Here is a 57,671-nt window from a genome sequence, read left to right on the forward strand (position 1 = left end):
ACCACCGAGAGGTCAACGACTGAGACGCCAACTGAGAGACCTACCACAGCTGCTACAACCGAGAGACCTACAACTGAGAAACCAAAGTCGGAGCCAACGACCACTGAGCATGTCCATACCTGGAAAGATGTGTATGAGACTCAGGAGAAGAAAGTTTGCGTATCTGAGGCTTGGGATGAGGATGTATACGAGGATCGAGATTTTTGCTCATACTGTGGAAAAGACATCACATACGATGAAAACCATATCTTTAGATGTGGTAGAAAATACTACGATGAGGATATCGGCGAAGAGATCTACGAAGGTTCAAGCGCAATAATCAGACCTACCAAGGTAGACACCATCCACCACCCTGCCGAGTACGAGATCCAGAAGGAAAAGGTACTCGTAGGCAGAAAATGTAGCACCTGCGGCGCATGGCAGTAGCTGATACAGGAATCCTGATGTGAAAACATCGGGATTCTTTTTTTTATGCAAATGTGTCGCCTAAGTCCGGACTAGAACTTGAGGGTGATTTGCCCTAATTAATCCTCTTCTTGAATCAATATATACAAACGTTCAGACATATCAAACGAGAGGAAAATCTCGTTTGACCTTCTGGGATTTTTACAGCAAGTTTTTACACTATAATTTATTTGTTTATGCGAAAATGTATGGTAAGATAAATTGTAGAATTGATAAAAAAAGGGGAGAAAAGCGTGGTGAAGAGATAGGACCAGTGTGTAACAGCATTGGTCTTATTTTTTTTGATGGGGATGAGGGTGATCCTTCCCTAATTAGCCATTCTCTGAATCAATATATATAAACATTCAGATATATCAAACAGGGGAGTATCAGTCTGGGACCGGGCTTCAGGAGAGCGACTAAAAAATGCAAAAGCCAGGGAACAAAAGAGGGGCAATTATACGTCTGTATAAAGTGTAATGGTATTTTATTACCAAATAATTTTGCATGTCACATAAGGTAGTGGCGGATGAGTGGTATGATCCGGCGGCGCAGAAATTCGATTTTTCAGGGCTGATCTCAAAGATTCGGGATGCCCTGGAAAAAATCTATGACAGGTATGGGATCACTGGATTAGAGCCGGGCAAAGGCTTGGGTACTTAGAGGTCATCCATGGGACCTTCGCCCATCCATTATTCTTATTTGACGCCTGGGATACAAACCTTGCTACCGTCATAGTAGTGCGCATTTGTACACTCAACTGCCTTGAAAGTTCTTCATTCAGAGGGCAGTTTATCTTACGTATAATTAATAATCTGTTCAAAGAAAAAGTGGCAGGCGTCATATATACAGACATCTGCCACTTTTAATTACATCTCATATTTATCTTCTATCTCAGTTCTTTCTTCACATTGAAGATAGTTCCAACAACCTTTGGTCCTGCATTGGATGCAACTGCTGCCCCGATCTGGAAATAGTCTGATGGGCCATATCCAACCTTCTCCGTCATACGGGCTGTCAGCTCGTCTCTTACGGTCTCATCGTTTCCATATACTATCTGGTACTCTGAACCCGGCTCCATCTCTTCCACTGTGACATCCACCATCTTTGCCATGAGCTTCTTCTCGCCGCGGCACTTGATAGCTGTCACGATCTCATTTGCCCAGATCTTCATGATAGGCTTCACGCCGAGTGCGTCACCAACCAGAGCTGCCGCACTTGGGATTCTTCCTGACTTGGCTGCATACTTGAGGCCATATATTCCGAAGTATATCCTTCTCTTTGGAAGCTCTTCCTTCAGATACCACACTATATCCCTGGCATCCCTGCCCTCCTGAACCATTCTAGCTGCCACAACCACCGGATAGCCATACTGTCCACTGTAGCCTATTCCGTCAAATACATATATATTGCACTTTCCGGCACACTCAGGATATTCCTCCTCGAACTGATCTGCGGCCATCTGCGCATTTGCATATGAGGCAGAACCATCCTTGTTGATGCTTACATATATAATATCCGTGTAACCCTGCTCCACCAGCTCCTTATACACCTCGCCGAACTGGTACGCTGTGATCTGTGATGTCTTTGGAAGATCATCATTCTCTGCCATGAGCTTGTAGAAGCCCTCATTGTCAAAATCGACTCTGCTCAGATAAGACTTGCCACCTATTACGACCGGGAAAGGAAGAATCTTGATTCCAAGCTCCTTCTCCTCATTCTCTGAAATGTCACTGGCAGAATCTGTCATTATAATAATTTTTCCCATAATTCACAAAACTCCATTTTTTGCTAATGAGCAGACGCATGAAATGCGCTGCGCGCGGCGTCTGCGTGCTTCATAAGATGTCACTAAGCCCAGCTTAGTGACGGCGCACCCAGTGCGCCACCTCCTTACGAAAATTTACTTATCATTCTCCATACGCCACTTGATACATCTGTTGAGATAATGAACATAATCAGGGTTCTTGCACATACCCTTGCCCTTATCATCAGATATCTTGGCAACATCCATGCCGTTACATGCTGTAGTCTTCATAACTATGTTGAGCGGTTCATCGCACGTATCGTTGGATATATATGTTCCTATTCCAAATGCAACCTTGATCTTGTCCTTAAAATAGCTGTTGAGTTTGTCCGCTTTCTCGAAATCAAGGCTGTCGCTGAACAGAAGTGTCTTGGTCTTTGGATCAAGTCCAAGCTTCTCATAATGATGAACCATCTTGTCGCCCCACTCATAAGGATCGCCACTGTCGTGTCTCACCCCACTGAAAAGTGTCGCATATGTGAGCTGGAAATCCTTCAGGAAGCAATCTGTTGTGATGGCATCAGTGAGAGCTGTTCCGTTCAGCACTCCATACTCCTTAACCCATGCATCCAATGCATACCAGTTGGAATATGCAGGATTGTGCTTATGATTACCCTGTCCAACACACATGATCCACTCATGCGCCATAGTTCCAACCGGAACCAGATTATACTTCCTTGCCAGATATACATTACTTGTTCCGACAAATGTTGAACCCGGATACTTGCGCTTGCTGAGTTCCTTGACTGCAAGCTCCTGAGCTTCAGCCGAAAGTCTTCTTCTGAGTCCAAACTCACTGAAAGCTCCAAGGTTATACTCTCCGGTCTCGACTTTTCGGACCTTCTCATCAAGCTTCTCCCTGAATGATGCAAGCAGCTTATCATAGTCATCGTTCATTCTGAAGTAGACCTCATTCACTATAGCCAGAGTAGGTATCTCATACATGGAAGTATTGAGCCAAGTGCCTCTCGCCTCTATCTTCAGTCCACACTCAGCGTCATCTGATATCTCAAAGTCCTCATATCTTGCCTTCCAGAGTCTCAGAAAATCAACATAAGAACCCTTTATCCACTTGATATTGTGCAGATACTCAAGCTCCTCCTCTGTAAATCTCAGATCACAGTAGAGCTGTATCTGTCTCTTGATTTCATCAACCATCTCCTTTGTGAAGAACACGTCAGTATTCCTGCACTTGAATGACCATGTTGTCTTATAGTCACTGAACTGATGGTAAATCGCCTGTCCCATACTAAACTTGTACATATCCGTTTCAAGCAGGCTTGTGATTATTCTTTCCATTTTTATACTCTTCTTTCTCTTTTTATCCACTCCACACATACGACTTAACCGCCATATATCACGGAAATACGGAAGTATACGCAAGTTCAAATACTTCCACTTATAATAAGTTAGCACACAGCCCGCTGTCAAGCACTATTACCTTGCAACTATTACATATAGTATTGTATAATGTTACCGTTCAGAGCCATGCAGCACAATATAAGAAGTGGCTTGTCATGCTTGCATGAACAAGACATTTCTTATATTGTGCTATACGGCGGATACGCCGCACCGAACAGGCTCGAAGAGACTGTGAGGTGGCATGGCTCTGAATGCCGCAGGGCACACCAGCCGAACAGGCTCGAAGAGACTGTGAGGTGGCATGGCTCTGAACACAGCGGAGTCGTACACTTCGAACAGGCTCGAAGAGACTGTGAGGTGGCATGGCTCTGTGTATACATTATGAAAAGAGGATAGATTATGTTAGAGCAGAACAACGGAAAAAAGCCTAAGAAGTACGCTGGTATTCTGGCTCACCCGACATCATTCCCAAGTCCTTATGGAATCGGAGATCTGGGTCCGGGCGCTTATCAGTTTATCGACTTTCTTGCAGCTTCAGGATTAAATCTGTGGCAGGTGCTTCCACTCGGTCACACGGGCTTTGGCGATTCACCTTATCAGCCATTTTCAGCATTTGCAGGACAACCACTTATCATCGATATCGACTACCTCAGAAAGAAGAAGTTACTTCTGGACGAGGACTTCTCAGCTATGCCTGACTGGGATCCTGAGAAGATCGACTATGGAACACTTATAGAATTCAAGACTGGCCTTCTGAAGAAAGCGTACGAGAGATTTATCGACGCTGACTATGCAGATGATATGTCAGGAGACGAGGATCTCATGGCAAAGTTCGATGCATTTGTCAAGAATACATCATGGCTTGCTGACTACTCTCTGTTCATGGCAGGCAAGGATGCGCACGAGGGAATGCCTTGGTACATGTGGGATGATTCACTGAAGAAGCCGACCGCAAGGCAGAAGACCGCATGGAAGAAGAAGCTTGCAGACGGCATCGGCTACTACAACTTCCTCCAGTTCCTTTTTACAGAGCAGTGGCAGGCCCTCAAGACATATGCAAATGATCTCGGAATCAGTATAGTAGGTGACACACCTATATTCCTCGCATGGGACAGCGCAGACGTATGGTCCAATCAGGAACTGTTTCTGCTGGATTCAAAGGGATACCCTATCGAGGTTGCAGGTGTTCCACCAGATTATTTCTCAGCTACCGGTCAGCTCTGGGGCACCCCTCTGTACAACTGGAAAAAGCATACCGAGACAGGCTATGCATGGTGGATAGAGAGAATCAAATATCAGCTCACAGTAACAGATTTCCTCAGGATAGATCACTTCAGGGGATTTGACCGTTACTGGGCAGTTCCTTACGGTGAGGAGACCGCCATCAACGGCGAGTGGAAGCCAGCTCCAGGGCTGAACTTCTTCACACAGCTCGAAGCTAATCTCGGCTACCATCTTCCTATCATCGCCGAGGATCTCGGCGAGATAGATGATTCAGTCATAGAACTCAGAGACAAATTCGGACTTCCTGGAATGAAGATCCTTCAGTTTGCATTTGAAAATCCAAACGAGAACGACTTCCTTCCACATAACTATACACCTAATTGTGTATGCTATACAGGAACACACGACAACGACACCACCCTTGGATGGTATACGCAGGCTTATGAAGCTTCAAAGGATAAGCTCAGAAGATACTACAGCACTGATGCAAGTGATATCTGCTGGGTTATGATAAGAGCATGCTTCTCTTCTGTTGCCAACATGGCCATCGTTCCTATGCAGGACGTGCTAAAGCTCGACTCATGGGCACGTATGAACACGCCAGGCGTTGGAGAGGGCAACTGGGCATGGAGATTCAAAGCCTCAGACCTGGGCAAGCAGTTGTCAGACAGGCTTCTTGAGACATCAAAGCTCTATGGAAGATATACTCCAATACCGGAGAAGAAGGATTCTGAGGAGAAGTAATCATACGACGAGTCAAATCAATGCTGGAACATTTAAAATAGCATAAGGAGAATTATAATATTGAGAACAATATTTGCATATTTATTTGCCTTTCTGGGCATCATCCTGTGTACTCCGTATCACCTGTATCTGTACCTTCTGGCTAAGAAGGATCAGGAAAAGGCGTACCGCCATGCCCAGAAACTGGTCAAAGGCTTCTTTGGAATAGTCATGTTCATATGCGGTGCCAAGTGCACTGTCATAGGTCTGGAACGGGTGCCCAAAGATCAGCCTATTCTGTTTGTCGGCAACCACAGAAGCTTCTTTGATATACTGTGCTGTCACAACGCACTGGACAGACCTCTGGGATTTATGTCCAAGGACGGAATCCTGAAGGTTCCTATCCTTCCATGGTATATGAAGGACATAGGATGTACATTCCTTGACAGATCCGACCTGAAGAAGGGACTGGAGACTATCATGCAGTCGGCTGATATCGTAAAATCCGGACATTCCATGATGGTATTTCCTGAAGGACACAGAAATAACGGCGAAGAACTTCTTCCTTTCAAGGACGGAGCATACAAGATCGCACAGAAGGCCGGATGTCCTATCGTACCTGTATCCATATGCGGAACAGACAATATCATGGAGGCCAACAAGCACAACTTTATCAGAAGTCACAAGGTGGTCATCGAATTTCTTGACCCTATAGACATAAACGGAATGAAACCAAAGGAGCGCAAGGAGGTTCTTGAAACCATTCCAGGGCTCATTCAGGAAGCAAGGGTTAAGAATCTTCCCCTTGCAACAAAAAAGTGATCAGACTATAATAATCTGATCACGGCAAGACAAAACACCAATAACTAAATATAATCAGGAGGAACTAAACATGGCATGGTGGGTATGGTTGATAATAGTTGCAGTTATACTTATCGGAGGTCTTATTGCATTATACATAGTGGGCAATAAGCTTCAGAAAAAGCAGTCTGCACAGAAGGAAATGATGAAGGAACAGGCACAGCCTGTGACGATGCTTGTCATCGACAAGAAGATGCTCCCTATGAAGGATGCCGGATTGCCTAAGATGGTAATGGAACAGACACCAAAGCGTTACCAGAAGGCCAAGATGCCTATAGTAAAGGCCAAGATCGGACCTCAGATCATGAATCTTATCTGTGATGACGGTATATATGATCAGATGCCTGTCCGCGGAGAGGTAAAGGCTATGGTCAGCGGTATCTATATCATGAGCGTCAAGAATGTTCGTGGTAAGATCGAGGAGAAGAAGGGCAAGAAGACCTTTGGTGAGAAGCTTCGTGCAAAGCAGAGAAAGTATCAGGATATGTACGATAAGGATGTAGCCGAGTCAAAGCTCAGCAAGGAGCAGAAGGCCGCAGCCAAGGCTAAGGCCAAGGAAGAAAAAGAGAGAGCTAAAAAGATCCTGAAGATGTAACAGCTTGAAAGGAGATTCCCAATATGAAGAAATGTCATATTAACCTCCGCGAACTTGGAATAGCTTTACTCGCACCGATATGCATAACTTTTGTCCATGGGCTTATTCCATCATCTCTGGTATCATGTGTTATAATAATTATTCTCTGCGGATGTATACACCATATATATCCTTGGATATTCACCACAGGAGATAACCGTAACAATAAAAACAGAACAGGAACGAGATCACTCTCATTCCTGTTCTGTTTTTGTATTTTTATACTTATTGTCATAACAGGCCTCAGTCTGCAGTTCTTTTCGACCGGAATACTGAACGCCATTGAGCTCCATCGTCCAGAGCTTCTCGGCAGTTACAGAGACATGGTTCGTTCATCATTCTCTCTAAACAACGGTATCTTCAGAGTTACAACAGTCATGCTGCTTGCACCGGTCTGTGAGGAGCTTGTGTTCAGAGGGATCTCTCTGAGTTCTTCCAGACGTGCATTTACATGCAGACATTCAGATGCCATCGCCATCCTACTGTCAGCGCTGCTGTTCGCCCTTTATCACGGCAATTTAGTCCAGTTCTGCTACGCCCTTCCCATGGGAATCCTTCTCGCGCTGCTCGCCACATGGACGTCTTCCCTGCTGCCATCGATCCTTCTTCACATAACGATCAACGTATCTTCTTATTTCACCGGGATGCTGCCATTTGCACTGCCACATACAGGCTGTATACTTGCAACTGGTATCACGTCAGCCGCAGGCTTCATCGCCCTATATCTGCTGTTGCGCCGAAGGGGCAAATCACACAAAGTATCTTGACATGTGATACACATACACTTTTTCATCGGGATCCTCTTCGTATCCTGACAACTTGATGATATTCTTCAATACAAAATACCTGCTGTCCCTCATGACTCTCTGATATTCAAATGTCGGGTAGTACAGCATTAGATATATATTTCTCGGTGCCCTGCGCACGGAATCTATTATATTGTCTATGACCTTCTTGAACACCTCCGGGGAAAATGGATTGAAGAAATAGAAATAATTATCTTCATCTGCAACCTCATACTCTTGCGCCGGAATGTTATAGAAGTTCATCCTGTCTTCCTGATCATAAAATCTGCTCTGATAACCCGCGGCATTTTCCAGAAGCTTCTCGTATATGTCAGCATCTGCCTCTATACCCGTGGCGCGGCAGTAATGCCTTGAGTTGCCATAGAACAACACACGCCCCAGTCCGCAGCCAAAATCAACAAGTGTATCCTCCGGCTCCATGGACACGGCATTGAACAGGGTCACAAGATCCCTGTAGTAAGTCGCCTGATATATATTATTCTCCTCGGTGGGCTGCTCCGCACCTATACACAGCGTCGTATCTATAGACAAAAAATCATCAAACGCCTTCTCGTCATCCATATAGCTATCCTCACTCCACGGTTATCCTGAGTACGTTAAACGATACACATTCATTGCCATAATCCATCACATACACCACGACCAAACCAAACCCCTTTTCCGTCTCCACGAGCTGATAGCCTTCAGTGAGTATGCTTATATTCATCATACCAACCGGAGTAGAATAAAATGCCTCTCTGGTCTCTCCCGGTCTGAATGACATGGCAGCACTGACTTCGCCCTTCTTTGTCAGGTCAAGTCCTAATTTGTCAAACTTCAGCAGATTTCTCGCCGGTTTCTCAAGATCCTCATAATACTCATCGTATTTCAGGTAAAATACCCCATCCTTCTCATGAAGGCTTCCCCTGGTAACAAGCTCTATGGGTTCAACATTGTTCTCTTCCCTGCTCGTCCTCTGCTCTCCAACTACTGTCACAGTAACATTCTTTACCATATAAACTTCCAATCTATGTAATTTTATAAATTTATCTCTCTTTTGCCATCTCAATAAGCGTTGTGACGAGAGTCTTTATATCGTATCCCTGAGCATTCCACAGCATTGGATACATGCTTATTCCTGTAAATCCAGGAAGTGTGTTGATCTCATTGAATACAACTCTGTTTGTTCCATTCTCAAGGAAGAAATCCACTCTGGAGAGTCCGAAGCCGTCAAGTGCTTTGAATATCTTCACAGCGTCTTCCCTTATCTCGTTCTCTGCTTCCTTAGGGATGTCGGCGCCGATAACCGTTCTCGACTCAGCATTGTTGTACTTTGCATCGAAATCGTAGAACTCAGCAGCGGCAAGTATCTCGCCAACTCCCGAAGCCTTGGTATTGTCCTTGTAACCGAGGACTCCGCACTCAAGCTCACGTCCAACTATCGTCTCCTCAACGAGGATCTTGTTGTCGTGCTTTACGGCCTCATTCAGCGCATACAGAAGGCTTGCTCTGTCAGTCGCCTTATTTACACCCTTTGATGATCCGGCCTTTGAAGGCTTTACAAATACAGGGTAATCAAGCTCAGCCTCAACTCTGTCCATAGCACTGTCTATGTCGCTGAAATCCTCTGCAAGCACAGGTACAAATCTCGCCTGTGAAACACCGATGTGATCAACGATTATCTTCGTATAGAATTTATCCATGGATGCTGCCGATGCCAGAACGCCACATCCAACATATGGAATATCTGCCATCTCGAACAATCCCTGTATAGTTCCATCCTCGCCATACATACCGTGAAGTACAGGGAATATGACGTCCACCTTCTGGCGCTCCACACCTGCATCGGAGAAAACTATAAGCTCTCTTCTGGTGTCCGGTGAGATCACTGCTGTGACCTTGCTGTCATACCAGCTTCCATCCGCTATACTCTCTATATTATCTGCCTTTAACCATCTTCCATCCTTGGTAATGCCAACCAATGTCATATTATACTTTTCAAGATCAACCCCCTTGGCAACTGTCTGTACCGATATACATGAAACCTCATGCTCTGATGATCTTCCTCCAAATATTACAACCAAATTTTCCTTAGCCATGACATGTGCTCCTTATACTTTAATCCGCGGTGCACCCGGGGCACACCACAGGTCAAAGTATAACACCTGGGAATCAACTTTTCAACGTCACTTATCCCCCAGATCTATACATAATGTCTCATACATTCCGGGCGGACAGTCCTCCCCGGAATCGCCAAAATACTCATAAGAAAATCCGGAGTTTGCATCGGCATCCACGCCCCACGCATTTGCCGCGCTCTGGGCAATGTCATTTATATCCTCCATCGCCATGACAAGATTGTGGCGCATCTGTATATAACTCAGATTCTCATTGTAGTCGTCCCCAAGCCACATGCCGATCTGCTTCATGACTGTGTTGCCCACATAGCTCTCAAGCTCATCTCTCTCATCCTCAGACTTCATATCGCCATCATAATCGACCTTAAGCCTTATGACCCTTCCACTGTCATCCAGTGAATTGTTGTACATGACCGCATCCGCCATTATCTCCCTCGACACCTTATCCTTATATTTCTTCACATAAGAAACCTGTCCAAATATCACACCGCCGACAATTCCTATGAGGACACCCAGTATGGCCGCCCTGAACATTCTCCACATAAACAATACCTCCTGATCATCTAAGTCTCTATTCACCTATCCCATCTCTCGCGTATGTCGCCAGACACTGGCCTTCATAGTGTGTCTTAAGATATTCATTTGTATTGTTATCCCCGGATTTCTCCAGTATATTCTGTTCTATCACCACAGTCACATAGCTTGTAGCAAATTCCTTCTCAAGTTCGGCTGCAGCCTCGTTCATTACCTGGGTATCCTCCGCTACTATATACTCCACATGACTCGTATCGAGGGACTTCGCATGACTCTCATTATAACTTCTGCAAGCATCGGCAAATGAACCGGCGTCCACCTGGTACACCCCCTCCTCGGTCAGGGAATCCTCATCGTCGTCCAGTCCTGTTACGACCAGACTGTATCTCAGCCCGCCGCCGGCAGGCTCCTCCGTGCTGCGCTCTATGATGACCGCATTCACATAGTCCACATCCTCCACCGGCTTGTATTCACACCCACTCAATATACACGCCGTCAATAACACCGCCGCCAGTCCGGCAGATTTTTTTACAGGCCATTTCCCGGCAAGTGATGCCGCCGGCAATATTATCGACAGGGGTACATCCACCAGAATAAGATATCCGGAGATGATCTTTATACGGTCCTGCTGTCCGGGCAGCATCCCGGCCCACAGGCATACGGCAAATGCAAGGACTGCCCACAATGTCTTCCACAGCCATCTGTGCCGAACACCCAGTCTGTCCACAGCGCCCCATCCACCTATGACGTTTGGAACCAGTGCCATCACACCGAACACGATGACAAGGTAACACACCAGCATGAGCGGCCTGAGCTTCACTCCGCCAGGCAGTTCCATGGCTCCCACTATATATAGTATATTTTTCTCCTTAGCCATGAGCGCACCCGTACCCAGTGTACATATCACAATTATCGAACAGATAATGCCTATTATGGTACTTGTGCCTACGGCTGCACACAACATTCCTCTTCGCCTCCGAATGACGTGTATATACACCAGCACCACCGTCTCCATAGCCGAGAATCCAAGAAAAAGCAGTCCTCCCCTAGCCATGACACGGCTTATGGTGAAATTCGCCCCGCCCTCGTCTCCTATCTCAGTCACAGTCTTAAGCACTGACAGATCAAGGTTACTCACAGAAGACAGAATGACCACAGCCCCCGCCGCGACAGCGAACCAGAACACGGACTCCGCAAACCTGACCATCCCCCTTGTGCCACGGCTACCCATATACAGACATGCAAGCAGCAAGGGGATTGAGATAGCAATTACCGTGTATCTTTTCAACATCAACTGCCTGGAACACTCGGCAAGGACAAACAGCAGCAAGCCCATCCTAACGGCAGTTCTCGCCCCATAAATCAATTCAATAGTCCTATTTTTGACTTTACCGCTTTCTCTGTTCCCTCTCTCATCAATCTTCATGTATACAATATATAGTGCTATCACGTAAGCAAAAGCCATGCATAGCGTCAAAAAAAGTGACAAAATCAGGCAATTTCTTCCAAAATATGAGGGTATTAATGTAGCTACAAAAGTTATCATCCCTGGCAAAACAAGCAAAGTCATCTTAAAAAAGGCAGGAAACGTCACATTATATTTATCATTCATATCTATTTTCTCTTTCTGACCAACCTGCGCCGCTCATCAGGATTGCTCCATTTAGGTCTGTTGATCATTTTCTTTATAGGCGCGCGGACAACAAAGTCCTTATATCCCTCGCCAGTGTATCCACAGGTCACGACAGGTGACATATACGGCACGCCAAAGCTGTCCAGGGATGCAAGATGAAACACGAGAACCAGCATCGCAAGGATAAATCCAAGTATCCCATAAAGTGCGCTGGTGATTATAATTACGAACTTAAGCAATCTGAAAACAGACGCAAACGCCTCATTCGGAATGGCAAATGAAGCTATAGCCGTGAGTGCCACAACTATCACAACCATGGTGCTGACTATCCCCGCCTCCACGGCTGACTGACCAACTATCAGACCGCCAACCACTCCTATCGTATTTCCAAGCTGGCTCGGCAGTCGTATCCCGGCCTCCCGGAGCAATTCAAACAAAAGCTCCATTATCAGCACTTCAACTACAACGGGGAACGATAGCTGGCTTCTCGCATCGGCTATCGCATACAGAAGCTTGTCGGGTATCAGCTCCCTGTGATAACAGGTGATCGCAATATAAAGTCCCGGCAGTCCCACCGCAATGAACGCTGCCACATACCTTATCATTCTGGCAAATGTCGCCACCGGCCATCTGTTATAATAATCGTCCGCCGTCTGAAACAGAGTGTTGATGGTGGCTGGAGCAATTATGACCTCAGGGGAATTGTCAAACACAACGACAACCCTGCCCTCCACCAGAGCCGCGGCCGCCTTGTCAGGTCTTGTGGTCGCCTGGTATATCGGAAATATCTCCTGCCATTTCTTCTCCATCAGATGTTCAGCCATACCGCTGTCAAACACCGCATCTATCTCATACTTATCGATGGTGTCCCTTATCTGCTGTACCAGCTCAGGCTCCGCTATATCTTCCATATAGAATATCCCGTACTCTGTTCTGGATCTGACGCCCATTGTCCCCTGTTCCAGCTTCAGATGTACGTCCTTGATCCTTCTCCTTATCAGAGCTGTGGATGTCCTAAAGTTCTCATTGAAGCTGTCCCTCGGCCCTCTCATTCCTCCCTCGGTGGAGCTTTCCTCTATACCTCTCACAGGGAAATGTTTCGATGACACTACTATTGCCTGATTGCTCCCGGATACAAATATAGCCGTATCCCCCCTGAGAACCGCCCTGACAACGTTGTCCATGTCACTTTCCTGGGTATAATCCGCCGTCTGACCCTCGCAGGAGATTATATGCTCCCACAGATCTGCCGTGTCTTTATTCCGCCATTCCCAGGTTATTGGTTTTATTAATGTGTTCTCAATCAACTCATGATCGCACAGTCCATCTATATACACCACGTATATTGCCGGATCATCTCCCCAGGCACAGCGATCCAGATCAAACCTTCGCTCCACGATATCGCTCCAGTTACCGAACATTGTCTCAATTTGTGTGATGTTTTCGTCTATTTTTTTACTGATTGAAGCCATCGTCCGCCGTAAACACCTCCAACATACCGTTTATCTTCTGTAATCTATCTTGTCCAACGGATGAGTTTTTATTCAGACATACACGTAAAAAGGCGGAACACGTTTTCACGCATTCCGCCTCTTATACAGGTATTTATTATTATGCATATTGTTATTTCTGTGCTTTGACAACATTTGTGATCACGATCTGTTCCTGATCGTATATATGTATACGGGTTATCTCCTTGGCTTTCTCTTCATCCCTGGCTATTATCGCATTCATGAGAGCCTCATGCTCCGCTATAAGCTTGTCGTGATAGCTGAAATCCTTTACATACTCCACGCGGTATCTGTACACCTGCTCACGAAGACTCTGGGACATGCTGATCAGTCTCGGATTGTTCGTCATGTCCATTATAGTATTGTGAAATGCAACATCCGCATCTACTATCTCCGGGATTATCTTGGAGCTTACTGCTTTCTTGAAGTCGGCATAGGACTGCTTCAACCGCTCTTTTCCCTCGTCGTCTATCCTTTTGCAGGCAAGCCCTGCCGCAAGATCCTCAAGCGCCATCCTGATCTCAAGCGCATCGCTCAGATCCTTTGTCGTTATCCTGGCAACCTCTGCTCCCCTTCTCGGGATCATGACCACAAGCCCTTCAAGCTCAAGCATTCTCATGGCCTCCCTGACAGGGGTACGGCTTACGCCAAGCCTCTTCGCAAGAGTGACCTCCATAAGTCTCTCCCCCGGCTCAAACTCACCGTGAACTATAGCATTCCTCAAAGTCTTAAACACTACCTCTCGAAGAGGCAGGTACTCATCCATATTCAATCTAAGATCCATCACATACCTCTTCTTATGTTATACGGGGTGACGGCATACGCAGCCTGTATCTCGTCCTTTTCACGCAGCATATCTACTACCCTTTGTGCCAGTTCTTTATCCCTGTTGTCATATATTCCGAACACTGTCGGCCCACTGCCACTCATGAGCACTCCCATGGAGTCGTTCTCCGCTATGAGATTCTTGACTGAATCTATCACAGGATTTGCAGGTATCGTAACCGTCTCGAGCACATTTGCCATTCTGTCTGTTATTCCCTTCAGATCTCCGGTCTTGAGTGCATCCACCATGCCATCGATATCTGGATGCTCCTCCAGCAGATCCACCTTCAGGTTCTGGTATACCCATTTTGTGGACACTCCGATCGCCGGCTTCGCTATGACGATCAGGCAGTCCGGCATAGGTGGAAGTGGTGTAAGGATCTCTCCTATTCCCTCCGAGAGTGCCGTACCCTGCATGATACAGTAAGGCACATCTGCGCCGAGCTTCACTCCATGTTCCATGAGCTGTTCATCGGAAAGGTTCAGTCCAAACAGCATATTCATCGCCTTGAGGGCTGCCGCTGCATCAGCGCTTCCCCCTGCCATTCCGGCTGCAACCGGTATGTGTTTATCCACGGTTACATGAACACCCTTGTCTATTCCATATATATCCTTCATCATCCGGCACGCCTTGTATATGATGTTATCCTTCACATCCGGCAGCTCCGCCGAATCCGATGTTATAACGATCTCGTCTGTGGTGACATCGCAAAATGTCAGTTCATCCCACAGATCGACCGTCTGCATGATCATTTTCACCTCATGATATCCATCCTCGCGTCTCCTGACCACGTCGAGACCGAGGTTTATCTTTCCATATGCCTTTAATGATATTTCCATTTTCTCTCCTATCCGTGACATTTCCCCTGCAGCTTTTCAGCCTGCGACCACTTTTTTCTAACAGAATATCCAAATTTGCCGAGTTTGTCGCCAAGTGCAAAATACTCTCCATGTGAATATGCGACAAGTCCCGTGCTGTTGAGGTTGAATTTGCCGGTCTTATCCATGTATTCATCACTTATCTGGACTCCGACCACCTCAGCGATAAACATGTGGTGGGATCCAAGCTCAACTACCTGCTTTACCTTGCACTCTACGTTCACCGGACTCTCCTCTATAGCCGGGCATGACACATTCACGCCGTCACATGCATGGAGGTTCATCTCCTTGAATTTATCCACGTCTCTTCCTGATTTCACACCACAATAATCAGTTGCAAATGCCAGTTTCTCGGTGACGAGATTTATGGTAAATTCTCCTGTCTCCTTGATTATGTCGTAGGAATATCTCTCCGGACGCACCGATATGGACACCATTGCAGGATCGCTGCATATGGTACCGGCCCACGCTATCGTCACTATGTTTGGCTTCTCTCCCGGTCTCTGGCAGCTCACCATAACTGCCGGAACCGGATACAACATATTTCCTGGTTTCCAATTCTGTTTTGCCATGTCTATACCTCTTTCTCTATTGACCTTCAACTCATTTTCAGCCACTTTCAGTCACTGTGGCGCAACGCACCACAGTGCTGATATCTCAAGCTGTCAATTGTTCGTATTTTGTATATTGTATACATTATACATAATAATACATGCCAGTGCATAAAATTACAACCGCATACAGCGCTCTTTATTTATCTTATTTTATTGACAGCGGATTTATTACTATAATATGAATGATCTGTCCCGGTGTTACACAAGGAAATGCAGACAAAAAAAATGATCACCCGGAAGATCATTCCAGATAATCACTTATTATTCCCTGTGCCGTTTCGCTGTCATCGGACACCATGTATACCACAAATGTATCATGCACATACAGAACCGCATCATCAAGTCTGGCGGCCTCCGACGATTTGTAATCAAGGTACATCCGCAACTGTGAGTCGCGTCTTTTCTTCATGTCCGCCAGTATGCCCTGGGCATCGACCGTTGACGACGCCTGAAATACTGCGAGCTCCTCGGCGGTGGCTCCCGTTGACATGTACACTGCACTGTCCTGCACCTGAACGCTGTCTATACCATAATATCTGAGCGCCGTCTCAGAGGAGACCTCCTCCACGGAATCCTCAAACTTCACGTTCTGCATGAGCATATCAGCCAGAGAGTGCACATCCGGCATATCTGCCTCGTCGTCTCCATTTCCTGCGCATCCCGCAAGCGAACAGATCACCAGACAGCATGCAAACAAATATATTATTCTTTTTATCATATGCCTCCGTCTCCACTATCTTCTGACATACACGTTCTTTCTGATGTAGTCCATCATCTTGAGACAATATTTCTTATTACAATGTTTTCCATCTATTCCCGCATCCTCCGGCAGAACACCATCCACAGACACGCTGTGAGCCACATCGAGATAGATCACCTGATCGTAGCTGCCACACATCTCCTGCATGAGAGAATTGAGCTTGTCCACACCCGGGTTGTTATACACCTGGTCTTTTGATGAAAGCTCCGCCGATACAGGAAGTACTGACATCACATATACATTTGCCGCAGGCTGTAACTGGGAGATCTGATCCAGTAAAGTCTTGTAGGCCAACATGTACCGCTCGTTATACCACGAAAGCTCCTCAAGCCCAAATGAAATGTATATATTCTCATAGCTCTTCATGCCAAGCATCTCGACAACCGTACACTGTTCTCCTGAATCGCAGGTGAACATCTTGGTATTAGCGACCTTCTCTATGTCCAGATTCTTCGCCACACACATATCCCAGTTGTCTACACCGCTGTACAGTCCCAGCGCCTCGGCTCTGGAATCACCTATGAGCAGAGATGTCGAGAAATACTGGTCATCCGTGGCATTCGCCGGCATGTATATATTGCTGTCATATTTGTCCGCTCCCTTGCCGCTCACATCAGGGTTGGTGTAATTGACAAATTGTACATACTGACCATTTCGCTGATCCGGAATGGCCGCATCCTCCGCAGTTGCCAGATACTGCTGTGCAGCCCCCTCCGTGTCACTGTATGACATATCCTGACTGCTGCTCTCACTTATATCTGCCGATGTTCCGCTCTCAGGCTGGAACTCCTCCTGGCCGTTCACATTCTTTTTCAGGTTGCCCTGTCCAAGCGCAAATATCATTATGACTGCGACGACCACTCCTATTCCGCTCTCGACGAGTTTCATTCTGCGGTGATGCCGCTGTCTGTATATCTTTTTTCTATAATCAGTGTTATTATTCTTAGTCACCTTCGACCTCCGAATTAACTAACTTTCATGTCTTTCGCAAAATATCCTATGATAGTATAGCAATTAATGATAAAATAATCAAGAACGCCGCGTTTTGTGAACCTCATTGTTGCCATACAATTTTTTCCGTGTTACTATTTCACATAGGAAAGTTCAATGTTTTTGCGGATTTCAGCATACAACTCAAACACAACATATTTATAGAAGAGGAGAACACGATGAACACTACAGCACGTACAATAGACTACAAGGGCGAGACTTGTATTGAACTTATATCAGGCGATTACCGTGCACTGATCGCACCATTTAACGGGAGCAACATTATGAAGATGGAGAACACAGCTCTGGATATTGATATATTCAGGAACGATCCTTCCCTGACTCCTGCACAGCTCAAAGCAGCAGCAGAGATCTACGGAATGCCTACCCTGTATCTCCCTAACAGACTGTCACACGGCAACTTAAGAACCTCCGATGCCATGTATCATTTCCCATGCAATGATCCTCTCGGCAACCATCTCCACGGTTTCCTTCATCTCAGAAACCACAGCATAGAGAGCGTGTCAGTGGATGGAGACAAGGCCATCGGCAAGACTTCATATGTATATGATGAGAAGGATGAGTTTTTCACTACATACCCTGTGAGCTTTAGAGCAGACTTCACATTCACTCTTGCTCCGGACGGTATGCACTACGAGTTCACACTCACCAACCTCTCCGACAAGCAGATGCCATACGGCGTATGTAACCACGTTGCATTCAAGGGGCCTTTCACAAGCACAGGAAAGGGCGAGGATGTACGTCTCTGTGTACCTGTTGGAGACAAATGGGAGCTTGATGAGCACGCTATCCCTACAGAGAAGAACCTTCCTATAACAGATTACGATCTCCAGTACAAGAACGGAACCATGGTACCTGTTCTGAAGGACATCGACAACGATCTCTACACAGCGGAGATGAACGAGCTGGACGGCAAGCCTTTCTACGGAGTATACGCAACTGATGTTGCCACAGGCAAGAAGGTCTGCTATGAGGTTGACGACACAATGAAGTTCTGGATCATGTGGAACGATCACGGCGACAAGGGTTACTTCTGTCCTGAGCCAATGAGCTGGAATATTGACGCTCCAAATCTCTCAGGAGCACCGGAGATCACAGGCTACACAGAGCTTGCTCCAGGCGAGTCCAAGACAGTAAAAGAAAGAATATTCACAATGGCATAAAACATGACATTTTCTATGGAACGGTCTCTCGGCGGAGGCCGTTCTTTCATATTATTAATTTTTCCCCTGTCTCGTTGTTTTTCTCCCCCCAGTATAATAAAATTATTATAATACCATATGCAAGGAGGGATTCTATGAAAAAAATACTTAGATTTTTACTGGTTTTCGCGGCAATGTTCTGTATGACATGCTTCACAGCATTTGCAGAAGATACCGACGATCCAGACACATACTATCTGGAGTTGGATGCAGCAGGAGGACAGTTATCAGGGGAGACTTCCACTGTGATAAGCAGCCCATCAGCAGAATTTACGACTGTTGACCTGTCAAAGTACAAGCCGGAGAAAGACGGCTTTACATTCACAGGATGGTACAATGACAAGACAAAGGTCACCAGCATTGACACATCATACTTCCAGTCTACAAACCGTATAAAGCTGACAGCGATGTACACCAAGGACAGCTTCTCCGGTTCAGGGCTCACCTTCACACTGAATGCAAATGGAGGCAAGCTCGGAGATGCGGACAGCGGAACATATGACTTTGATGTAGCAGGATCAGGATATGGCGTGGCACTGAACGACTACCCACCGACCCGTGAGGGCTATGAGTTCAAGGGCTGGAACACGAAGTCCGACGGATCAGGCAAGACCGTGAACATCATATACACCTCTTCCTTTGAGAAGGCGGCAGATAACGGATATGAGTATTCCGATACTGATGACTCATCGGCTAAAAGAAACCTGGTATTTTATGCGATGTGGAAATCAGACTCTGCTCCTACAGGCACCATCAGCATGGGCGATAAGAACTGGAACGGTCTCCAGGATGTATCATCATTTGAGCAGTATTACAACAAGACCCAGAAGGTTACCATCACCTGTGACAACAACTCCGACCCTTCCATCACAGTCGGCTACCTGATAAGCGACTCAGCTCTGTCATCGGACGATCTGGGTGCAGCAACATTTACCGAGTATAAGAAAGCATTTTCCATAAAGGACGAGGGCAAATATGTTGTATACGCAAAGCTTTCATCAGAGGACGGCAAAACAACATACTTATCCACAGATGGCTTCATCATCGACACACACGCGCCAAAGGTCACAGGAATCGCCGACGGAGAGACTTACTGCCTGTCAGCCGTGATGACCGTGAAGGAATCCCATCTGGCAAAGGTCACAGTGAACGGCGAGGAGAAATCCCTTGACGACGATCACTCACTTGCTCTGGAAGCCACAGATGGTGAGCAGACCATCATCGTATCCGACAAGGCGGGAAATGAAACCAAATTGACTGTAACAGTAAACAAGAAACACACCGCAGAAACCGACGACGGTGACTGCACGACACCTCAGAAATGCCGCTACTGCGGTGAGATCGTCGTAGAGGGCAAGAGCAGCCACGACCTCGGCAACTGGACAAGTGATGGCAACGGCAAAACCCATTCCCGCAAGTGCAAGAACAAGGGCTGTGGATATAAGGTCATCCAGGACTGCTCCGGCGGAACCGCAACCTGCCAGAAGAAGGCAGTGTGCTCTGTGTGCGGCAAGAGCTACGGCAAACTCAGCACAACGAACCACACAGACCTTAAGAAGACTGATTATGTAGCAGCAACCACCTCCAGCAAGGGCAATATAGAATACTGGTATTGCTCAGCCTGCAAGAAATATTTCAGCAACAAGGGCTGTACAAAGGAGATAAGCAAGGCTGACACAGTCATCGACAAGGCAGCACCCGAGATTATCGGCGGCAAGGGAAGCAAATGGAGCAAGGCCAGCAAGAACACTATCAAGTTCAGATCGAACGCTGAGTACGCTGACTTTGTCTGTGTCCTCATAGATGACAAGGAACTTGACCCTTCATATTACAACAAGAAAGAGGGAAGCATCATAATCGAGCTCAAGACGAGCTATCTTGAATCCCTCTCGGTCGGAAGCCACACCATAACCATCAGATCCAAGACCGGAGATGCTGTGACAACATTTACAGTGTCCAAGAAGGAGACTTCCACAACCACACAGACAACTACCAGAGCCACAACCGAGGCGACAACGGCAAGTACGACCGAGGTCACCACAGAGTATAGAAATACATTTACCCCTGTGACGACCGAGGCGACCACAACTGAGATATCCACGATAGAGCGTACCACAACCGAGACGACCACTGAGGTCACAACAGAAAAGAGCACACTCACCGTGGGCAGCTACGCTTCCACTGATAAGAGTAAGAGTAAGGTACATAACCTTCAGCTCATAATCCTTATAACAGTGCTTGCGACCATTCTAGTCTCGTTTGTGATAATCATAATTTCAGGTATGAAGAAGAAATAATACCGAAAAGTTCAATAAGGCAGCACGTCAGGACAACCTGACGTGCTGTTTTTCTATGTTTTTCCATGTGACAACGTTTTCACTTAAAATAACGTTTTTATCTGTTTTTACCCACATCCCACACTCAATCCAGCCATATATAGTTTCATTTTTATGCATAGATTGTGCATGTGACAACGTTTTCACTCTTTTCTTTTGATTTCCAGCATTTACAAGCATATATTGCATACATACCCGATATGAAAACGGGAAATTAAAGAAAGAGAGGAAGAAGATTATGAAGAAACAATTGGCAACATTACTCGCAGTCACAGCACTTGGAATTGGAGTTCTGTCAGGATGCGGTGTGAGCGCAGCATCTAACTCAACCGGCAGCTCATCTGACTCAGCGGGCGCTATTGAGATAACGAACGTATCCTACGACCCAACCAGAGAGCTATACGCAGCGTACAACGATTTATTTGCAAAGCACTGGAAAGAGGAAAAGGGACAGGACGTATCAGTTGTTCAGTCACACGGTGGTTCAGGAAAGCAGGCGCTTGAGGTGGCAAATGGACTTCAGGCCGATGTGCTTCTCGCATGGGAGAACGAGGCGTTCCTCTCACTGGATGAGCATCCTGGTGAGTACGAGATCGTGGTTCCTTCCGTATCTATACTGTGCCAGCCTACAGTCTCAGTAGTCGACGAGGTGGTTGACAAGAGAGGCATAAGGGATGTCGCAACCGAATATCTGAACTACCTGTATTCCGACGAGGCACAGAAGCTGGAGGCAGAGTGGTACTACAGACCATCAGATCAGGATATCCTGAAGCAGTTCGAATATCAGGGACAGAGCAACACCATATCGGAGCTGCCACAGGACGGCAAATGGATCATAACAAATGTTGACCTCACAGACATATCACACTTCGGAGGATGGACAGAGGCCAGCAAAAAGCATTTCGCGGACGGAGGGCTCTTTGACTCCATATACGAGGAAAAGAATTAATTTGAAATGGCAGTCTGGCGGGAAATCCAGATAATACATACAGGAAAGGAATGACTGAGACATGACACATCAGCACACACACGCAAAAAAGAAAAGCAAAAGCATCATACCAGGATTCGGCCTGTCCTTCGGAATAGTAATGGCAATCCTCGGAATCATAGTGGTGATTCCCCTGTGCTCTCTGGTGGTATTCTCAGCCAGACTGTCACTATCCGAATTCTGGCAGACCATCACCAGACCGAGAGTTCTGTCAAGCTACGCCGTGAGCCTGTCCACTGCATTTATCGCATCACTGATAAATGCGGTGATGGGGCTCATCCTTGCGTGGGTTCTTGTCAGATACAAATTCCCGGGAAAGAGAATCATGGACGGCATCATCGAGCTGCCATTTGCCCTTCCCACAGCGGTTGCAGGCATAGCTCTCACCCATCTCACGGTACAGAACGGCTGGGTAGGAAGGATATTTGCCAGATTCGGTATAGATATCGCGTATACACGGATAGGTATAACCATAGCTTTGGTGTTCATTGGAATACCATTCGTCGTGAGAAGTGTCCAGCCAGTTCTCGAAAAGGTTGACAGGGAATACGAGGAAGCAGCCGCCATGTTCGGAGCCTCCCGTATCCAGATATTCTTCCGTGTCATCCTGCCCGAGATACTTCCGGCACTGATCGCAGGTTTCACCATGGCATTTGCCAGAAGCCTGGGGGAATACGGAAGCGTCGTGTTCATAGCGGGCAACACTCCATATGAGACTGAGATAACCCCTCTGCTCATCATGTCAGAGCTGCAGGAATACGACTACGCAAGTGCAACCTCGATAGCACTTGTGATGCTTGCGATAGCATTTGTCATACTGCTTGTCAACGCATTTATCCAGAGCCGCACATCAAGAATAGTCAGCGGCATAGACTGAAGGGAGGTAACAACATGAACATAAGAAACGACCGTGGCATAATCAAATGGCTCCTCATCGGTCTGTGCGCCATATTCCTCATCGTGGCACTTGTGCTCCCACTGGTGTATGTCATAGTGACGGCACTCCGGGACGGATGGAATGAGTATGTCACCGCCATATCCGACACCTACGCAGTGAAGTCAATACTTCTCACCTTGAAGGTCGTGGTCATCACGGTGGTGGTCAACACAATTTTCGGACTTTATGCCGCGTGGCTCATAACCAAATTCACCTTCCGGGGCAAAAAGATCATATCAACGCTCATCGATCTGCCGCTTACCATATCCCCGATCATCGCGGGCCTTATATTCGTACTTACATTTGGCAGGCAGAGCTTCCTGTATCCATACCTTGAAAAGCTCGGGATACAGATCATATTCGCGGTTCCGGGGATCGTCCTGGCTACTATATTTGTAACATTTCCTTTCATATCAAGGGAGATCATACCGGTTCTCACAGCGGCGGGCAACGATGAGGAGGAAGCTGCAGTCCTCATGGGAGCAAATGGATTCCAGATATTCTCACAGATCACACTCCCCCACATACGCTGGGCTCTGCTGTACGGAATTGTACTGTGCTCCGCAAGGGCCATGGGTGAATTTGGAGCTGTGTCAGTTCTCTCGGGACATCTCAGAGGACTCACCAACACCATGCCACTCTATATCGAACTGCTGTACCAGGCATTTGACTTCACAGGAGCCTTTGCCATGTCGTCCATACTGGTCATCATGGCAGTCATCATACTGATACTTAGAAACATACTTGAACACAGAGGAAATAAAGAGGGAGGTATATGATATGAATACACCTACAGATACACATTCATACGTAGAGCTCAGAAACATCAATAAAACATTTGGAGATTACAGGGCATCCGATGATGTCAGCTTCTCCATTGAGAAAGGAAAGCTCATCGGACTTCTGGGTCCAAGTGGAAGCGGCAAGACCACTATCCTCCGCATACTTGCAGGACTCGAGGCCGCGGACTCAGGGGACATATACATAGATGGCAAAAAAGTAAATGACATTCCCGCCAGCAAGAGGGAGATTGGCTTCGTATTCCAGAATTACGCGCTGTTCAGATACAAGACAGTGTATGACAATATCGCATTTGGAATGAAGATACAGAAATACCCAAAGTCAGAGATCCGCGACAGAGTAACGGAGCTGATAGAACTGGTTGGACTGAAGGGCCTTGAGAAACGATACCCAAGGCAGTTGTCGGGAGGCCAGCGTCAGAGGGTCGCATTTGCCAGAGCTCTTGCCACCCAGCCACAGCTCCTGCTTCTCGATGAGCCATTTGCCGCTATAGATGCAAAGGTCAGAAAGGAGCTCCGCGCATGGCTCAGGGATAAGATCTGGAACGCAGCTATGAAGCTCAACTACACGCCAAACCAGTCTGCCCGCCAGCTCAAGAATGGAAAAGGCGCGACTGTGGAGAAGACCTACTATATAAATGTGCTCATGACCAGAATGGACTCTGCCACGTCGGACCCATTCTTTACAGAACTGCTGCATGTCATAGAGAGTGAGATCCACAAGAACGGATGCATCCTGTCCAAGGTATGGTATCGGTCCATCTTCTCCGACGACAGGAGATGCAGGTATGAGAACGTGGATTCTGTAATCCGCAGGATGTGCGAGGAAGCGGATGGCCACAACGACGGACTTATTGTCATCGGAAAATGCAACCGCGCAGCCCTGAAGAAGCTCAGCCAGTGCTATCGCAGCACAGTGTATGTCAACAGGGATTCTGCAAACGGCGAGGTGGATGAGGTCATCTGCAACGGTAGCCAGATTGCCAGAACAGCGGTTGAATACCTCATATCTCTTGGACATGAGAATATCGGATATGTGGGAAACTGCAATAACGAGGCCCGCTACAAAGGATATCTTGAAACTCTTCACGATCATGGACTTGATATCGACACGGACTACGTCATCAACACAAAGCTCAGCGAGGTTGAAGGATTTGAGGCCATGGAACACTTCATGAAGTCCGACAAGAGCCCAACCGGAATATACTGTGCCAATGACATAACGGCCATAGGGATGCTGAAGTACCTTGCCAAATGCAAGAACAGGTATTACACTCCTTCCATCATATCCAGCGACGGTATCGAGGAAGCCCAGTACACAACTCCGATGCTGACCACAGTGGAGATCTCCAAGACGGACATGGGGCATTTCGCCCTGCAGCTTCTAATGGACAGACTCAAGGGCGGTCACAAGGGAGTCACAAGAATTGAGCTCCAGTGCAAGCTCATCAAGAGAGATAGCTGCACACTGGCAGAAGACAGCAAATGGTGCGAATATTACATTTAATATCCGCACCATTTGTCGTCTGTTCATGTATCCATGTCCATATATTCAGTTTCTGTATTCAATATCTGTATCCAGCAATTATCCTTCTCGTGACTACTCTGTCGTATCATCTGTAGTCGTATCTCCCGTAGTCATAACTGTTCCGCCGAGATACCACTCTCCATCCTTCTCATAACAAATGATATCCATGTCCAGATCATACGGTGAAGTCTGACCCTGGAATGTCATCATTATCTTTCCGGTAACCGGAATGACATAACCCTTTGATATACCTGCTTCCTTCTGGGTCTTTCCATATACAGTGCTGCTGACTGCCGCCAGATCGCTGGACTCTGCCACATGCCCATCACCCATGGTATAGCTGACTGTATATTCTATATTATTTTCCTTATAAGTCTGGAACACAGTGACCAGATCCTTTGACGAATCGCTGTCTATGGTATCAGGATCCATAACACTCTCCACCTTGTCAAGATCCGCTTCCTCAAGGCCCTCCATGTAGGTCTTTATCAGATCCTCGCTCTCTGATTTTCCGGTCATATTTTTTCTGACAACTATGTATATCACCACTACTATCACTGCTAACACGATCGCACCAAGTGCTATAAACAGCTTCTTTTTGCCTTCTTTTCTGCTCTCCTCCATAAGCTGTATATCACGCTCGTCCAGCTCCATATCATCCATTCCGCTTCCGCCTACATAATTCTTAGTTTCATTTTTTCCCATAGTAAATAACTCCTATACTGTTTTGATATTACACAGTATAACACAGCATAAGCATCAATTAATTACTCAAATACAGGAATTAATACATTTAGTAATTGTGCAATTTTCACTATAACTTTGTTGTGTTTTAAAGTCTTTTATTATATAATCAGAGTGTATGGCTGACTTTAAGGGAGAATTTAGCACAAGTCGATACAAAAGCGGCTTCAGGGGGGCTGGCATAGCCATCTGGAAGCCTTCACAAAACATTGGAAGGAAGGTATATGCTACATGAAATTTGGTTATTTTGATGATGCCAACAAGGAGTATGTCATCACATCTCCTAGAACTCCTTATCCTTGGATCAACTACCTTGGAACACAGGATTTCTTTTCACTGATCTCCAACACTGCAGGAGGTTACAGCTTCTACAAGGACGCTCGTCTTCGTAGAATCACAAGATATCGTTATAACAACGTGCCTATAGATATGGGCGGACGTTATTTCTATATCAACGACAATGGTACAATATGGAATCCGGGATGGTCACCGGTAAAGACAGAGCTTGACGAGTATCAGTGCCGTCATGGTATGGGATATACAATCATCACAGGTAAGAAGAATGACCTTAAGGCTGAGGTTACTTTCTTTGTTCCTCAGAACTACGCTGGAGAGGTTCAGCAGGTCGTTCTTACAAATGAAGGCTCAGAGGAGAAGACATTCTCATTCTTCTCATTTGAGGAGTGGTGTCTCTGGGATGCACAGGATGACTGCACCAACTTCCAGAGAAACTTCAGTACAGGTCGTGTAGAGGTTGTCGGATCAACTATCTACCACAAGACAGAGTACAGAGACAGACGTGACCACTTCGCATTCTACACAGTGAATGACGAGATCGATGGTTACGATACAGACAGAGATTCATTCATCGGACTTTACAACGGCTTCCACAACCCACAGGCTGTTGAGGCTGGCAAGTCAAATGATTCATTTGCTGATGGATGGTCGCCTATCGCTTCACACTACAAGAAGATCACTCTTGCTCCAGGCGAAACAAAGACTCTTGTATTTATACTTGGATATGTTGAGATGCCTGTTGACCAGAAGTTCGAGGCAGACGGCAAGACTATCAATAAGGTAAAGGCTCTCGAGATGATCGAGAAGTACAACACTCCTGAGAAGGTTGCTGCAGGTCTTGAGGAGCTCAAGGAGCACTGGAACAGACTGTTGAGCATTCTCAACGTTAACACACCTGATGACAAAGTTAACCGTATGGTCAACATCTGGAATCAGTATCAGTGTATGGTTACATTCAACCTTTCACGTTCAGCTTCATACTTCGAGTCAGGTATCGGCCGTGGTATGGGATTCCGTGATTCCAACCAGGATGTGCTTGGATTTGTTCATCAGATCCCTGATCGTGCAAGAGAGAGAATCATCGATATAGCTTCAACACAGTTCCCAGACGGTGGATGCTACCATCAGTACCAGCCACTTACCAAGAAGGGTAACGCAGATATCGGTGGAGACTTCTCAGATGATCCATTATGGCTGATCCTTTCAGTTTCAGCTTATATCAAGGAGACTGGCGACTGGGGCATCCTTGACGAGATGGTTCCATATGACAACGATATGTCAATTGCAAAGCCTATGCTTGACCACCTCAAGGTTTCATTCTACAAGATCGTGAACAACCTTGGACCACACGGACTTCCACTTGCAATGAGAGCTGACTGGAACGATTGTATCAACCTTTCATGCTTCTCAGATACACCAGGTGAGAGCTTCCAGACATACACCAACCCTAAGTTCGCTGCTGAGGGTGGATACTCAAAGGTTGCTGAGTCAGTTATGGTTGCTACACTCTTCACATATGCAGGTCCTAACTACGTTGCTATCCTTAAGCACCTTGGAATGGACGCTGAGGCTGATGCTGCTCAGGCTGAGATCGACAAGATGAAGGCCAACATCATGGAGTCAGCATGGGACGGCGACTGGTTCCTCAGAGCTTACGATGCAAACGGTGAGAAGATGGGATCCAAGGAGTGCGAGGAAGGTCAGATCTTCATCGAGCCACAGGGATTCGCTATCATGTCAGACATCGGTAAGGATCAGGGCTGCGACAAGAAGACTCTTGCTGCAATCGATGAGAGACTTAATACACAGCACGGACTTGTACTCAACAACCCAGCATTTACAAAGTATTACATCCAGTATGGTGAGATTTCTACATACCCAGGTGGATACAAGGAGAATGCCGGAATCTTCACACATAACAATGCATGGATCATCTGTGCTGCTGCTTACGCAGGTGCCGGTGATCAGGCATTTAAGTACTACTCAGAGATAGCTCCAGCTTTCACTGAGGAGACATCAGATATACACAAGACTGAGCCATATGTATACGGCCAGATGATCGGTGGTAAGGATGCCGGATCTGATATTGGCAAGCCGGGCAACCACTTCGGTCAGGGTAAGAACTCATGGCTGACTGGTACTGCTGCTTGGAACATGGTAGCTATATCACAGTACATCCTTGGTATCTCAGCAGACTTCGATGGTCTGAAGATCGATCCATCAATTCCTGCTGCATGGGATGGAATGACAGCTACACGTCAGTTCCGTGGTGCTACATACGACATCAAGGTTTCTAACCCAGATCACATCAACAAGGGCGTTAAGAGCGTACTCGTTGATGGCAACGCTATCGAGGGCAACGTTATCCCAGCATTTGGCGATGGCAAGACTCACTCAGTAGAGGTTGTAATGGGCTAATATAGACCGTGGATTATAAAGCACATTTAAGAAAATATACGTAAGTATATAGTGCAAAAACCCCACAATATCTATTTTAGATATTGTGGGGCTCTTTTGTTTATATGGCCTATCTTCTTCATCCCGCCACGGGATTGTCGCCAAACGCTGTGTTGTCCTCGTAAAAGATACAAATTAGCAACCTGTCCAACCCTACCTCTACTGTATAAGCAGCATCGGATCCACAGGATTGCCGTCCTTCTCGACTGCAAAATAGAGATTGCTTCCTTCCTCGCTGTAGAATCTGCTTGGCTCGCCAACGGTTCCCACTACCTGGCCGGCATCCAGATGCTCGCCAAGTGCAACCTTCACATCCTGAAGCTGTCCAAGTGTCACGGTGTAGCCGTCTCCAAGCTCAAGCTTGACGTAATTGCCCAGCTCTGGGTTGCTTGAGACCTCCGCTACCTTACTCTCATATACAGCCTTGACCTCATCGCCCGTCTGCGCCTCAATTACCATTGCAGGGCTGCACTTGTATTCCTTGAGTGTCTCAAAATACACTGTCGTATCCATGCTGTAAGGAATTATCACATTGCCATTTATAGGCCATGATATGCTATCCTTTGGATCGTAATGCAGGCTGTCATTTGAAACTCCTGAAGCTCCAGTCTCAGCACTCTCACTCTCCGCTGTGGATGCAGTGGAATTCTCTATGGTATTATCCGTCTCAATATCTTTCTGCTCTGATGTACCTTCATCCGACACTCCGCTGTTCTTATCATTTTTCTTATCGTTCAAAGCTTCCTTCGCATCGGCTTCCGTCGTACTGTCATTCGGCGTATTCTGTCCTATTGTTATGGTCTTCTCCTTTGAATTGGTCTGTGCGTTATAAAGTCCGAGCACTGTCACAAGCACTGCCATGCCTGTGATGAGCGAGATATAAAATATATTCTTCTTTATGCCGCCCAAAAATTTCTTCATATTCATCACCTCATCTGTATCATGTCCACTTATTGGCACTTATATACAGATGATTTGAATGTGTAAATATTTTTTATCAACCTTTATTTTGCAATCTCTATTCCAGTATAATAATACCTGAGGATCTGATCATACTTCTCTCCATTTTCCGCCAATACAGACGCCCCATACAGTGACATTCCCAGAGAATCTCCAACGCCCACCGTTATGATCCTGTATCCATCCTTAACCTTATCTATGTGTATATTCGTCGAGGCAAGTCCCAGTTGTTCTTTGAAAACATCAGCCTCCAGCTCGCTCCCAAATACATTTATGGTCTGTGCAAATCCAGATTCTGTGGCTGTCATAACCTTGACCTCATCCGTCATATTGTCAGCGTCTATCCATTTTCTGAATATCTTCTGAAGCCTGTCCCCGCTGTATATCTCAGTGGTCGAAAAGTCCTCCGCCATCTGATCCACATCACTTGCCACCTGCCTGAGATACGGTATGTCATGCCCATATATTTCCTGTGCACTCACAGTATGCCCTGTACTTATCATATGATACGCCGGAAGTATTACCTCTCCACCGTATTTCATAACCTGTCCACCGGTCGCATACACCGCCTTCTCCGCCCTTCTCATTATCCCGGAACACTCGCCTCCCCATTTCTTCTTGAGCTGCGATTCCGTATATCTTATCTCCCGGAGCTGGGACTCATTTATAAGATTCTTTGTCTGCCCCTGTGTGGCGGAATTTCTGTCATTTTCATCCATCTGGTAATAGATTCCGGTCCTAACCACAACTGCGACCGCCTTGAGCATTTCATCGCTCCATTTGTCACTCATCATTCCCGCCAGCGTCGATGCTGTATACTCTTCCACATCCACGAGGGAATACTCCCCATTATCATAAATACACACATTGCGTCCGCTTTTTGCCAATCCGTCAGTGTTATCTCCCCCAACCGCCTTGTCGTATATTCCTGATATTATGTAAGCAAGTGCCATAGCACACGCAATCCCTATAATGATCGTCTTTGCATTCCTCATTTCACCCTCCCGCATTTTTATACCTCTTATATATATATCGTTTTTACACTGCTCATATACCCTTTTTACTGAGAAATCTTAACGCAAATTTTAGTCGTATCGTTTATTGACAAATGCAACATGACATAATATGATAATAGCGTATTCAAGATTAACGGTTCGATTGCTATATAAGGTAAGCTTTTCTTTGGAGTATTCTCTATAAGGTATATTGTAGTGTTTTCATTGAGTACAAATTTTCATTTTTAGGAGGTACTCGTGATGAAGAACGGTACAGTTAAGTGGTTCAACGGAGAAAAGGGTTATGGATTCATCTCAGATGATGAGACAGGAAAGGACGTATTTGTTCATTTTTCAGCAATCAACTCTGATGGATATAAGACTCTTAACGAGGGACAGAAGGTTACATTTGACGTAGAGGCTGATCCTAAGGACGCTTCTAAGGAGAGAGCAACTAACGTAACAGTTGTAGCTTAATTCACATATAACCATTAACACAAGAACAGGCGCTATACAGATCTTTGATCTATATAGCGCCTGTTTTTTATTGCTTGTTAATATCACGGTTTCCTCACGGCTTCCCGTTACGCCCTGCTTCCGAGAGCCTTCTTGCGGGCTCTGTATTTCGCTCTGATATAACGGCCTGCCTCAGACAGTTCACTCGTCTTCCACCGGCTCGTCTTGCTCGTCCACGATGCCAGGAGGGATGCCGATTCATTCTTGTTGCTGAGACTCCAGCAGAAATAGCTGACATTCGCCTTGTTGAGTCTGGTCAGCCATTTGCCGGTGTAGGCTTTGCTTATGCCTCCATCGCCGCTTGCCGCGGACATTCCGAACTCTGTGACTATGACCGCTATCCCCTTCTTCCTTGCGTATGCAAGCTTCGCAGGAAGATACCGGTTGTGGCTCCACTCATTTGCATAAAAATGGAGTGAGTACATTATATTCTTGTAGCCCTTGATAGGGTTATCCGCAACCTCATTGTGTGTGCCATCCGAACCGAGCTGGGACCATGTCGGCGTTCCCACTACGATGATCGCCTTCTTGTCATACTTTCTTATGACCTTTATGACCTGGGACGCATATCGCTTGACGGTCTTCCAGTCGCAGCCATTTGGCTCATTGCATATCTCATAAATGATATTTTTCTGTTTCTTATACTTCTTCGCCATAGTTGCAAAGAATCTTCTTGCCTCTGCAACCTGTGTCATAGGATTCCCGTCGTTGAGTATGTGCCAGTCGATGATCACATACATGCCGAGGTCGGTCGCATATTTCACGCCCTTGTATATCTGATTTCGAAGTGCCGCTTTGCTGCCGCCTGCGCAATAGCCGTTGTATTCAGATGTATACATGGCAAGTCTTACCGCATTAACTCCCCAGTCGTCTCTCAGAGTCTTGAACGCCGCCTTGTTCACATAAGGATATCCCACATCCCAGTTGATACCGTGTGTGCTGATTCCCCTGAGCTGGAATTTCTTGCCTTTGGCATCCACCAGATCTGCCCCCTTCACAGACAGTCTTCCATGTGTCGCCACCGGCGTCTTTACCTTCGTAGCTGCAAATGCATCACAGTTCGGCTGTACTGCAACCGCTGTAAATATCATTGCAAATGCGAGCAGCAGAGCCGTGAGTCTGTGTCTCAATTTTCTACCTTTCATATGTTTATAACCCCCTTTTCATCACAACGTAACATATATATCTATCATAACATAGGCGCGGATGTATTAACAGATGCAAAATAAAAACGGACACCATACGATCCTTACCATATGATGTCCGTCCTTTATTATGTTATTTCATTCTATCTGATAATTACTTATCAAGGGAAACCTTAACCTTCTTAAGCTTCCAGATCTCCTTTGCATACTCCTCGATAGTTCTGTCTGATGAGAACTTTCCAGCACATGCTGTGTTGAGCATAGCCATCTTTGCCCAGCCCTTCTCATCCTGGTATGCCTTGTCAACCTTCTGCTGAGCCTCTGCATATGAATCGAAGTCCTTAAGGATGAAGTATACATCTTCCTTTGTAAGAGAATCATAGAGATCTCTGAATCTGTCCGGATCATCCGGTGCATAAGTACCATCGATAAGCTGTGTGAGAACTCTTCTTACAGCCTGGTTGTTATTGTAGATATCCATTGGGTTGTAGCCGCCCTCGCGCTCATACTTCATAACCTCTTCTGCTGAAAGTCCGAAGATAAATGCGTTCTCGATGCCAACTTCCTCAACGATCTCTACATTTGCTCCATCCATGGTTCCAAGTGTAGGTGCACCGTTCAGCATGAACTTCATGTTACCTGTACCTGAAGCCTCTCTTGAAGCTGTTGAGATCTGCTCTGATACATCTGCTGCTGCGAAGATGATCTCGGCATTGGATACTCTGTAGTTCTCTATAAATACAACCTTGATCTTGCCTTCGATTGAAGCATCGTTGTTGACAACATCTGCAACTGAGTTGATGAGCTTGATGATAAGCTTAGCTCTCTTATATCCTGCTGATGCCTTTGCTCCAAAGATGAATGTTCTTGGGTACATATCGAATTCTGGCTCTGTCTTCAGTCTGTTATACAGATGCATAACATGAAGGATGTTCAGAAGCTGTCTCTTGTACTCATGAAGCCTCTTAACCTGTACATCGAAGATTGAACGAGGATCTACATCCACATTGTTGTGCTCCTTGATGTACTTTGCAAGACGGATCTTGTTCTGGTACTTGATGTTCATAAACTCATGCTGGCACTTCTCATCGTTCACATATACCTTAAGCTTCTTAAGGTGTGAAAGATTGGTTATCCACTCGTCACCGATCTTGTCTGTGATCCAGTTTGCAAGAAGTGGGTTAGCATGAAGCAGGAAACGTCTCTGAGTGATACCATTTGTCTTGTTGTTGAACTGCTCTGGTCTCATCTCATAGAAGTCCTTAAGCTCTCTCTCCTCAAGGATCTTGGTATGAAGAGCTGCAACACCGTTTACTGAGTAAGAACCTGCAATTGCAAGATGAGCCATCTTAACCTGGCCATCGTACAGAACTGCCATATTCTTAACCTTATCCTGGTTGCCTGGATACATCTCCTGGATCTTGAGAACGAATCTTCTGTTGATCTCCTCAACGATCTGGTAGATACGTGGAAGCAGTCTTGAGAACAGCTCGATAGGCCACTTCTCAAGTGCCTCTGCCATGATCGTATGGTTGGTGTATGCACATGTTCTTGTTGTAATATCCCATGCGTCATCCCACTCAAGGCCTTCCTCATCCATGAGGATTCTCATGAGCTCGGCAACTGCTACTGTTGGATGTGTATCATTCATCTGGAATGTTACCTTCTCTGGCAGCTTGTGGATGTCCTTGTTGAGCTCCTTGAACTTGAGGATTGCTCTCTGAACTGAAGCTGAGATGAAGAAATACTGCTGTCTCAGTCTGAGCTCCTTACCTGCGTAGTGATTGTCATTTGGATAGAGAACCTCAACGATAGTCTTTGCAAGGTTCTGCTGCTCTACTGCCTTCTCATACTCACCCTTGTCAAATGAGTCAAGGCAGAACTCCTGGATTGCCTCAGCATCCCAGATTCTAAGTGTATTTACAACGTTGTTGCCATAACCGATGACTGGAAGGTCATAAGGTACGGCACGAACTGACTGATATCCATCCTGTATAAAGTAGTTTCTGCCATTCTTGTTCTCAACTCTGACATATCCACCGAACTTAACTTCAACAGCGTACTCTGAACGCTTAACCTCGAATGGGTTGCCATCCTTGAGCCAGTCATCCGGCATCTCAACCTGATATCCATCCTTGATACCCTGCTTGAACATACCATACTTGTATCTGATACCACAACCGTATGCAGGATAACCAAGTGTTGCCAATGAATCAAGGAAACAAGCTGCAAGACGTCCGAGACCGCCATTACCCAGAGCGGCATCAGGCTCCTGATCCTCTATAAAGTTCAGGTCAAATCCTAACTCGTCAAGTGCTTCCTTAACTGCATCGTAGTAAGTCAAGTTGATAAGATTGTTACCGAGTGCTCTACCCATAAGGAACTCCATAGACAGATAATAAACTGTCTTGACGTTCTTCTTCTCATACTCCTTGTGTGTAGCAATCCATCTGTCAATGATGTCGTCCTTTACTGCGTAGCTGACTGCCTGGAATACCTGCTGTGGAGTAGCCTCCTCGATAGGCTTGCGGAAAAGGGTCTTTACGTTAGTAATGACTTCCTTCTTGAAGCCTTCCTTATCGAAATCTGCTAACATCTTCATCTGATTCATTCCCTCCTTGGATAAATAGATATATTTTATTTCCATTTTCACTGTTTCATTCTATCATCAACCCTTTTTTTTAACAATACATGAGGAAAAATTTATTAAATGACGACATAAAATTAGACTATAGTCAAATAGAATTTACAGTTTTTTTACATTAAACGGCGAGAAATGTCTGATAATATCAAAATTTATTGGGAGCTCATGCGTTTTCGATGATTACTAGAATATTGTAAACGTATCTCGTATATGCTATAGTATCACCACTTTATCGCCACTTATCGTCATTTATCGTCAAGTGATGCCAAATCACCGAAAAATCGGGGCTTTTGGCGGTAGAAAAGTTAAAAACCGCGCTATTACGGGAAATCGTAAAAATCGCAAATCAGAAGATTTTTGGTAGAAACTCGGTAGAAACCCAACAGCACAAAAGTTGGTAGAAACTTGGTAGATACCGAAAACAACCCTAAAACGGTAGAAAGCCTGTTGACAAAGCAAACTGAATAATGGACAATAGCGGACGGTGTTTCATAACAGAAGCGCTGTCCGCTATTTTTATGCCCAAAATTGAATACCGTACATCGCTTCTCAGAAATGAGGAGCGATTTTTTTATTTCAGATGAATTATGTCAAGGAGGTCTTTCTATGCCTAATCCTACGAAAATCAGCTTGCCGAGAATAGACTATCATTTCGAGGAAAGTGCCTGTGAACAGGTTCTTACCGTCATGCTCAACAAGGTCGATAAGGACTATTCCACGGTCGATGAACTGGCTGAACACGATGAACTGTCAATGTTTACCCGTGATGAGATCAAGAAGGCTGTATCCGAGCTGAACGGCAGAAAGTTTCTCCTGAAAGTGGATAAGCCGTATGGCTGCGTTTATGCGGTAAATAAGCTGTATATCCCCAACATGGAATTTGTTTACGGCAGATGAGCTGAGGAGGAACGGAAATGGACAAGCGCAACAGGAAAAAGAAAACCGTGGACGATACCGTCTGCGAGATACATAAATTCAGCGGATATGCCGTTCTGAGCAACTGCTTCGTGCGGTCTACCAATCTCGGCTGTCCTGCTATCGGTCTGCTTGGCAGAGTTATGGACTTGCCGCCGGAGTGGAACTTCTCAAAGGCAGGGCTGATTGCAATCTGCCCTGACGGTGAGACAGCTATCGACAGCGCCCTCAATGATCTGAAAGAGTGGGGCTACCTTGAAGTCGTGGTAAAGATGCCGAATGAGAACCCGACCGGCAGGATACAGACGGTCTACAAGTTCTATGAGTATTCAGCGAAGGATACCTCTATCCCTCAGTATGACTATGAGCTTGAAACCTTTACGGTGGATAACGCCGTTCTGAATCGTGTCAAAAAGGACAGCAACTTTACTATGGTAAGCACTGCTCTCCTGCGGAACAAGACGATTCCCAATAAGCTCCTCGGCTTGCTGCTCAAAGTGCGTTCTCTGCCTGACTACTGGCATTTCTCTATGTCGGGACTGAAAGCGATCTGCAAAGAGGGCAGGACTGCGGTTCATAACGCTGTAAACAAGCTCATAGATATGGGTTACCTTGTACGCACACAGCTTCTCTCCAATGAGAGCGTTCACAACTGCTTTGAGTACGTTTACAGCTTTTTCGATGTGCCTGTCACCAAAGAACAGGCTGACGAGCTTGAAGCTGAGACCAGACGCAAGGCAATCACGATACGTGCAGGCGGTCGGGCTGAAAAGCCTATTTCTTCTGAGGGGGAAAAACAGAGGGTGGAAAACCTGTATCCGGACATTCCGTCTGCTGAAACTCCGCTGTCTGAAAACCACGGACAATATAATAACAACAATACATTACAGAAAAATCAATTACGGAGTGATAAATCCTCTATCATTCCTTCTGCGGCAATTCCACAAGTTTTCAACGGTGAAAATGTTGAAAAGTCGAACGAGGGATATAACGCAGAAGAAGTTGAGTATTATACGGAAGTCGTGAAACAGAACATCGGCTACGGCTATCTCGGAGACTGGCTGACCGTTGACGGTCGGGACGGCTATGCAGAAGCAGATAATATCGTCGGCTTTATCGTTGACGAAATATGCTCTACTCTGCCGTACACCACGCTCAGAGGTACGAATTTCCCCAGAAGCGTGATAAAGTCCAAGATGCTTAGGGCTAATATTTACATGGTCGAGAATGTCCTTGTGAATATGGCAAAGGTCGATAATATCAAGAATTTCCGCAAATATTTCATCAGCGCCCTCTACAACGAAGTCCTGACATATCATTTCAACGAAGGCTGTGAAAGCCGATGGGCTGACAATGCTGTGGCAGAGATGTACGGTCGGGCTGTCTGATTACGAAGGGAGGTGTTCCTATGGGTGCAAAGAGAATCAGTGAGCATGATCTTGTGTTTACGGGAAGAAATGTTCCTCTGTCGGAGATCGCACGGGCAAGCGGTATCGGTATTACTACGCTGAAAAATGGTATTCTGTCCGGAGTTCTTGACTTCGGTTATGCGATCCCCTGCGGTGAGGGCAAACAGCATCGCTATTACTGCCCTAACAGGGTAGTATATCTCAAGACCGGATATTTCAATCCGAAGCCGCAGCAGACCAATGAGGAGGTGTAACTATGCCCGATAATCCTTCTTTTCAGGAGATAGACGGACTTTTTAACCGTTTTCATAGCGAATTTGAAGCTATCGTTATGGATATGCTCGGTGATAAGGTCAGCTATAATCTTCTGAGCTGCGTTTTCTGCGATCTCGATGAAACGCAGGAGGAGTATCACAACAAGCTCTCAGAGCTTTACGGAAAGGATGGTGAGGACAATGGCTAAGACTATCGTTACGCAGTTTGGCGAGTTCCTGAACTATGCCAACATCGTGAAGATCGGCGTTGAAACAAATTGGGATGATGCCGAAATTGACGAGGAAAACGGCACGATCAAGCCCGATTTTGAAATGATCGGCACGGATACCGCTGGCAACAAGATTCCTATGGGTATCTATGACACGCCCGATGAAGCAGATAATGCACTCAAAGCCCTTCATGACTGGCTTTCGACCGAGGCGTATGCCGTTTATGAGATCACGGGCGGTGATGCGTAATGCCGTCCGACTACGAAAGCGGTGCTAAGAAAACCATAGATATTTCGATCAAGGCGGAGAAACTGACCGCCGATGTGCTGAAATCTGCCTTGCAGGAGTTTATGTCGGGTAAGGCGGAGAAAAAGGGACGAATGACCTACAAGCAGTTGCAGGCGAAGTCCCCGTCCAAGCTCGACAGCATTGAGGTTTCAGACCGGAATATCGGTGATTTCCTGAAAACCGCACGAAAATACGATGTGGATTTTGCTCTGAAAAGAGATAAAAGCACCCAGCCGCCTACCTATCATGTTTTCTTCTCCGCTGCTAAAACGGAGAATTTCAAGAGAGCATTTTCGGAGTATCTCGGCAAGGGACAGGGCAAATCGCAGAAGCGCGGCGAGTTTACCCGTGAGCAGATGCACCAGCAGGCTCAGAAGGTGGCAAACAGACCTCGTAAACAGAAACAGAGAGAGAAAAACCGTGCGAAGAATCGCACATAGGAGAACAGACGTTGATCTATGACTACTTCAAGTCCGCACCCGTTCCACGGGCAAGGGGCGATGATATTTTTACGGCAGACTTTTGTGCCGATAACTGCGGAAAGGATAAGACTGCGTATTGCAGCTTAACACCAGAAAGCTCAAAAAGCTGATCATCAAGGCTGTTCCCTATGTAGCTTTCTCTTATGTGGGCAACCTGATCGGCTTTGCGTACCGAACCGCTGAGGGCAATGGATTTCAGGAAAAGCTCCTGCCCTTTATGAGCAATCTCGGTGTGGCGTTTGCACGAATCTTTCCCAGTTTACACCCGTTTGATCTTCTTTTCGGCTTGGTTCTTGCGGGTGTAATGAGGTTAGTCCTCTATGTCAAGTCGAAAAACAAGAAGAAATTCCGTCAGGGAGAGGAGTACGGCTCTGCCGTATGGGGCGGTGAAAAGGATATTGAGCCGTATATGGACTGCTCAAATCCCGATAACAACGTCATTCTCACGAAAACGGAATCTCTGACTATGGGCAAGCCCTCTGAACCGAAGTATGCGAGAAATAAAAATATCCTCGTTATCGGCGGTTCAGGTTCAGGTAAAACGCGCTTTTTCGTGAAGCCGAACCTGATGCAAATGCACTCCTCCTATGTAGTTACCGATCCGAAGGGAACGGTTTTGGTCGAGTGCGGAAAAATGCTTGCACGGGGCCGCCCAGCGCGCGGCAAAAACGGCGAGGTGCTGTATACAGTGGACAAGGACGGCAAGAGACAGATTGTTTATGAGCCGTATAAGATCAAGGTGTTCAACACCATTGATTTTGCAAAGTCGATGCACTACAACCCGTTTGCGTACATCAGCGAAAAGAACCGTGAAAAAGACATTCTGAAATTCGTCGAGGTCTTGATAAAAAACACTTCTTCCTCTCAGCAGCCGTCCGGCGATGACTTTTGGGTAAAAGCCGAAAAGCTCCTGTACACGGCATATATCGCTCTTATCTTTGCGATGTATGATCCTGAACAATGGAATTTTGAAACGCTTATTGATATGATAAACGCTTCGGAATGCCGTGAGGACGATGAGGAGTTCAAGAATGCGATAGACCTTGAATTTGAAATTGTAGAGTGTTGGCTGAACGGTACAGAGCATAGTGATCCCGAAGTAATGGCAGACTATGCCGATCTTTTTGAAACAGAACCCGATGCCGAACAACGGCGCTTGGGTGCTTTTGCACTCAAACAATTCAAGGCGTATAAGCTCGCTGCCGGCAAAACGGCTAAGTCTATCCTAATTAGCTGTTCGACACGACTCGCGCCTTTTGCAATAGATGAGGTTTTGGAGATCACCTCCTACGATGAGCTGCACCTCGACAAGCTCGGTGACGAGCTGAGTGCGCTTTTCATCATTATCTCCGATACAGATGCCACATTCAACTTCCTTGTAGCGATCATGTATTCCCAGCTTTTCAACCTACTCTGCACCAAAGCAGATAATTCCCCAGGTGGAAAGCTGACCTATCATGTACGCTGTTTGTTAGACGAGTTCGCCAATATTGGCGAAATACCGCAGTTTGAGAAGCTCATTGCGACTATCCGAAGCCGTGAAATATCGGCAAGTATCATCTTGCAAGCTAAGAGCCAGCTAAAGGCTATCTACAAAGACAATGCAGACACGATCGAAGGCAACTGTGATACGATGCTGTTTTTGGGCGGCAAGGAGAAGTCAACATTAAAGGAGATCAGTGAAAGTCTCGGAAAAGAGACAATCGACTCCTTTAATACTTCTACTAACAGAGGTCAGAGTGAAAGCTACGGTATGAACTATCAGAAGCTCGGCAAAGAACTGAAAAGTCAGGACGAACTGGCGGTCATGGACGGCGGTAAATGTATCTTACAGGTGCGAGGAGTGCGTCCGTTCTTCTCGGACAAGTTTGACATTACCCGTCATAAGCAATATCCAATGCTCTTGGACGATAATCCTGAGATGGGGTTCAACATCGAAAAATTTGTGAGTGACCAAAAGGCGATGCGTTTGAGACTGTCTCGACAGGAAAAGTTCACGGGGTATGGTGTTGATATGACGGCCGCCGGACAGGAAGTTACAACAGTATCAGCAACAGAAACAGAAACCGCTGATACACAAAATTCTGAGGAAACCGACGAAAAAGAGATATATGTCGGATTTTAACTCGGACAGTGAAGAAACCGAATAAAAGAGAAACGGTTGAAGCTGCGGACACTACTTTTTTTATTTTGAGGGAGACTTTTTACCTATGAACGAACTGAATATTTCTGCGGTCGATGCTACCGCTATGGAGACAGCAACCACTACCTCTGCACCTAAGCACAAGTGGCTCTCTAAGCTCACCCGTGGTGCAAAGAAGGCAACGATGTTCTGCACTGTTGCAGGCATCATGGCATCTACCTGTGCAACTCAGGCATTCGCAGCAGGCACCGGCGAGGTCGATACCTCGTCCTTTATCACTACTGCCTGCACCGTACTCAAAAGCGTCATCTGCCTTATCGGCGGCGGTGTTTCGCTTTGGGGTGTCGTAAACCTCCTCGAAGGTTACGGCAACGATAACCCCGGTGCGAATGCTCATGGTTAATAAAGAAGCACAACAAAACAGGACAAGGACAGTCAGCCCCGCCGCTATTCCGAGCAAGGCAAATTATAGGGTAAAGTCTAAAAAGCATTTGTAACATTTCTATAAACTCTATTGACTTGAACACCTCCGGGAGTTATAATATGTTTTGCTATTTAGGAACACTAAATAGCAAAACTAAAGTGAGGTAGAGAGTATGGATAACAGGTATGTGCAGCAATTCAAAAAAGGCTCTCTTGAAATGATACTTTTGTGCTTGATCGGACGCAAAGAAACCTACGGCTATGAAATCATTACAGAGCTAAATAACAGCGCGTCCGTTTTGGGCTATGCAAAAGAGGGAACGATTTACCCTATTCTGTATCGTTTGCAGGAAGCCGAGTTAATCCAATGCCGATTAGCCCCGGCAGCGGCAAATGGCGGATCAAAAAAATACTACTCCCTTACCCATAAGGGCAGAGAGGTATTAGACGAGCTGATTTTATTTTGGGCGAGCTATGAAAGTTGTGTAAATGGCTTTATTGCCACCTATCAAACAGCGGAGGTATCAGAATGAAAGAGCAATACATTAAGCAAGTGGAAAAGGAATTGAGTTTAACACGCAAAGCAAAAAAAGAGGTCGTGCGTGATCTGAATGAAGTCTTTGCTTCTGCGTTGGAGCATGGCGAAACGGAACAACAGGTAATCGAACGGTTAGGCACTCCCAAAGAGTTTGCAGAGAATACCGCCGAGCAGTTAGGCATTGACAGCGCAGCACCGCAGAAACGGAAAGGGATTATTTCGAGCGTTGCAGCCCTTGTCGTTGCCGTTGCAGCGTTTGTGATTTACGCCACTACCCAATCCGGGAAAGTGCCGGACGGGGCAATCGGACAAGCAGACGCAATGACAAACATTCAAGTTGAGGGAGCTTTTGGATTTGACGCTTCACAAATCATTTTGGCAGTCGGTGTAATCGCGGTTACAATCGCAATCATTCAGATTATCCGAACCGTCCGCAAAAACAGGAGGTAGCTATGAAAAAATTTGTTTCAATAATCGCTATTTTACTTATGCTTTCTTTGGCTGCCTGTTCCAATCAAGATACGCCGTCCGCTGCGGATAATCCAAGCAATACACAAACAGAAAGCAATACCATGCTTGACGCGGGTGTATGGCCTGTGAATGAATACACCGAGGGGCTTCCCGTCCCGTCCGGTACGGTCGGTTGGGCTATGCTTGATACGGAACATGAGAATTGCAGTATCAGTATTGTGGATATAAGCGAAACCGACTATAACGACTATTTAGAGCTTTTGAAGCAAGAGGGGTTTTCTATAATAGAGGAAGTGTCGGAAGAAATTGAGGGACAGGACTATGTTTCTATCGGTACGCTTTTGTCAAATGGCGAAAAGGGATTGAGTATCAGCTACATTCCCGATAACTTCACAATTTACATTTCTTTCCTTAAATAATGAAAATTAAAATGATTAAATCGCCTGATAGGCGGGTGCTTTGCCCTATTTGTGGAAATAAAACACGAACAAAGATACGCCCCGATACAATACTTGAAAATTTCCCTCTGTTCTGTCCGAAATGCAAACAAGAAACACTAATCAGCGCAAAAGATTTGAATGTAGCTGTAATCCCACAACAAATAGCGGAATCAGCCGGAGCAGTCAACGGTCAAGATGAACGGCGCATAAATGCGCCGCCGTTGACAGCCCTGCCTGTTTCCGCTGATGGGTAATCAAGGGAGCGACAGACTAAAGTGCTGTCGCTCCCCTCACATTATGGAAATGAAAATTGAATATCGACCAAGCTGCAACGCCACAGATTTTTTGAAAGTCCGTGGCGTTTTTTTGCGCCCATTTTTGGCAGACCGCACATTCCTGTTGTTGTAGAAAGTGACGGGGAAATTTGCCCAAAACGGTCTTGCGTACCGTAGTAGTGATGAAAAGAATACCGCAGCCATTTGGAAGAAAGGTATGGGGCTACCGTAGTAGTGATGAAGAAATCCAAGGGAGCGTTTGGCATTTTCCATTTCCGTCCGTAGAAGAAAGCAAAACCACAGCGGGCAGGACACGCCACCGCAATCGCTATATTGACGGAAACAAGCCAAGCCGCCCCCTGCGGATTGCCGCAAAGTCAGCCGTAGAGGAAAGCGGCAGTTTCTTAGAGCAAGATTCTACCACGGTGCCAAAATCCGCATATCTGCGGTTTTGCCCCTGCGGTAAATCTTGTTGGGGAGTGCCTTCCCCAAACCCTGCTATGCGGCTTGCGCCGCAAAAAATCTTCCGAAACCGTTTGGCAATTTTGCTTTTTTTGTGGTGTGGGTAGTAAAAGGGGCAGCTTGCCTTTTTCAGACCACCACGCCGGAATACCACGCACAGAAAGGAGTGATACCCATAGCCAAGAGATACAACACGCCCCACCGCAGCCATGTAGTCAAGACCCGCATGACCGAGGAAGAATACGCCGACTTCACCGGGCGGCTGGAGCATTACAACATCAGCCAAGCCGAGTTTATCCGGCAAGCCATAACACGGGCTACCATTCGCCCCGTTGTTACCATTTCCCCGGTCAATGATGAACTGCTTGCCGCCGTTGGGAAGTTGACCGCCGAATACGGGAAAATCGGCGGCAACCTCAACCAGATCGCCCGCGCCCTCAACGAGTACGGCACACCCTACAACGCACTATCCGGCGAGGTACGGGCAGCCATAGCCGACCTTGCCGCCTTGAAGTTTGAAGTCTTGCGAAAGGTAGGTGAAGCGGTTGGCAACATTCAAACATATCAGCTCTAAAAATGCCGACTACGGCGCAGCCGAGCAGTATTTGACCTTTGAGCATGACGAGTTTACCATGCGCCCCACCCTTGATGAAACCGGGCGACTTGTTCCCCGCGAGGACTATCGGCTTGCCACTTTGAACTGCGGCGGCGAGGATTTTGCCGTTGCCTGTATGCGCTCCAATCTCCGCTATGGCAAAAACCAAAAGCGGGAAGATGTGAAAAGCCACCACTATATCATTTCCTTTGACCCACGGGACGGGACAGACAACGGATTGACCGTTGACCGGGCGCAGGAGTTGGGCGAGAGATTTTGTAAAGCACACTTCCCCGGACACCAAGCCATTGTCTGCACCCACCCGGACGGACACAACCACAGCGGCAATATCCATGTGCATATCGTCATTAACAGTCTGCGGATTGAGGAAGTACCCTTGCTGCCCTACATGGACAGACCGGCAGATACAAAAGCCGGGTGCAAGCACCGCTGCACCGACGCAGCTATGGAGTATTTCAAAGCCGAAGTCATGGAGATGTGCCACTGGGAAAACCTCTATCAGATTGACCTCTTGCATGGGAGCAAAAACCGGGTGACGGAGCGTGAATACTGGGCGCAGCGGAAAGGGCAAGCCAAGCTGGACAGGCAGGCCGCAGCACAAGCCGCCGCTTTACCCGCCGGGGAGCAACCGCCCAAGCCCACCAAGTTTGAAACGGACAAGGAAAAGTTGCGGCAGACTATCCGAGCCGCCCTGTCCTCTGCTACCAGCTATGACGAGTTTTCCGCTTTACTTCTCCGGCAGGGCGTGACTGTCAAGGAGAGCCGGGGGCGATTGTCCTACCTCACGCCGGAGCGCACCAAGCCCATCACCGCCCGGAAGCTGGGGGACGGTTTTGACCGCACCGCCGTACTTGCCCTTTTGGAGCAGAACGCCCACAGAGCCGCCGAAAAAGCCGCAGCCATACCCGAATACACCCGCACTATCCGGGAGCGATTACAGCAGGGAAAAACAGCGAAAACCGCCCCGAAACAGGGCGGTATCCAGCGCATGGTTGACCGGGAAGCCAAGCGAGCCGAGGGGAAAGGCGTGGGCTATGACCGCTGGGCGGCTGTCCACAACCTCAAACAGATGGCGGCTACCGTTGCCGCCTATGAGCAGTACGGCTTTACTTCCCCGGAGCAGCTTGACGCAGCCATTACCGCCGCCTATGCGGATCTCCAGGACAGCACCGCAGAACTGAAAACCGTTGAAGCGGCGTTGCAGGGCAAAAAGGAATTGCAGGGCTATGTGCTGCAATTCGCCAAGACCAAAGATGTGCGGGACGGACTGAAAGCGCAGAAATCGGACAAAGCAAAAGCCGCCTACCGCCAGAAGCACGAAAGCGACTTTATCATAGCGGACGCAGCCGCCCGGTATTTCCGGGAGCATGGCATAAAGAAGCTGCCAACCTACAAAGCCCTGCAAGCCGAGATTGAGCAGCTTACCGTCCAGAAGAACGCCCGGTACAACGATTACCGGGAGAAAAAGGAGCGTGTGCGGGAGTTGCAGACGGTCAAGGGCAATATCGACCAGATACTACGGGGCGCACCGAGCCAGCAGAAAAGGCACGAACATGACCGTTAAACACCGCCCCGAAATGATACCGAAACCATACAGAAACAAGGGTATGCCCTGCGCCCTATCCGCAATACCACCCGACTTTGAAACGAGGCTTACAGGGCAGAAAATCCCCGAAAATGACACCGGGAATATACAGATTTACCGCCGATACCGCCACACCCGGCGAAACGGCAGAAAGGAGCGTCACCCATGCCACGAATGAGCAAGAAGCGGCGGCTTGAATGGTCTTTCTTCCTCAACCACCGCAACCGTATCACCTACAACGACCTATGCCGGGGCTGTACCCACGACTGCAAGCAGAGTTTCCGGGCTATCGTGGTACTCTGCCCCCGGTATTACTCCAAACGCTGGAAAAAGGAGGACACCGCCAATGGCAGATAACCGCAAATATTACTACCTCAAGCTGAAAGAGAACTATTTTGACGAGGACGCTATCGTGCTGCTGGAAAGTATGCAGGACGGTATCTTGTACTCCAATATCCTCTTGAAGCTGTACTTAAAATCGCTGAAGAACGGCGGGAAGTTGCAGCTTGACGAGAATATCCCCTACACCGCGCAGATGATAGCCACCATCACCCGGCAGCAAGTCGGCACAGTAGAACGGGCTTTGCAGATTTTCCTAAAGTTGGGGCTTGTCGAGCCGCTGCAAAACGGCGCACTCTACATGAGCAACATTGAACTGCTGATCGGGCAGTCCTCAACCGAGGGGGAGCGCAAGCGCAGGGCAAGGCTTGAACTGCAAAAAGCCCTGCCAAAGCATGGTGCGGACAAATGTCCACCATACCAAGCGGACATTTGTCCACCAGAGATAGAGAAAGAGATAGATATAGAGTTAGAGAAAGAGAGAGAGTTAGAAACGGGACACCCCGCCCCCGCTGCCTATGGCAGATACAGCAATGTTTTCCTGTCTGATACGGAATTATCCGAGTTACAAGCAGAACTGCCCGGCAAATGGGAGTTTTATATTGACCGTCTTTCCGGCTATATCGCTTCCACCGGGAAGAAATACCGAAACCACGCTGCCACAATCCGCAGATGGGCGGCAGACGATACCGCAAAGGCAGCCCCGAAACAGGGCATACCCGATTACACCTACAAGGAGGGACAGAGCTTATGACGAATGATTTTGAAAAGGTTTTCGATACCGCAGCCGAGCCGCAGGACTACACCGGGGAGGACGGGCTTTTGTACTGCGGCAGTTGCCGGACACCGAAAGAAGCATATTTCCCGGCAGATAAAGCCGCCCTGTTCGGGCGTGACCGCCACCCGGCAGAGTGTGACTGCCAGCGGGCGAAACGGTTAGAGCGTGAAGCCGCCGAGCAGCGCAGGAAACACCTTGACACCGTAGAGGACTTGAAACGCCGGGGATTTACCGACAGCAAAATGCGGGAATGGACTTTTGCCAATGACAACGGCAAATGCCCCCAAATGGGAATGGCGCACAGCTATGTGGAGCGTTGGGAGCAGATGAAAGAGGGCAACCACGGCTTGCTGCTATGGGGCAAGGTAGGCACAGGGAAAAGCTATTTTGCCGGGTGCATTGCAAACGCCCTTATGGAGCAGGAAATCCCCGTCCGCATGACAAACTTTGCCCTTATCCTCAATGACCTTGCCGCCAGCTTCGAGGGGCGCAACGAGTACATTGACCGCCTTTGCCGCTACCCCCTGCTTATCATTGACGATTTTGGAATGGAACGGGGGACGGAGTACGGGCTTGAACAGGTTTTCAATGTGATAGACAGCCGCTACCGCAGCGGCAAGCCGCTGATCGTCACCACCAACCACACGCCGGATATGCTGGAAAACCCGCAGGACACCGCCCACGCCCGTATCTATGACCGACTGATAGAAATGTGTTCCCCTATCTGCTTCACAAGCAAGAACTTCCGCAGGGAAACCGCGCAAGCCAAGCTGGAACGACTGAAAGAATTATTGAAGTGAAAGGAGTTGCCTATGCCCGATAAGAAACAGACCAGCCCCACCACAGACCGCCGCCCGGATTGCGTGACGGAAACCCGCATGGGGAACACCGTCCTCATTGTTTCCGGCTTTTTCAAGAAAGACACCACCGCCACCGCAGCCGACAAGATGATGAAAGTGCTGGAAGCGGAAACCGCAGCCGCACCAAAGCCGCCCTATACTGCATGAGCCGGGGGTATGAGAAAAGCGGTCATGCCGGGGAGCATGACCGCTGGAATGGGAGTGATTATAACGCCGCTATTTCATCTGCTATCTGATTTGGCGAACTGTTAGAAACATCAATCCTTTTTGTATATAACAGTCGGTACTTCGGAAGATATGAAATGCTTTTTTCAATAATTGATGGCAAACGAACACCCTGCTCTATATCTTTGCGCAGTCTTTCGCTCAATACATCAGGGTCACAAACCAAGGAAACACAATAAACCTTGCAATCTTTATGGTCTAACCTTGATAGAATGTCGTCAATTATACTCTGTTCGTGCATTACCCAACAAAAAATGATGTTGTCATATGCAGAACAATGAATGAAGTTGTTAAGCAAATGACTAATGTTATCTATAACCATAATTTTTGTTTCTTCTGTAACTTGAAATGGGTCAGAATCCCAGCACCAATCGCCATCAAGGAAAACGCTGTTTGATAATTTTGTTTTTAAGATTTGTGCTACTGTTGTTTTTCCAACACCCATTGCCCCGCCGATTAAATATATTTTCTTCATGTGGCTATTCTCCCGCTTAATAATTGCTTTGACAAAAGTATAGCACAGAAGTATGAACTTTTCTACCGCTTGTGTGACATGACAAGCCTTTTTTGAAAAATCGTCATTATGACAGGCGATAAAGAAGCAGAAACCACTATACAGACCGCCGCCCCGTATGGTACAATCTTTGTACGGAATAGCGGGGCGGCTGTCGGAAATGGAGGAAACCATGATTAGACAGACCACCCAATTAGCACCCGTTACCGCCCTTTACGCAAGATTGAGTAAAGATGATGAATTGCAGGGCGAGAGCAATTCCATATCCAACCAAAAGCGCATTTTGGAAACCTATGCCCGTGACAATGGATTTTTGAACTACCGTTTTTTCGTTGACGACGGATGGAGTGGGGCGAACTTCCAAAGACCCGGCTTTATGGAAATGATGGATTGCGTGGAGAATGGCGAGGTAAAATGCGTCATTACCAAAGACCTATCCCGCATGGGGAGGAACTACCTGCAAGTCGGAATGTTTACGGAAATCACTTTCCCCAAGAAAGGCGTCCGCTTTATCGCCATCAATGACGGAGTGGACAGCGCACAGGGCGACAACGACCTAACGCCGCTAAAAAATCTTTTTAACGAATGGATGGTGAGAGACACGAGCAGGAAAATCAAGGCAGTTTTCAGAAGCAAGGGCATGAGCGGCAAGCCCATTACCAGCCAGCCCGTCTATGGCTACTTAAAAGGCGAGGACGGACGCTTTATCATTGACGAGGAAGCCGCCCCGGTAGTCAAGCAGATATTCAGCTTGTGCCTTGCCGGGAACGGCCCGACCAAAATCGCCCGTATGCTCACCGAGCAGGAAATCCCCACGCCGGGGACGCTGGAATACCGCAGGACGGGCAGCACCCGCCGCTACTACCCCGATTACCCGTACAGATGGGCGACAAATACCGTTGTCCATATCCTTGAACGCAAGGAGTATCTGGGGCATACGGTAAACTTCAAGACCGAGAAAATCTCCTACAAAGTGAAGTCCAGCGTAGAAAACCCGGAGGAAAAGCAAGCGGTATTCGAGAACACCCATGAGCCGATTATCGACCTTGCCACATGGGAACGGGTGCAGGAGTTACGCAAGCAGCGCAAACGCCCCAACCGCTATGATGAAGTGGGCTTGTTCTCCGGCTTGCTGTTCTGCGCCGACTGCGGCAGCGTCCTCTACCAGCAGAGGTATGAGAACAAGACAAGGCGGCAAGACTGCTACATCTGCGGGAACTACAAGAAGCGTGTCAAGGACTGTACGGCGCACTTTATCCGCACCGACCTTTTGACAGCGGGAGTGACCGCCAATCTGCGGAAAGTGACCGACTATGCGGCAAGGCACGAAAAGCAGTTTATGAAGCTGCTGATCGAGCAGAACGAGGACGGGGGCAAGCGCAGAAATGCCGCCAAGAAAAAGGAACTGGACGCAGCCGAGAAGCGCATAGCCGAGTTGTCCGCTATCTTCAAGCGGCTTTATGAGGACAGCGTGACCGGGCGCATTTCTGATGAACGGTTTGCGGAGTTGTCGGCAGACTATGAAGCCGAGCAGCGGCAGCTTAAAGAGAGAGCCGCCGAACTGCAAGGGGAACTTGCAAAGGCGCAGGAAGCCACGGTAAACGCCGAGAAGTTTATGAACATTGTCCGCAAGTACACCAGCTTCGAGGAACTTACCCCTACCCTGCTTCGGGAGTTTATCGAGAAAATCATAGTGCATGAGTGCAGCTATGACGAGAACAAAAACCGCAGGCAGGAAATTGAAATCTACTACTCTTTTGTCGGCAAGGTGGACTTGCCCGAATAATGCCCGACCTGTCCGGCGCAGCCTATGAGTGCCGGACGGGAACGGCAAAAAATTTTACACTTTTATTGCTTCTTTATCTAACACAACAAAAGTCTCAGGGCATGAAGCAGCTTATGGCTGGTCTTGGTCTGATCCTCCTCGCTATCATTCTCGTACCTGTTCTTGAGGGTATGATGACGGGTGCGGTGTAATCTGACACACGCTAATCAAGAAAAGAGACAAGCGTAAACCTCGGCTGAACGCTATATAAATGATGCCGTTCCAATAGAATTATGAAAGGTCGCTCAGCGGTGGGCTGTGGTGGGTATGGGCGATAAGACAGAATGGGAATAAACATCGGTTATCTGACAGCGAACCGAACAAGTGCAGGAGATGAGGTCTACACACCATTTTATGCGGTAGAACCGTTACTGGAGTTTCTTCCGAAAGACAAGAAGATATGGTGTCCGTTCGATGAGGAATGGAGCGCTTTCTATCAGTTCCTTTCGGAGAAAGGCTATGAAGTGGAGCGAAGCAGCTTAAAGGAGGGACAGGACTTTTTCAGGTATGAACCCGAACATTGGGACATTCTTGTGTCCAATCCCCCATTCAGCAAAAAGAATGATGTACTGAAACGAGCATTTTCTTTCCAAAAGCCCTTCGCTCTGCTCCTGCCCGTGAACAGTATTCAAGGCAAGGCGAGATATAAGATTTTCAACAACGAAATCCAGATGCTCTCCTTTGACGGGCGTGTGGACTATCATACACGGCAGAACATGGAATGTACCACTAAGGGCAATCACTTCGGCTCTGCTTATTTCTGCCGTGACCTTCTGCCCTCCAAACTGGAGCTTCGGCAGCTTGTCAAATATGACAGACCTTTAGTCACTCCCACGATTGGAGGTGATGAATAATGGGAATTATCAGCGATGCGATCGATGCACTGGAAGATTGGTGTAAAGACTTATTTAAGGACGGCATCCAGTCTCAGTTTGACGGCATTTCCGACCTACTGACCGACACTTTCTCGCAAACAACGGGAACAGGCGGCAGCGGTGGACTTGTCAATGACTTCGTAACTCAGCACCCGTCACAGTTCACCGGCGGAGGTACTGGCGGTACTACGATCTGGACAACGATCGAAACGCTTTGCAACAATGTCGTAGTGCCTATCGGCGGTTTCATTCTGACAGTTATCCTGCTGAATGAACTGATACAGATGGTACTGCGAGGAAATAACTTCAAGGACTTCGATGATTCTATCTTCATTAAATGGATCATCAAAGCCTTGTGCGGTGTAATACTGGTCGCCAACACCTATTACATCGCTTCGGCACTATTCTCGTTTGGCACAACGGTATGCTCCAATGGGCTTGCCACACTATTCGGGACCGGAGATTATCTATCTTCCACACTCTCGATCAATCCGTCGGCTCTCAGCGGTCTGAGCTTGGGTGAGCTGATGACGGTGTGGTTTATTTCCCTGATCGTTCATCTTGGGGTGCTGATACTGATAGTTGCTATCGTTATCACACTTGCAAGCCGTATCATCGAGGTGTTTATGTATCTCAGCATTGCACCTATCCCTATGGCAACCATGATGGACAGCGGTGAATGGGCTTCTATCGGTAAGAACTGGATCAAACAGCTTCTTGCTCTTTCTTTCCAGGGCTTCTTTATCGTGGTGGCACTCGGTATTTTCAAGACGCTGTTCAGCAATGCGATCGTTGCCCTGAATGCAAGTACAGACGGCGTGATCCTGCAAATGGGACTGCTTCTTGGCTATACTGCGGCACTTATCTTCACGATTCTCCGTACAGGAGCTATCAGCAAATCAGTCTTTAACGCACGATAAAACAAGATCGGAGGTCAAAAATGGCACATTACGTTCCTATCCCGAAGGACTTGAACGACATCAAGGAAAAGTTCATCATGGGATTTACAAAACGTCAGGTGATCTGCTTCGGCATCGGTCTTGTTTTGGGTGCGCCCGTGTATTTTCTGACAAGAGCGTCTATCGGAATGTCGGGAGCGATCTTCGCAATGGGGGCGGTCGCCGCCCCTGCGATCCTCTGCGGCATTTACAAGAAAAACGGCGTGTTCTTGGAGAAACAGGTGAAGTTCATGCGTGAATACTTCACAAGACCACGAAAGCGGTATTACCGCACAACCAACGTATTCATGTGCATTGAACGGCACATCGAATACAACAGAATCAAGAAGAAGCTGGCAGATGCCGAAAGAAAAGGCTAACAGCTTTACCTATACATAATAGTATAACTTTCGGTATCTCCGCTTTTGCATATAACGGAGGTTTCCAATGGGCTTTAGAAAGAAAAATGCCAAAAGAAGTGATAACCGCAGTTCTGCTAAGGTTATCATGGGCAAGCCTGCCTCTAAACTGACAAAAGAGGAAAAAAAGATTTTATCCGCACGAATGGCGGAGATCAGGAGTGAAAACGGCGGTAAATCGACTGTGCAGAACACCATTCCGTACCTGTGTATGTATCAGGACGGCGTGTGTCAGGTGTCGGAGAATTTCTTTTCTCTGACGGTGCAGTTTTACGATGCCAACTACTCTATCGCTGAATTTGAGGAGCAGAACAACATTTTCAGCAAATACTGTGACATTATCAATCTTTTCGATAACACGATCAAATTCCAGCTTACCTTTGAGAACCAGAACCGTTCAAAGGCAAAGCTCGTCAAGACGGTGCAGATACCCGAACAGGACGACGATTTCAATGCGATCCGCAAGGAGTACAGCGAAATGCTCACCGATAAGCTACTGAAAGGCAGTAACGGTCAGAGTGCAAGGAAGTTCCTGACATTCGGTATCGAATCCACATCATACAAGGCAGCAAGGGCAAAGCTGATGAGTATCAAGAATGACGTGATCAAGGGCTTCAAAGCCTTTGGCGTTGATGCCGAGGTACTGGACGGCAGACAGAGACTTGAAGCTCTGTATTATGCCCTGAACCCTTACAGAAACGCCCCATTCATTTTCGATTGGGACTCTATGCTGAGGGCAGGAATGGACACAAAGGATTTTATCTGTCCGCCCTCGATCAAATTCAATAAGGCGGACTTTGAGATCGGCAATGCCTACGGCGCAGTATGGGGTATGAATATCCTCGCCGGAGAGCTGCCCGATGAGATACTCAAAGACTTCCTTGAAATGCAGAACCTTTTCTGCGTGAACATTCATGTTGATCCGCTGGACCAGATAGATGCCCTGAAATTCGTCAAAAAGAAGCTCACGAATGTGGAGCAGATGAAGATCGACGAACAGAAGAAAGCATCGCAGTCGGGCTATGATCCGGACATTCTGCCTCCTGCGATCAAGATGTATATCGAGGACATCGAAAAGCTCCTCGGTGACTTGAACAGCAAAAATGAGCGATTATTCCATATCAGCATTTCACTGAGGGCATACGCAAAATCGAAGAAAGACCTGAAACTTCTTTCTGAGATGCTGAAAAGAACTTGCCAGAAAAACAACTGCATCATGTTCCCGTATGATTACAGGCAGGAGCAGACACTTGTATCCACGCTGCCTATCGGCTATAACGAGATTCCCGTCCGTCGTGAGATGCACACTTCGGGCATTGCGATTTTCGTACCGTTTACCACAAAAGAGCTGTTTCAGGACGGACAGGCTACCTATTACGGTATCAATACGCTGTCGGGCAACATGATAAGAGCAAATCGCTCCCGATTAAAGAACCCGAACGGTCTTATCCTCGGTACGCCGGGTGCCGGCAAGAGTTTCAGCGTCAAGCGTGAAATCCTCGACTGCTTTCTCACTACGCTCGATGATATTATCATCTGCGATCCCGAAGGCGAGTATTTTCCGCTTGTATCGGCGCTTCACGGTCAGCTTATCCGCATCGCCAGCAATTCCGAACAGCATATCAATCCGATGGACATAACCATTGATGACTATATGTTCACCAATCCTATGGAAGTGATTGCAAACAAGAGTGATTTTCTTATCAGCTTGTGCGAGATCATTGTCGGCGGCAGATACGGGCTTTCCGCTGAGGAACGCTCGGTCATTGATAAGTGCGTACAGCGTATCTATAAGCATTTCATCGAGAATGAACCGACTGAGGACAAGATGCCGCTTCTCTCCGACTTACAGCGAGAGCTTCATGAGGAGGGTGAAGTCGCTCTGCGTGTGGCGAACAGCCTTGAAATGTTTGTAAATGGTTCTCAGAACCTTTTCAATCACCGCACAAACATTGATATGAGCAATCGTATCATCTGCTTTGATATTAAGGAACTTGGCAACCAGCTCAAAAAGGTCGGTATGCTGATCGTTCAGGATACGGTTTGGAACAGAGTTTCCGCTAACCGTGAGAAAAAGAAGATCACCCGCTACTACATCGATGAATTCCACTTGCTTCTGAAAGAGGAGCAGACTGCGAAATATTCCGCTGAGATATGGAAGCGTTTCCGTAAATGGGGCGGAGTTCCGACAGGTATCACGCAGAATGTCAAGGACTTGCTTTCTTCTCAGGAGGTCGAGAATATCTTTGATAACTCGGACTTCGTGTATATGCTCAATCAGGCAGCCGGTGACAGGGACATTCTTGCCGAGAAACTGCACATTTCCAAAGAGCAGATGAAGTATGTCACGAACAGCGGTCCGGGCGAAGGACTTATCCGTTATGATAAGGTGTTACTGCCGTTTACGGATAAATTTCCGCAGGATACGCAGATGTATCGCCTTATGACAACCCGTCCCGCTGACCTTGCATAAACTGCGCAGAATGGAGGATTTATGAGCTTACAACGAAAAGAAAATAACCTCCGCAGAGCGCAGGCGCGTTTCGATAAAGTCAGCAGACGGTCGAAGCAGTTTCAGATAGACTTCCGCCGTGAACAGAACAGCAGAGGTCGCTTTCATACCCGTGCCCATATCCTTCGTGGTGAGAAAACGCACCACGGCGGCAGGGGTATCATTCACAAGTTTGCAAATGCAAAATACCGTATTACGGGTGATGCTCCCTCGGTCACAAGGACGATCAAATCATGGCAGCCTAAGACCTTTAAGGGCAAGCTGTTCAAGGCGAATGCCCGTGCGGTCAATTTTGCAGTACATGATGTAGCGCAGACGGCGGTAGATACGGCTCTTGCGACAGAAACGGTAGGGCTGAAAGTATCGGATACTGCCCAGCGTGAAGTCCGCAGCAAACTCAAACAGAAATATACCCGTGAAGCGGTTGACGATTATCACCGTGGAGTATTTCTCATGGGACGGACGGCGACTGATGCTGTCAAGGGCGTTCACAGTCACCTGAAAACCAAGAAGCAGTACAAGCTCGAAAAGGCAAAGTTACAGCTCAAAAAGGCGGATAACAAGCTGTATCGGGCAAAAACGAACCGTCCGAAGCTCTGTGCCAATTCCGCCGATCTGCGGAAAGCGAAAGCGGAGTATATCGGATTTCTCCGTGAGTTTATGGGAATGTCCTTTGTAGAAGCCGTTGAAGCCCTCAACGGTGAACACTATGACCTGACATATACTCCGTCCCGCACCTACGAACAGAAGCCGAAAACAGTAACGGCAAGGGAGCTTTCCCTTGCCGAAGCTGATAATTGCAGGCGTGTATTTGCGTATCTCTGCAAGACCAGAGGGCTTGACTATGACCTTGTGGCTTCACTTGTGAGACAGGGCGTAGTATCTCAGGAAGAAAAGACAGGCAATGTGCTTTTCAAATATTATGACGATAACGGCAAGGTCATCGGTGCTGAAAAGGTCGGTACTTCGACAGAACACCGATTCAAGGGTATTGCCGAACATTCAGCCGATGGGCACGGCTTTGAGGTTGTCCGCGGCACGGGCGAAAAGGCTTTTTTCTTTGAGAGTGCAATAGATATGCTCTCCTATCTGCAAATGCACGATAAGGAAATGACGGATTGCAGGCTTGTTTCCATGATGGGCGTGAAGCCGAATATCGTTCTTGACACGATGCTCCGTCATAATATCCCGCCTGAGAATGTTTTCCTTTGCTCCGACAATGATACCGCAGGCAATGAATTTGCCCAGCGTTTGCAGGAGCAGTATCCAGACATGAAGCGTGTTATCACTCCCGATACATATAAAGACTGGAATGATATGCTTCGTTGTATCCCAAAACAAGTAGAACATGAGACTGAAAAAAAGGAGGTTCAGCAAACGAATATGCAGTATTACGGCAACGAAATGTGGAACAAGGCAACAGATAACAGAGACAAAAACCTTGTGACGATCCAGGCTGCGGATTTTGCAAGATTGCAGAAACAGCTTGATAATTCGGGCATCAATTACTATGCCTATGCCCGTGATAATTCCGTCATTATGGCGATCAATGATAAAGATATAGAGTGGTTCAAGCGTATCGCAGGCACTCCCGACCTTGTTCCCACCAAATCCAACAGACCTTATTCTCCGCCCGAAAAAAACATCTTCGGTTCAGCGGAGTATCGTTATATTCCGCAGAAAGAGTACCTTTCCGCTGACCGTGACCTTGTGCTGAAAATGGCTGAGATCATGAAAGCCCGTGGTATGCAGTTTTCGGGCAGAGTCTATCCGTCCGGCAAGGGTACGCTGACGGTTTCTCACGCTGACCTCTTTGCTGTCCGCAACATCAGGGACGAAGTCGTGAATATGCGTAAGCAGTTCGCAAGTCCCGATAAGGCGCAGGAAGTCGGCAATCGTGACTATCGTGCAAACCGTGATACCCATTACTATATGAGCAAGCTCACACCTGATCAGTTCGGAGAGGTCAAGCCTTTCCTTGAAACAAGTGTGAGCTATCATGCTGTTGTCCGTGACGGTAAGGTTGCTTTTGCGGTCGATAAGGAGAACGCTCCTGCATTTCACAGAGCTTTGGAGAACGCTGTCCGTGAGACAAATATGCTCCGCAAAATGACTGACCTCGGTCTTTCTATGGAGCAGAATATCGCACTTTCGCCCGTAGTTCATCGTCTTGCTGTTGAGGATATGCAGCTTGATCTTGCTGATTTCTTTGACCGCAGATACGATGAAGCACAGTTCGGTGAAATGCTGTCTCTTGTTCAGGCATACTTGGCACAAGCTCCTGCAGAGAGATACGGCGAAAACAGCAAGCTCACCGATATGCTTGAAGCAAAGTCCAGTTTTGATCGCAGTATCGAGCTTTCCGACTTTTTCTCTCAGCACGATTTCTCCGATGAACAGAGGGCCGCTATTACTGCTATGTTCGTGGGTGATGTGACAAGAGGACAGATTGACAGCATTGACGAGAGTTTCACCGCTGAGGATATTCAGGCTTATGACGAGATTCTGCACAATGCTTTGCAGGAATCCGATGTTGCTGACTTTCTGACTGCCCATAAGC

57 protein-coding genes and 1 pseudogene (2 of these 58 cut by a window edge) are annotated in these 57,671 nt (G+C 47.2%); 39 read left to right on the top strand and 19 right to left on the bottom strand.

Annotation, left to right across the window (positions count from 1 at the left end; translation table 11 throughout):
- On the top strand, positions 1–426 hold the 3' portion of the coding sequence (locus ABUA31_RS06765; protein ID WP_118649547.1) for a hypothetical protein. It extends 393 nt beyond the left edge of the window; the window shows 426 of its 819 coding nt (coding positions 394–819); its start codon lies beyond the left edge, outside the window; it ends in the stop codon at positions 424–426.
- Positions 427–1,333: 907 nt separating this feature from the next.
- On the opposite strand, the gene ABUA31_RS06770 is transcribed toward ABUA31_RS06765, so the two are convergent.
- On the bottom strand, positions 1,334–2,212 hold the full coding sequence (locus ABUA31_RS06770; protein ID WP_118649546.1) for a DegV family protein: 879 nt from the start codon (positions 2,210–2,212) through the stop codon (positions 1,334–1,336).
- A 135-nt stretch (positions 2,213–2,347) separates the two neighbouring features.
- On the bottom strand, positions 2,348–3,589 hold the full coding sequence (gene pncB / locus ABUA31_RS06775; protein ID WP_117874370.1) for a nicotinate phosphoribosyltransferase: 1,242 nt from the start codon (positions 3,587–3,589) through the stop codon (positions 2,348–2,350).
- A 423-nt stretch (positions 3,590–4,012) separates the two neighbouring features.
- Between pncB and malQ the strand changes: the two genes are divergently transcribed.
- The 4 genes from malQ (at position 4,013) to ABUA31_RS06795 (ending at position 7,822) form a co-directional block, all read left to right on the top strand.
- The gene (gene malQ, locus ABUA31_RS06780; RefSeq protein ID WP_118649545.1) at positions 4,013–5,581 is read left to right on the top strand and encodes a 4-alpha-glucanotransferase; all 1,569 of its coding nucleotides are present in this window, start codon (positions 4,013–4,015) and stop codon (positions 5,579–5,581) included.
- A gap of 60 nt (positions 5,582–5,641) precedes the next feature.
- Positions 5,642–6,382 (top strand): lysophospholipid acyltransferase family protein, encoded by a 741-nt coding sequence (locus ABUA31_RS06785; protein WP_055145816.1) that lies wholly within the window; start codon positions 5,642–5,644, stop codon positions 6,380–6,382.
- Between the two features lie 70 nt (positions 6,383–6,452).
- Positions 6,453–7,016, top strand: coding sequence for a hypothetical protein (locus ABUA31_RS06790; RefSeq protein ID WP_022217333.1), 564 nt, complete (start codon positions 6,453–6,455; stop codon positions 7,014–7,016).
- Between the two features lie 23 nt (positions 7,017–7,039).
- The gene (locus tag ABUA31_RS06795) at positions 7,040–7,822 is read left to right on the top strand and encodes a CPBP family glutamic-type intramembrane protease (protein ID WP_349818653.1); all 783 of its coding nucleotides are present in this window, start codon (positions 7,040–7,042) and stop codon (positions 7,820–7,822) included.
- On the opposite strand, the gene ABUA31_RS06800 is transcribed toward ABUA31_RS06795, so the two are convergent.
- From ABUA31_RS06800 to ABUA31_RS06850, 11 genes are all read right to left on the bottom strand, one after another.
- Positions 7,805–8,422 (bottom strand): class I SAM-dependent methyltransferase, encoded by a 618-nt coding sequence (locus tag ABUA31_RS06800; RefSeq protein WP_015534489.1) that lies wholly within the window; start codon positions 8,420–8,422, stop codon positions 7,805–7,807. The genes ABUA31_RS06795 and ABUA31_RS06800 overlap by 18 nt on opposite strands.
- 10 nt (positions 8,423–8,432) lie before the next feature.
- Positions 8,433–8,855, bottom strand: coding sequence for a YwiB family protein (locus ABUA31_RS06805; protein ID WP_055145825.1), 423 nt, complete (start codon positions 8,853–8,855; stop codon positions 8,433–8,435).
- A 31-nt stretch (positions 8,856–8,886) separates the two neighbouring features.
- A complete protein-coding gene (locus ABUA31_RS06810) occupies positions 8,887–9,939 on the bottom strand; it encodes a D-alanine--D-alanine ligase family protein (protein WP_022217335.1) in 1,053 nt (350 codons plus the stop codon).
- An 87-nt stretch (positions 9,940–10,026) separates the two neighbouring features.
- The gene (locus tag ABUA31_RS06815; RefSeq protein WP_238051636.1) at positions 10,027–10,557 is read right to left on the bottom strand and encodes a hypothetical protein; all 531 of its coding nucleotides are present in this window, start codon (positions 10,555–10,557) and stop codon (positions 10,027–10,029) included.
- Entirely contained in the window at positions 10,550–11,977 is a 1,428-nt protein-coding gene (locus ABUA31_RS06820) for a hypothetical protein (RefSeq protein ID WP_349818654.1), read from the bottom strand. Before ABUA31_RS06820 ends, ABUA31_RS06815 begins: the two co-directional genes overlap by 8 nt.
- Positions 11,978–12,126: 149 nt before the next feature.
- Positions 12,127–13,617, bottom strand: coding sequence for a spore germination protein (locus tag ABUA31_RS06825; protein ID WP_118649543.1), 1,491 nt, complete (start codon positions 13,615–13,617; stop codon positions 12,127–12,129).
- Positions 13,618–13,768: 151 nt separating this feature from the next.
- Entirely contained in the window at positions 13,769–14,440 is a 672-nt protein-coding gene (locus tag ABUA31_RS06830; protein ID WP_055145831.1) for a GntR family transcriptional regulator, read from the bottom strand.
- Positions 14,440–15,321, bottom strand: coding sequence for a 4-(cytidine 5'-diphospho)-2-C-methyl-D-erythritol kinase (gene ispE, locus ABUA31_RS06835; RefSeq protein ID WP_349818655.1), 882 nt, complete (start codon positions 15,319–15,321; stop codon positions 14,440–14,442). The genes ABUA31_RS06830 and ispE overlap by 1 nt, the downstream gene beginning before the upstream one ends.
- Before the next feature lie 8 nt (positions 15,322–15,329).
- Positions 15,330–15,932: a flavin reductase family protein gene (locus ABUA31_RS06840; RefSeq protein WP_349818656.1), complete on the bottom strand. Its 603-nt coding sequence runs from the start codon at positions 15,930–15,932 to the stop codon at positions 15,330–15,332.
- A 283-nt stretch (positions 15,933–16,215) separates the two neighbouring features.
- The gene (locus ABUA31_RS06845) at positions 16,216–16,692 is read right to left on the bottom strand and encodes a DUF4358 domain-containing protein (protein ID WP_055272042.1); all 477 of its coding nucleotides are present in this window, start codon (positions 16,690–16,692) and stop codon (positions 16,216–16,218) included.
- A 15-nt stretch (positions 16,693–16,707) separates the two neighbouring features.
- On the bottom strand, positions 16,708–17,685 hold the full coding sequence (locus tag ABUA31_RS06850) for an SGNH/GDSL hydrolase family protein (protein WP_055272041.1): 978 nt from the start codon (positions 17,683–17,685) through the stop codon (positions 16,708–16,710).
- Positions 17,686–17,903: 218 nt separating this feature from the next.
- Here ABUA31_RS06850 and ABUA31_RS06855 point away from each other — a divergent pair, with 218 nt between their 5' ends.
- The 7 genes and pseudogenes from ABUA31_RS06855 (at position 17,904) to ABUA31_RS06885 (ending at position 25,515) form a co-directional block, all read left to right on the top strand.
- Positions 17,904–18,908, top strand: coding sequence for an aldose 1-epimerase (locus tag ABUA31_RS06855; RefSeq protein WP_055222344.1), 1,005 nt, complete (start codon positions 17,904–17,906; stop codon positions 18,906–18,908).
- A 134-nt stretch (positions 18,909–19,042) separates the two neighbouring features.
- Positions 19,043–21,244 carry an InlB B-repeat-containing protein gene (locus tag ABUA31_RS06860; RefSeq protein WP_055272040.1) on the top strand — a complete coding sequence of 734 codons (2,202 nt, stop codon included), beginning with the start codon at positions 19,043–19,045 and terminating at the stop codon, positions 21,242–21,244.
- 277 nt (positions 21,245–21,521) lie between these two features.
- Positions 21,522–22,232 (top strand): substrate-binding domain-containing protein, encoded by a 711-nt coding sequence (locus ABUA31_RS06865; protein ID WP_349818657.1) that lies wholly within the window; start codon positions 21,522–21,524, stop codon positions 22,230–22,232.
- Between the two features lie 61 nt (positions 22,233–22,293).
- Positions 22,294–23,148: a sulfate ABC transporter permease subunit CysT gene (cysT, locus tag ABUA31_RS06870; protein WP_349818658.1), complete on the top strand. Its 855-nt coding sequence runs from the start codon at positions 22,294–22,296 to the stop codon at positions 23,146–23,148.
- A gap of 14 nt (positions 23,149–23,162) precedes the next feature.
- The gene (gene cysW / locus ABUA31_RS06875; protein ID WP_349818659.1) at positions 23,163–23,987 is read left to right on the top strand and encodes a sulfate ABC transporter permease subunit CysW; all 825 of its coding nucleotides are present in this window, start codon (positions 23,163–23,165) and stop codon (positions 23,985–23,987) included.
- A gap of 1 nt (position 23,988) precedes the next feature.
- Positions 23,989–24,549, top strand: a pseudogene (locus tag ABUA31_RS06880) (sulfate/molybdate ABC transporter ATP-binding protein); the annotation flags it as partial.
- A gap of 12 nt (positions 24,550–24,561) precedes the next feature.
- Positions 24,562–25,515, top strand: a complete 954-nt coding sequence (locus ABUA31_RS06885) for a LacI family DNA-binding transcriptional regulator (RefSeq protein WP_172682084.1) — start codon at positions 24,562–24,564, stop codon at positions 25,513–25,515.
- A gap of 93 nt (positions 25,516–25,608) precedes the next feature.
- Here the strand turns inward: ABUA31_RS06885 and ABUA31_RS06890 are convergent, their stop codons facing one another.
- The gene (locus ABUA31_RS06890) at positions 25,609–26,241 is read right to left on the bottom strand and encodes a hypothetical protein (protein WP_015534475.1); all 633 of its coding nucleotides are present in this window, start codon (positions 26,239–26,241) and stop codon (positions 25,609–25,611) included.
- 270 nt (positions 26,242–26,511) lie between these two features.
- Here ABUA31_RS06890 and ABUA31_RS06895 point away from each other — a divergent pair, with 270 nt between their 5' ends.
- Positions 26,512–28,995: a glycoside hydrolase family 94 protein gene (locus ABUA31_RS06895; protein WP_055145855.1), complete on the top strand. Its 2,484-nt coding sequence runs from the start codon at positions 26,512–26,514 to the stop codon at positions 28,993–28,995.
- A 198-nt stretch (positions 28,996–29,193) separates the two neighbouring features.
- Here the strand turns inward: ABUA31_RS06895 and ABUA31_RS06900 are convergent, their stop codons facing one another.
- Positions 29,194–29,955: a M23 family metallopeptidase gene (locus tag ABUA31_RS06900; RefSeq protein WP_055145858.1), complete on the bottom strand. Its 762-nt coding sequence runs from the start codon at positions 29,953–29,955 to the stop codon at positions 29,194–29,196.
- An 83-nt stretch (positions 29,956–30,038) separates the two neighbouring features.
- Entirely contained in the window at positions 30,039–30,989 is a 951-nt protein-coding gene (locus ABUA31_RS06905; protein WP_242849697.1) for a SpoIID/LytB domain-containing protein, read from the bottom strand.
- Between the two features lie 261 nt (positions 30,990–31,250).
- On the opposite strand from ABUA31_RS06905, the gene ABUA31_RS06910 reads away from it, so the two are divergent.
- A complete protein-coding gene (locus ABUA31_RS06910; protein WP_015534471.1) occupies positions 31,251–31,466 on the top strand; it encodes a cold-shock protein in 216 nt (71 codons plus the stop codon).
- Positions 31,467–31,573: 107 nt separating this feature from the next.
- On the opposite strand, the gene ABUA31_RS06915 is transcribed toward ABUA31_RS06910, so the two are convergent.
- Together ABUA31_RS06915 and ABUA31_RS06920 are read right to left on the bottom strand one after the other, a co-directional pair.
- Positions 31,574–32,650 (bottom strand): glycoside hydrolase family 5 protein, encoded by a 1,077-nt coding sequence (locus tag ABUA31_RS06915; protein ID WP_055145864.1) that lies wholly within the window; start codon positions 32,648–32,650, stop codon positions 31,574–31,576.
- A gap of 154 nt (positions 32,651–32,804) precedes the next feature.
- A complete protein-coding gene (locus ABUA31_RS06920) occupies positions 32,805–35,246 on the bottom strand; it encodes a glycogen/starch/alpha-glucan phosphorylase (protein ID WP_055222480.1) in 2,442 nt (813 codons plus the stop codon).
- A 654-nt stretch (positions 35,247–35,900) separates the two neighbouring features.
- Here ABUA31_RS06920 and ABUA31_RS06925 point away from each other — a divergent pair.
- The 18 genes from ABUA31_RS06925 (at position 35,901) to ABUA31_RS07010 (ending at position 47,950) form a co-directional block, all read left to right on the top strand.
- Positions 35,901–36,191 carry a hypothetical protein gene (locus ABUA31_RS06925; protein WP_117904614.1) on the top strand — a complete coding sequence of 97 codons (291 nt, stop codon included), beginning with the start codon at positions 35,901–35,903 and terminating at the stop codon, positions 36,189–36,191.
- Positions 36,192–36,208: 17 nt separating this feature from the next.
- Positions 36,209–37,597 (top strand): DUF6017 domain-containing protein, encoded by a 1,389-nt coding sequence (locus tag ABUA31_RS06930; protein WP_117904612.1) that lies wholly within the window; start codon positions 36,209–36,211, stop codon positions 37,595–37,597.
- Between the two features lie 20 nt (positions 37,598–37,617).
- Positions 37,618–37,872 carry a hypothetical protein gene (locus ABUA31_RS06935; protein WP_349818660.1) on the top strand — a complete coding sequence of 85 codons (255 nt, stop codon included), beginning with the start codon at positions 37,618–37,620 and terminating at the stop codon, positions 37,870–37,872.
- A 2-nt stretch (positions 37,873–37,874) separates the two neighbouring features.
- On the top strand, positions 37,875–38,081 hold the full coding sequence (locus tag ABUA31_RS06940) for a hypothetical protein (protein ID WP_117904608.1): 207 nt from the start codon (positions 37,875–37,877) through the stop codon (positions 38,079–38,081).
- Entirely contained in the window at positions 38,074–38,352 is a 279-nt protein-coding gene (locus tag ABUA31_RS06945) for a hypothetical protein (protein ID WP_117904606.1), read from the top strand. The genes ABUA31_RS06940 and ABUA31_RS06945 overlap by 8 nt, the downstream gene beginning before the upstream one ends.
- Entirely contained in the window at positions 38,352–38,831 is a 480-nt protein-coding gene (locus ABUA31_RS06950) for a PcfB family protein (RefSeq protein WP_117904604.1), read from the top strand. The genes ABUA31_RS06945 and ABUA31_RS06950 overlap by 1 nt, the downstream gene beginning before the upstream one ends.
- A 118-nt stretch (positions 38,832–38,949) precedes the next feature.
- Positions 38,950–40,998, top strand: a complete 2,049-nt coding sequence (locus tag ABUA31_RS06955) for a VirD4-like conjugal transfer protein, CD1115 family (RefSeq protein WP_117904603.1) — start codon at positions 38,950–38,952, stop codon at positions 40,996–40,998.
- 85 nt (positions 40,999–41,083) lie between these two features.
- Complete coding sequence (locus ABUA31_RS06960; protein ID WP_349818661.1) at positions 41,084–41,419, top strand: Maff2 family mobile element protein; 336 nt, start codon at positions 41,084–41,086, stop codon at positions 41,417–41,419.
- A gap of 193 nt (positions 41,420–41,612) precedes the next feature.
- Positions 41,613–41,972, top strand: coding sequence for a PadR family transcriptional regulator (locus tag ABUA31_RS06965; protein WP_005937450.1), 360 nt, complete (start codon positions 41,613–41,615; stop codon positions 41,970–41,972).
- Positions 41,969–42,427 (top strand): DUF1700 domain-containing protein, encoded by a 459-nt coding sequence (locus tag ABUA31_RS06970; protein WP_005937453.1) that lies wholly within the window; start codon positions 41,969–41,971, stop codon positions 42,425–42,427. Before ABUA31_RS06965 ends, ABUA31_RS06970 begins: the two co-directional genes overlap by 4 nt.
- A gap of 2 nt (positions 42,428–42,429) precedes the next feature.
- A complete protein-coding gene (locus ABUA31_RS06975) occupies positions 42,430–42,867 on the top strand; it encodes a DUF6591 domain-containing protein (RefSeq protein WP_005937456.1) in 438 nt (145 codons plus the stop codon).
- Between the two features lie 11 nt (positions 42,868–42,878).
- The gene (locus ABUA31_RS06980) at positions 42,879–43,142 is read left to right on the top strand and encodes a cysteine-rich KTR domain-containing protein (protein WP_502879976.1); all 264 of its coding nucleotides are present in this window, start codon (positions 42,879–42,881) and stop codon (positions 43,140–43,142) included.
- A 658-nt stretch (positions 43,143–43,800) separates the two neighbouring features.
- Entirely contained in the window at positions 43,801–44,199 is a 399-nt protein-coding gene (locus ABUA31_RS06985; RefSeq protein WP_055079753.1) for a plasmid mobilization protein, read from the top strand.
- Positions 44,171–45,805: a relaxase/mobilization nuclease domain-containing protein gene (locus ABUA31_RS06990; RefSeq protein ID WP_055079681.1), complete on the top strand. Its 1,635-nt coding sequence runs from the start codon at positions 44,171–44,173 to the stop codon at positions 45,803–45,805. Before ABUA31_RS06985 ends, ABUA31_RS06990 begins: the two co-directional genes overlap by 29 nt.
- A 186-nt stretch (positions 45,806–45,991) precedes the next feature.
- Positions 45,992–46,183 (top strand): hypothetical protein, encoded by a 192-nt coding sequence (locus ABUA31_RS06995; RefSeq protein ID WP_055079680.1) that lies wholly within the window; start codon positions 45,992–45,994, stop codon positions 46,181–46,183.
- Positions 46,173–46,919 (top strand): phage replisome organizer N-terminal domain-containing protein, encoded by a 747-nt coding sequence (locus tag ABUA31_RS07000; protein WP_158422846.1) that lies wholly within the window; start codon positions 46,173–46,175, stop codon positions 46,917–46,919. Before ABUA31_RS06995 ends, ABUA31_RS07000 begins: the two co-directional genes overlap by 11 nt.
- Positions 46,916–47,743 carry an ATP-binding protein gene (locus ABUA31_RS07005; protein WP_055079679.1) on the top strand — a complete coding sequence of 276 codons (828 nt, stop codon included), beginning with the start codon at positions 46,916–46,918 and terminating at the stop codon, positions 47,741–47,743. The genes ABUA31_RS07000 and ABUA31_RS07005 overlap by 4 nt, the downstream gene beginning before the upstream one ends.
- Positions 47,744–47,755: 12 nt before the next feature.
- The gene (locus ABUA31_RS07010; RefSeq protein WP_055079678.1) at positions 47,756–47,950 is read left to right on the top strand and encodes a transposon-encoded TnpW family protein; all 195 of its coding nucleotides are present in this window, start codon (positions 47,756–47,758) and stop codon (positions 47,948–47,950) included.
- Between the two features lie 58 nt (positions 47,951–48,008).
- Here the strand turns inward: ABUA31_RS07010 and ABUA31_RS07015 are convergent, their stop codons facing one another.
- On the bottom strand, positions 48,009–48,716 hold the full coding sequence (locus ABUA31_RS07015; protein WP_005939429.1) for an ATP-binding protein: 708 nt from the start codon (positions 48,714–48,716) through the stop codon (positions 48,009–48,011).
- Between ABUA31_RS07015 and ABUA31_RS07020 the strand changes: the two genes are divergently transcribed.
- From ABUA31_RS07020 to ABUA31_RS07050, 7 genes are all read left to right on the top strand, one after another.
- Complete coding sequence (locus tag ABUA31_RS07020) at positions 48,715–50,328, top strand: recombinase family protein (RefSeq protein WP_055079677.1); 1,614 nt, start codon at positions 48,715–48,717, stop codon at positions 50,326–50,328. The two genes, ABUA31_RS07015 and ABUA31_RS07020, sit on opposite strands and share 2 nt — an antisense overlap.
- The gene (locus ABUA31_RS07025) at positions 50,328–50,519 is read left to right on the top strand and encodes a Maff2 family mobile element protein (RefSeq protein ID WP_349818662.1); all 192 of its coding nucleotides are present in this window, start codon (positions 50,328–50,330) and stop codon (positions 50,517–50,519) included. Before ABUA31_RS07020 ends, ABUA31_RS07025 begins: the two co-directional genes overlap by 1 nt.
- Positions 50,520–50,651: 132 nt before the next feature.
- Positions 50,652–51,221, top strand: a complete 570-nt coding sequence (locus tag ABUA31_RS07030) for a tRNA (adenine-N(6)-)-methyltransferase (protein ID WP_117904601.1) — start codon at positions 50,652–50,654, stop codon at positions 51,219–51,221.
- Positions 51,221–52,162, top strand: coding sequence for a VirB6/TrbL-like conjugal transfer protein, CD1112 family (locus tag ABUA31_RS07035; protein WP_161171426.1), 942 nt, complete (start codon positions 51,221–51,223; stop codon positions 52,160–52,162). The genes ABUA31_RS07030 and ABUA31_RS07035 overlap by 1 nt, the downstream gene beginning before the upstream one ends.
- A 20-nt stretch (positions 52,163–52,182) precedes the next feature.
- On the top strand, positions 52,183–52,560 hold the full coding sequence (locus ABUA31_RS07040; RefSeq protein ID WP_117904597.1) for a PrgI family protein: 378 nt from the start codon (positions 52,183–52,185) through the stop codon (positions 52,558–52,560).
- A gap of 127 nt (positions 52,561–52,687) precedes the next feature.
- Positions 52,688–55,072, top strand: coding sequence for a VirB4-like conjugal transfer ATPase, CD1110 family (locus tag ABUA31_RS07045; RefSeq protein WP_330577012.1), 2,385 nt, complete (start codon positions 52,688–52,690; stop codon positions 55,070–55,072).
- Between the two features lie 21 nt (positions 55,073–55,093).
- On the top strand, positions 55,094–57,671 hold the 5' portion of the coding sequence (locus ABUA31_RS07050) for a YodL domain-containing protein (protein ID WP_349818663.1). Its footprint extends 2,663 nt past the window's final position; the window shows 2,578 of its 5,241 coding nt (coding positions 1–2,578); the start codon lies at positions 55,094–55,096; its stop codon lies off the right edge, out of view.

Origin of the sequence: Coprococcus sp. RTP31081st1_H1_RTP31081_211007 (genome assembly GCF_040227275.1) — a bacterium.
In the GTDB taxonomy this organism is placed as follows: domain Bacteria; phylum Bacillota; class Clostridia; order Lachnospirales; family Lachnospiraceae; genus Coprococcus; species Coprococcus aceti.

Excerpts from the sequence above, each read along its gene's own strand:
- ABUA31_RS06770 (WP_118649546.1), bottom strand. The coding sequence starts at position 2,212 with ATGGGAAAAATTATTATAATGACAGATTCTGCCAGTGACATTTCAGAG.
- pncB (WP_117874370.1), bottom strand. The coding sequence starts at position 3,589 with ATGTGTGGAGTGGATAAAAAGAGAAAGAAGAGTATAAAAATGGAAAGA.
- malQ (WP_118649545.1), top strand. The coding sequence starts at position 4,013 with ATGTTAGAGCAGAACAACGGAAAAAAGCCTAAGAAGTACGCTGGTATT.
- ABUA31_RS06790 (WP_022217333.1), top strand. The coding sequence starts at position 6,453 with ATGGCATGGTGGGTATGGTTGATAATAGTTGCAGTTATACTTATCGGA.
- ABUA31_RS06795 (WP_349818653.1), top strand. The coding sequence starts at position 7,040 with ATGAAGAAATGTCATATTAACCTCCGCGAACTTGGAATAGCTTTACTC.
- ABUA31_RS06800 (WP_015534489.1), bottom strand. The coding sequence starts at position 8,422 with ATGGATGACGAGAAGGCGTTTGATGATTTTTTGTCTATAGATACGACG.
- ABUA31_RS06805 (WP_055145825.1), bottom strand. The coding sequence starts at position 8,855 with ATGGTAAAGAATGTTACTGTGACAGTAGTTGGAGAGCAGAGGACGAGC.
- ABUA31_RS06810 (WP_022217335.1), bottom strand. The coding sequence starts at position 9,939 with ATGGCTAAGGAAAATTTGGTTGTAATATTTGGAGGAAGATCATCAGAG.
- ABUA31_RS06820 (WP_349818654.1), bottom strand. The coding sequence starts at position 11,977 with ATGGCTTTTGCTTACGTGATAGCACTATATATTGTATACATGAAGATT.
- ABUA31_RS06825 (WP_118649543.1), bottom strand. The coding sequence starts at position 13,617 with ATGGCTTCAATCAGTAAAAAAATAGACGAAAACATCACACAAATTGAG.
- ABUA31_RS06830 (WP_055145831.1), bottom strand. The coding sequence starts at position 14,440 with ATGGATCTTAGATTGAATATGGATGAGTACCTGCCTCTTCGAGAGGTA.
- ispE (WP_349818655.1), bottom strand. The coding sequence starts at position 15,321 with ATGGAAATATCATTAAAGGCATATGGAAAGATAAACCTCGGTCTCGAC.
- ABUA31_RS06840 (WP_349818656.1), bottom strand. The coding sequence starts at position 15,932 with ATGGCAAAACAGAATTGGAAACCAGGAAATATGTTGTATCCGGTTCCG.
- ABUA31_RS06845 (WP_055272042.1), bottom strand. The coding sequence starts at position 16,692 with ATGATAAAAAGAATAATATATTTGTTTGCATGCTGTCTGGTGATCTGT.
- ABUA31_RS06855 (WP_055222344.1), top strand. The coding sequence starts at position 17,904 with ATGAACACTACAGCACGTACAATAGACTACAAGGGCGAGACTTGTATT.
- ABUA31_RS06860 (WP_055272040.1), top strand. The coding sequence starts at position 19,043 with ATGAAAAAAATACTTAGATTTTTACTGGTTTTCGCGGCAATGTTCTGT.
- ABUA31_RS06865 (WP_349818657.1), top strand. The coding sequence starts at position 21,522 with ATGAAGAAACAATTGGCAACATTACTCGCAGTCACAGCACTTGGAATT.
- cysT (WP_349818658.1), top strand. The coding sequence starts at position 22,294 with ATGACACATCAGCACACACACGCAAAAAAGAAAAGCAAAAGCATCATA.
- cysW (WP_349818659.1), top strand. The coding sequence starts at position 23,163 with ATGAACATAAGAAACGACCGTGGCATAATCAAATGGCTCCTCATCGGT.
- ABUA31_RS06885 (WP_172682084.1), top strand. The coding sequence starts at position 24,562 with ATGAAGCTCAACTACACGCCAAACCAGTCTGCCCGCCAGCTCAAGAAT.
- ABUA31_RS06890 (WP_015534475.1), bottom strand. The coding sequence starts at position 26,241 with ATGGGAAAAAATGAAACTAAGAATTATGTAGGCGGAAGCGGAATGGAT.
- ABUA31_RS06895 (WP_055145855.1), top strand. The coding sequence starts at position 26,512 with ATGAAATTTGGTTATTTTGATGATGCCAACAAGGAGTATGTCATCACA.
- ABUA31_RS06900 (WP_055145858.1), bottom strand. The coding sequence starts at position 29,955 with ATGAAGAAATTTTTGGGCGGCATAAAGAAGAATATATTTTATATCTCG.
- ABUA31_RS06905 (WP_242849697.1), bottom strand. The coding sequence starts at position 30,989 with ATGAGGAATGCAAAGACGATCATTATAGGGATTGCGTGTGCTATGGCA.
- ABUA31_RS06910 (WP_015534471.1), top strand. The coding sequence starts at position 31,251 with ATGAAGAACGGTACAGTTAAGTGGTTCAACGGAGAAAAGGGTTATGGA.
- ABUA31_RS06915 (WP_055145864.1), bottom strand. The coding sequence starts at position 32,650 with ATGAAAGGTAGAAAATTGAGACACAGACTCACGGCTCTGCTGCTCGCA.
- ABUA31_RS06920 (WP_055222480.1), bottom strand. The coding sequence starts at position 35,246 with ATGTTAGCAGATTTCGATAAGGAAGGCTTCAAGAAGGAAGTCATTACT.
- ABUA31_RS06925 (WP_117904614.1), top strand. The coding sequence starts at position 35,901 with ATGCCTAATCCTACGAAAATCAGCTTGCCGAGAATAGACTATCATTTC.
- ABUA31_RS06930 (WP_117904612.1), top strand. The coding sequence starts at position 36,209 with ATGGACAAGCGCAACAGGAAAAAGAAAACCGTGGACGATACCGTCTGC.
- ABUA31_RS06935 (WP_349818660.1), top strand. The coding sequence starts at position 37,618 with ATGGGTGCAAAGAGAATCAGTGAGCATGATCTTGTGTTTACGGGAAGA.
- ABUA31_RS06940 (WP_117904608.1), top strand. The coding sequence starts at position 37,875 with ATGCCCGATAATCCTTCTTTTCAGGAGATAGACGGACTTTTTAACCGT.
- ABUA31_RS06945 (WP_117904606.1), top strand. The coding sequence starts at position 38,074 with ATGGCTAAGACTATCGTTACGCAGTTTGGCGAGTTCCTGAACTATGCC.
- ABUA31_RS06950 (WP_117904604.1), top strand. The coding sequence starts at position 38,352 with ATGCCGTCCGACTACGAAAGCGGTGCTAAGAAAACCATAGATATTTCG.
- ABUA31_RS06960 (WP_349818661.1), top strand. The coding sequence starts at position 41,084 with ATGAACGAACTGAATATTTCTGCGGTCGATGCTACCGCTATGGAGACA.
- ABUA31_RS06965 (WP_005937450.1), top strand. The coding sequence starts at position 41,613 with ATGGATAACAGGTATGTGCAGCAATTCAAAAAAGGCTCTCTTGAAATG.
- ABUA31_RS06970 (WP_005937453.1), top strand. The coding sequence starts at position 41,969 with ATGAAAGAGCAATACATTAAGCAAGTGGAAAAGGAATTGAGTTTAACA.
- ABUA31_RS06975 (WP_005937456.1), top strand. The coding sequence starts at position 42,430 with ATGAAAAAATTTGTTTCAATAATCGCTATTTTACTTATGCTTTCTTTG.
- ABUA31_RS06980 (WP_502879976.1), top strand. The coding sequence starts at position 42,879 with ATGATTAAATCGCCTGATAGGCGGGTGCTTTGCCCTATTTGTGGAAAT.
- ABUA31_RS06995 (WP_055079680.1), top strand. The coding sequence starts at position 45,992 with ATGCCACGAATGAGCAAGAAGCGGCGGCTTGAATGGTCTTTCTTCCTC.
- ABUA31_RS07000 (WP_158422846.1), top strand. The coding sequence starts at position 46,173 with ATGGCAGATAACCGCAAATATTACTACCTCAAGCTGAAAGAGAACTAT.
- ABUA31_RS07005 (WP_055079679.1), top strand. The coding sequence starts at position 46,916 with ATGACGAATGATTTTGAAAAGGTTTTCGATACCGCAGCCGAGCCGCAG.
- ABUA31_RS07010 (WP_055079678.1), top strand. The coding sequence starts at position 47,756 with ATGCCCGATAAGAAACAGACCAGCCCCACCACAGACCGCCGCCCGGAT.
- ABUA31_RS07020 (WP_055079677.1), top strand. The coding sequence starts at position 48,715 with ATGATTAGACAGACCACCCAATTAGCACCCGTTACCGCCCTTTACGCA.
- ABUA31_RS07015 (WP_005939429.1), bottom strand. The coding sequence starts at position 48,716 with ATGGTTTCCTCCATTTCCGACAGCCGCCCCGCTATTCCGTACAAAGAT.
- ABUA31_RS07025 (WP_349818662.1), top strand. The coding sequence starts at position 50,328 with ATGCCCGACCTGTCCGGCGCAGCCTATGAGTGCCGGACGGGAACGGCA.
- ABUA31_RS07030 (WP_117904601.1), top strand. The coding sequence starts at position 50,652 with ATGGGAATAAACATCGGTTATCTGACAGCGAACCGAACAAGTGCAGGA.
- ABUA31_RS07035 (WP_161171426.1), top strand. The coding sequence starts at position 51,221 with ATGGGAATTATCAGCGATGCGATCGATGCACTGGAAGATTGGTGTAAA.
- ABUA31_RS07040 (WP_117904597.1), top strand. The coding sequence starts at position 52,183 with ATGGCACATTACGTTCCTATCCCGAAGGACTTGAACGACATCAAGGAA.
- ABUA31_RS07045 (WP_330577012.1), top strand. The coding sequence starts at position 52,688 with ATGGGCAAGCCTGCCTCTAAACTGACAAAAGAGGAAAAAAAGATTTTA.